Below are 48,830 nucleotides of genomic sequence, written 5' to 3'. Positions count from 1 at the left end.
CAGCGCCAGTCCGAAGCCCAGCAGCAGCGGCAGATGCAGGAATCGCGGCAACGCCAGGCGCAAGACATCCAGCGCCAGCAGATGGAGCAGCAGCGCCAGTCCGAAGCCCAGCAGCAGCGGCAGATGCAGGAATCGCGGCAACGCCAGGCGCAAGACATCCAGCGCCAGCAGATGGAGCAGCAGCGCCAGTCCGAAGCCCAGCAGCAGCGGCAGATGCAGGAATCGCGGCAACGCCAGGCGCAAGACATCCAGCGCCAGCAGATGGAGCAGCAGCGCCAGTCCGAAGCCCAGCAACGCCAGGCCGCCGACCAGCAGCGCCAGCAGGCGGAGCGCCAGCGCCAGATGGCCGAGCAGCAGCGGCAGGGCCAGGAGATGCAGCGCCAGCGTTTCGAGCAGCAGCGGCAAATGCAGGAGGCGCAGCAGCGGCAGGCCGAGGCGGCCCAGCGCCAGCAGATGACACAGCAACGCCAGATGCAGGAGCAGCAGCGGCAGATGCAGGAGCAGCAACGGCAGATGCAGGAGCAGCAACGGCAGATGCAGGAGCAGCAACGGCAGCAGGCCATGCAGCGCCAGCAGGCGGAACAGCAGCAGCGCCACATGCAGGAGCAGCAGCGTGCCGCGCAGGAGCAGCAACGTGCAATGCAGGAGCAGCAGCGGCACCAGCAGGACCAGCAACGGCAGATGCAGGAGCGCCAGCGGCAGCAGATGGAGCAGCAGCGCCAGCAGCAGCAACAGCGCGCCCAGAACTAACGCGGCCAGATGGAGGCGCGCAACGGGCGCGACGGCGATCGCCGGCAGTAGCACGGCCCGCTTGACGGAGCCCGGAAGGCAGAAACCCCGGCAGGCCTCGCGGCCTGCCGGGGTTTGTTCTTGCGCGGTGCCGCGCGGGCGCCGCCGCGGCCTGGCTTACTTCGCCAGCTCCGACAGCCGGACCTGCGAAATCTTGCCGTTCTGCACCCAGCCGACGATGGTGTCGGCCATCGAACCGCCCTTGGCGTCGATGCCGTCGACTTCGTTGGGGTTGACCTCCTTGGCCAGGCCCTTGACCGCGTCGGGCATCTTCGCCCGGATCGCTGCCGCGTCGCTGGTGGTGCCGGCCAGCTTCATCGCACCGGCCAGCGCGTACACCATGGTGTAGTTCAGCGACATCTCGGTGGTGGCATCGCGCCCGTCATGCAGCTTCTTGTACTTGGCGTTGAAGTTCTGCGCGGCGGGGCGGCTGTCGTTGACCAGCGGCAGCACGCCGATGGAACCCTCGAGCATGCCCAGGCCGTTGGTGACCTTGGCCATCTCGTCCATCTTGGCCTGGTCCATCACGATAAAGCCGCCCTTGAAGCCCAGTTCGCGCGCCTGCTTGACCACCAGTGCGGTCGGTTCCGACGGGCCGCCGACGAACATCACGTCCGGCTTCTCGCTCATCGCGCGCGACACGCCGCTGTAGAAGTCCGTGGCCTTGGTGTACGACATCGGGTTGTTGGCCACCACCTTGCCGCCGGCCGATTCCCACGCCGGCACGAAGGCCTGCACCCAGGCCTTGGCGTAGTCGTGGTCGGCCGGGGCCAGCGCCACGTTCTTGCCGTAGCGCTTCATCTGTGCCTTGACGAAGGGCTCGATATAGCCCGTGTACGCGGGCGGGATGCGGATGGTCAGCTTGTTGCCGGCGTCGGTGATGCGCGGCACGCTGGAGTAGGCCATCACCAGGAATTTCTCCTGCTCATTGAAGGCCTGCAGCGCGAAGATGCCGCCCGAATGCGGGACGAACACCGCCGGGGTCTTGTGCTGCTGCACCAGGCGGCGGCCGTTGATGGCGGCCTCGGCGGGCGAGTACTTGTCGTCCAGCGCCACCACCTCCAGCTTGACCTTCTTGCCCTTGACTTCCAGGCCGGATGCATTGATCTCGTCCACCGCCATCTGCACGCCCGACAGCACGTTCTTGCCATACAGCGCGGCGCCGCCGGACAGCGGGCCGGTATAGCCGATCTTGACCACTTCCTGCGCCAATGCGGCGCCAGAGGCCAGCATGGCGGCCACGGCGGTGGCGGCCAGCGGGAAGATACGGCGCATGATGTTGCTTTGCATTGCTATGTCTCCTGAAAGTACTGCGCTTGCTAGGTCTGGTTGTGTTTTGCTGTCGCGAGGCCGGCTCCTCTGAACCTACCCCCCGATATACGCCTTCCGAATCCCCTCATCCTTCAGCAACGTATCCCGATCCCCCTCCATCACGATGCGCCCGCTCTCGATCACATAGGCGCGATGCGCGATGCCCAGCGCCGCGTAGGCGTTCTGCTCGGCCAGCAGCACGGTGGTGCCGGCACGGTTGATGCGCTGGATGATCTCGAACATCTGCTTGACCACCAGCGGCGCCAGCCCCAGCGACGGCTCGTCCAGCAACAGCGCGCGCGGGCGGCTCATCAGGGCGCGGCCCAGCGCCACCATCTGCTGCTGCCCGCCGGACAGCGAGCCGGCCGGGTCGTCCTTCTTCTGCCGCAGGATCGGGAACAGTTCATAGACCTCTTCCAGCGTCTTGCGGATGCCCGCACCATCGCGCCGGTGCACGTAGGCGCCCAGCACCAGGTTCTTCTCCACGCTCATCGCCGGGAACAGCTTGCGGCCCTCCGGGCAGTGCACCAGCCCGGCCTGCACGATCTGCGACGGCTTCATGCCCGACAGCTCGCGCCCATCGAAGCGCATGCTGCCACCGCTGATGCGGTGGATCGCGCTCATCGCCAGGAAGATCGAGCTCTTGCCGGCGCCGTTGGCGCCCAGCAGCACCACCAGCTCGCCGGCGCCGGCGTGCAGGGTGATGTTGTCGAGGGCGCGGAAGCTGCCGTACGACAGCGAGACGCGTTCAAGCTGCAACATGGTCGGCTCCCAGGTAGGCCTCGATGACATGCGGATCCTGCTGGATCTGCGCGGGCGTGCCTTCGGCAATCTTCTCGCCGTAGTTCAGCACCATGATCTTGTCTGCCAGGCGCATGATCATGTCCATCTTGTGTTCGATCAGGCAGACCGTCTTGCCATGGCGCACCATCTTGCGGATCAGCTCGGCCAGGCCCACGGTCTCTTCCGGGTTCACGCCGCCAGCGGGTTCGTCGAGCAGCAGCAGTTCCGGGTCGGTCGCCAGCGCCAGCGCAAAGGCCACCCGTTTGCGCGCCTCTTGCGTGATATCGGCGGCGACCTCATGCGCCAGGTGCGACAGCCCGACGAAGTCCAGCGCCGCTTCGGCCTTGTCGCGGCACAAACGCTCTTCCTCGCGCAGGCGGCGCGTGCTGAACAGCACGTCGCGCAGGCCCGAGTGGGTGCGCAGGCGGTGGCCGACGATCAGGTTGTCGAGCACCGTGGCGCGGTCGAACAGCGCCGTGGCCTGGAAGGTGCGGGCCACGCCCAGGCGCGCGATCTGGTCGGCGCGCAGGCCGGCCACGTCCTGGCCCTTGAACAGGATCTGGCCGGAGCTGGGCGCATGCGTGCCCGCCACCAGGTTGAAGAAGGTGGTCTTGCCAGCGCCGTTGGGGCCGATGATGGCGTTGATATGGCCTGGCTCGAAGGTCACCGAGACATCGTGCACCGCGGTCAGGCCGCCGAATTTCTTGGTCAGGTTGCGGATCTCAAGCATGGTCGGCTCCGGCGCGGGTGGTCGGGACAGCGGTGACGGGTTGTGCAGGGAACTGCGCCGCCAGCTTGCCGCGCCGTTCGGCCGCGGCCTTGCGTGCCTGCTTCTTCAGCCAGGAACCCACGATGCCGTCCGGCACGAAGATGATCAGCAGGATCAGCACCGGGCCGAACACCAGCATGCGGTAGTCCTGCATGAACTGCAGCGACTGCGTGATCCACGGCACCAGCACCGCGCCCAGCAGCGGCCCGAAGATGGTGCCGATGCCGCCTACCAGCATCGACATCACCATCTCGAAGGTCAGGTCGGTGCGCGCGATATCCGGCCCCAGGAAGCGCACCTGCCCGGCGTACAGCGCACCGGCAAAGCCGGCGTAGCCCACCGACAGCACGAACGACAGCACCTTGGTGCGCATCAGGTTGATGCCCAGGGCCTCGGCCAGGGCGTCGCTGTTGCGAACCGCCATGAAACTGCGGCCCAGCAGCGAGGTGACGATGCGGTGCATCAGGAAGGTGCCGACCGCCAGGAAGAACAGCACCAGGTAGTACTGCGCCTGCACGCTGTCGAAGCTGAGCGGCCCGATCGCGGCCGGCACCGGGATTCCGATCAGGCCCACCGTGCCATGCGTCAGGCTTTCCCACTTCTCGATCAGCAGGTAGATGATGTAGCCCACGCACATGGTGAAGATCGAGAAGTAATGGCCCTTCAGCCGCAGCGACACCACGCCGACCACATAGCCCAGCACCATGCAGACCACGCCGGCCAGCACGAAGGCCAGCCAGAACGGCACCTGGTGGTCCACCGTCAGGATGCCCAGCGTATAGGCGCCGATGGCCATGAAGCCGCCATGGGCCAGGTTCAGTTGCCCGGTGTAGCCGGTGATCAGGTTCAGCCCGAGCGTGGCGATGGCATAGATGAAGGCCAGCGTCATCACGGTCAGGTAGTAGCTGTTGGGCGTGATCAGCGGGAAGGCGATGGCCAGCGCCAGCAGCAGCGTCCAGCCGGTTTTTCCTTGCAGTGCTTTCATTGTGTTGTGCTCCTCAGGCCGTCTTGCCGGCAAACAGGCCCTGCGGCCGGATCGACAGGATCACCACCAGCAGCACGAAGGCGATGATGTCCTTGTAGTCGGTGGAAACGTAGAAGCCGCCGAAGCTCTCGGCCATGCCGATGATCAGCCCGCCGACGATGGCCCCGGGGATGCTGCCCATGCCGCCCAGGATGATGATGACGAAGGCCTTGGTGATCACCAGGTTGCCCATGCTGGGGTAGACCAGGTTGATCGGGGCGTAGAGCGTGGCGGCGATTGCGGCAAGCGCGCCGGAGATGGCAAACACCAGCAGCGTCACGCGGGTGGCGTCGATGCCGACCAGTGCGGCGCCTTCGCGGTTCTGCGCCATGGCCATGATGGTGGCGCCGGTCATGGTGCGCGTCAGGAACAGGTGCAGCAGCACCATCAGCGCAAAGGCGGCGCCGATGATCAGCAGGCGCTGCAGCGGCGCGGTCAGCCCGAACACGTCGACGATCTGGCCATAGGGCGTGGGCATGCGGTGGAAGTCCGCGCCCCACAGCGCCTGCGCCCCGGCTTCCAGGAACAGCAGGATGCCGATCGCGGCGATCATGTCGTGCAGCTCGGGCGAGTTGCGCAGCGGGTGGAACACCAGCCGGTCGGCAGCCATCGACAATACGGCCACCACCAGCGCCGCGCCAAGCATCGCCAGCCAGTAGTTCACGCCCAGCGATGTCATCAGGAAGTACGACACATAGGCGCCAGCCATGTAGAAGGCGCCATGCGCGAAGTTGGGCACGTGCAGGATGCCGTAGACCAGCGTCAGGCCAAGCGCCACCAGGCTGTAGACGCCTCCCAGCGTCAGGCCGTTCAGGAACTGTTGAAGGAACAATGCCACAGGGGTACCTCGTGCGGTTCGGGAAACCAGGCACGCAGCGGCAAAGGCCGTGCGTGTTCCGTCGCGGCGGCGCCAGGCGCGGCCACGGTCAGGAAGTCGGGGGTGGAACTCAGGCGGGCGGCAGCGCCGGCTCGCGCGCTGTGATGCGCGGGCGGGATGGCCTGGCCCAGGGCGCGCCGTGGCGCTCACGGTGCGGGTGTGCAGATGCGTGTTGCAGGTACTGCATGGTTGTCTCCTGTGCGATGCGGCACGCTGGCCGCCCGGCAAGCCGGGGCACCTGGCCGCGTCGGCGTGGACGGCGGCGTTGCGACCCGGTGACGAGGTGTCGGGAGTATTCCCGCACGATCGTTCGTTTTCACCGACTTTTGCATAGGCGTCGCGGCATCGTCAAGGAAAGCGGCGGAGTATTCCGCACCGCGAAATAGCAGTCGGCGCGTCTCCGGGTAAGCCCGGAGGCTTGCCCCGCCATCCATCGACAAGGCCGATGACCCCTATGCGTTCCCTGCATGGACAGCAGCCCGCCATTCCTTTGTTGCTGACTTCATTGATGCGACTGCGGATTGCGTGCCCAGCACATCCTGCGTTCTTTTTGATAGCATCGCGCAGGCTTCCTTCTGCCCTGGCGGTCGCCTGGTCGGCTTCCTTTATCGCGTGGGCGCTGGTGTAAAAAACCCTAAAAATCAAGAGGAAGGAGAGTTCTATGAAGAGGCTCATAACGGCGATTTGCAGTTGCCTGCTGCTCGCTGCATGCGGAGGCATGCACGTGCGGCCTCCCGGCGACTATGTGTTGGCTGGTGAGCCAGCGCCTTCCAGCAATCTCGTGAGGGTGGCTTTCGACCAGCTTGGGGATGTTTATCCCCGAGACGCTTCCAGCATTCCCTGGCCGCAACGGGCGCCGGGCGTGAATTCTCGCTTTGCACTGAGCGACATTCTTGAACATGGCGATCACGGTCGGCGACTGTACGGTCCAGAGCAACGGCGGGAAGCGGAAGATGCCGTTGTTGCAGCGCTCAATTCGAAGCTTGCCGCTGGCGACACGCTCCTGGTGCTGGTGCATGGCTTCAATGAGGACTTCGAATCCGCGCAACGGCTGTACAGCGGTTCCCGTAATCTGCTTGGCAGTGAAAAGCCGGCGGTTATTCTTGAGGTCTACTGGGACGGACTTCGAACGCGCAACCCGGAGATCATGACGGAGCAAACGCGACTTACCTTCTGGCCGGATGCGCTTCTGAGCTCCAACTACGCTGGCCAGAGGGGTTTGCGGCCCATCTTGAATCGGCTTTCGAAGCCTGTCGATCTCCGCTTTCTTGTGCACTCGCGAGGTACGGCTGTGGCCCTCTCAGCAGTGGCCGACCCTGTTTATGAGCGCAATTTCGGAAACGATCCGGAGAATCGTGTCCGTCCGCTGGACAACCCCAATATTCGTAGCATTAAGATCGCAGCCTTTGCGCCGGCAGTGGGGAGCGGACATGTTGGCCAAGCCATCTATGACAAGTGGGGAAATCACCCCGTTGATCTGGCTTTCACAGTAAATCCTTGGGACCTGGCACTCTCAAAGCTCTTTGTCTTTCATGACACTTTTTGGGGTGACACAAGTCTAGGCACATCCGAACATTTCGTCCGAGCTCGGATGGAGGAGCATTTCGCGCGGCTCCGCCTCATCCCTGTCAGATTTCCCAATAAAATCGGTCATGCTCTGGACAAATACGTTGAGGGAGACCCCGACGCAGCTACCTGCATCATTCGATTTGCAGGCCTGACATCGTCCGAATGCCCGTCGAGCGTTGAAATCATTCATTTGCGTGATGGGCAGTGACGGCTCTCAGGCTTACGCAGGCGGCTATCCATCGTTAGCATTGTTTTCGGCTGCGGGTTAGACTCGACCCGCAACTGCGGGGAGGCAAGGAGTCCTCCCTTCCTGCTTGCCGCGTGCGGCATCACTCCGTCAGGCGCAATGTGACCGTGCGTGGTGACGCGTCGACGGATGCCAATGCGGCCAAATTGGCGGGACAATTCTGGAGCCGCGACCACATCACGCCTTCGGCGGTTTTGCGTACGCCGACGGCAACTGCTGTTTGTATGGAAGTGGCTAGCGCCTCATTGTTGATCGAGAACAGCCAGCCACCTCGAATCGCAATGCCAACGGCTGCAAACGTGCCAGCCTCGGCGCGGTCGCCGATATTGTCCACTTGCTTGAGCTTGTCAGTGTTGTCCTTGCCTGCACACATGGAAGCGGAGGCCCTGCACAGGGACGAATTTTTTGCCCCAGGGACGCGGATGCGGTCGTCACCCGTCGCCTCGAACAGGACACGCACCAAGTCAGAAACCACCGCATTGGGGTCGATCTTGTTTGTTGAAACCTTTTTGTCCCCCGCCAGATCGACCGTGGCGGCCAGACCTGGAAATCCATAGCTCTTGCCCGCACGACTCACAAACGTCTGCTCGCCCAGTACGCCCAGGATCCGGCAGGGGGTGACCTTACCTTCCTCCTGGCACAGCCGCTGTCCGAGGTCCTTGGCAAGCTGGTCGATCTGGGCATCCGCAGCCGTCAAGACCGTCTCGTCCTTGATCGACTTCTTGAGCTTGTCAAGGAGCTTGGACTTCAGGTCGGGGTAGTCAAAATCGAGTGTGACGATTTTTCCATTCCGGAAGTAATCCGACACATAGCGCGCCACGAGGAGCCGCAGTGTCACCTGAGCGGCATCTTGCGCCTGCGTAGTAGTTGTTATCTGGTTGAGTCCATAGGTCTTCGCGTAGTGGCCCAACGCTTGCGCTGCCGCACCGACCCACCCTTCGCCGCTGGTGGCGAACGATACGTCCTGAATCATCCCGGTCCATTCACGGCGGCTGATGGTAATTTCGCCGCCGCCAAATTTCGACGAGGTAACCGCAGGGTCCGCTGGCGCCAGGTCTCGAAACAGCGTCGAAGTCAGTACCTGATTGGCGCGATCCACTGCATCAGGCGCAAGAGCGTCGAGATTGACCTCGATGCCGCTCGGATCAATCCCGAGTCGTGCGAACAGCCCTTGTGAAAAGCCCGTGAGATGATCATCGTATGCTGCAGCTGACGCCGGCACAGCGCTTCCGGAAGTGGCGGACGCCAGCATACTCAGCCCGAGTTGCAGATCAGTGCGATTGCGCTGGTTGCCCGACAAGCTGGCATTCACTGCGGCCGGCGGCATAGTCGTTGGGGACAGGGCGTATTCAGCTTTCGCACGTGCACAAGCGCTGACAGGCGAGCCAATGACTACCGTCGTGCCTGTGTCTGCGATCTTCTTGTTGAAGTCGCCAGCCGTGATGCATCCGCCGAGTGATGGCAACACCGTCGCGAAAAGCACACCCCTAAAGCATTTCCTCATAGCCATTGTTCCATCGACGAACCGTCGGAGTTGAATAGGATGCCGGGATGTTTAGGGCGGCGGAGAGAACTGTCCGCCCGCCAACTACCTGGCCGACTGCACCTAAGCGACATAAGTCAGCCACGCGGGCAGTTCATTGGATGGCTTCCGTCGTGTTTTTCACATGCTCTGGGGCTGGACGGGCAGGAATATTCCTGACAAGGCAACCACGCCGCGAGTACTACGACGCAATCGGTGAAACTGTTCGTGCGTGACGCGTTGCGCGAGAGTGCGCGATGCATTTGGTCCCCGGAGGGAGTTGCTGAAGGCTACCGCAAGAGTTCAATACCGCAAATCCCCCCAAGAAGGGGGATCTGACACCTTGATCTTTTCAGGCCTGGCGACGGCACGGGCGCCGCTCAGCAGCGGATCGCGCCGGACAGGAAGCGGAAGCAGCCGGCGGCCGCCGGCATCCTGGGCGCCGGTTCCTTGCGCATCATCAACGCCACGCGGCGCTTGAAGCTGGGGCTGCCCAGGGGCACGGCACGCAGCGCCACATCGTTGATGCCCTGGGCGTATAGCCGGGACAGCAGACCGACCGCGAGCCCCGCGCGCACCAGGCTGTAGAGCGATTCGCTGTACTGCAACCTGCAGGACGCGGCGGCCGAAGGCATCCGCTACAGCGAGTTCTTCTGGAACCCCACCGACACCGTCAGACAGTCCGGCATTCCGTACCGCGCCGCCATGGAAGCCATCGTGCGCGCGATCGTCGATGCCGAGGCAGGGTTTGGCATCGTGGGGCGGCTGGTGCCGTCGATCGACCGCGAAGCCGATCCGCCGAGGCGGTCGAGATGGTCGACTGGGTCATCGCCGACCGCCGCGACGAGGTGATCGGCATCGGCATCGACTATCGAGAGAATGACCGGCCGCCCGAGCTGTTCGCCGAGGCCTATCGCAAGGCCCGCGCCGCCGGGCTGAAGACCACTGCCCACGCCGGCGAGTTCGGCACGCCCTGGACCAATGTGGCCACCGCGCTGGACCTGCTGCAAGTGGATCGCATCGACCATGCCTACACCGCCATTGACAACCCCGAGTTCGCGCAGCGTTGCGCGGACCGCGGCATCGTCTTCACGGTGGTGCCGACCAATTCCTACTACCTGCGCACGCTGCCGCGCAAGCGCTGGGCGCTCGATCACCCGATCCGCCATATGCCGGGCATGGGCTTGCGTGTGCACCCCAACACCGACGACCCCGTGCTGCACCACGTCACCGCCAGCCAGGCCCGGGGGATGATGGTGCGCGATTTCGGCTTTGGCCTGGACGACCTGCGCGAGTTCATGCTTAACGGGCTGGACGCCGCGTGGATCGACGACAGCACGCGCCGTGCGTGGCGGGCGTAACAGTGCGCCGAGTTCGATGCGCTGCGCGCCAGGCTGTTCGCGGCCCCGGCTGCCCGAGGCTGCAGCCTGGTCCGTTTCCGTTCCGCTGTTCGTGGACCAGTTCCTGTCCAGGCGTACTGACATCTTCCTGATCGGGCGCTACCAGCGTGCTATAGGCGAAGCGACTACGGCGGCGATTTTCGGCTACCCGACTTCCGCCGGGCGCGATCAGGTGGTGGTTACCACGGGGATGCGGCATCGGTTCTGACCGGCCGCGAGGAAGCTGACGCCCGGCAGTGTCATTGCGTGGGGAAATCGATCTCAGCGCGCCTTGGCGATTCCTCAACCAGCCAGCTCGCGGTGCAACGCCACATATTCCTGCGCCAGCTTGTGGCGCGGATCCAGATGGATCATGGGGGTGGCATGCTGATGCGATTCGCGGATCTTCACCGATGCAGATAGCCGCGATTCAAGTACTGGCAGGCCCTCGCTTACCAGTTCGTCGACCAGCTTCTGCGGCAAGCTGGCTCGCGGCTGGAACTGGTTGATCACGATCCCCTCGACCTGCAGCCCGTCGTTGTGGTCCTGTTGGATTTCCTTCACGTTATCGAGCAGCGTGTAGAGGGCACGGCGCGAGAAGTCATCGCAATCGAACGGGATCAGGCAGCGCTCCACGGCGATCAGTGCGGAGCGGGTATAAAAATTCAGGGCCGGTGGCGTGTCGATGTAAATGGCGTCATAGACTGCCTCCAGCTCGAGCAGGGCGTCGCGTAGCTTGTAGATCTTGTAGCGGGATTCGAGCTTGCCGTGGAGGGAATCCAGGTCAGGATGCGCCGGCATCACATCGAGGTTCTCGAACGGCGTCGGGTGGACAAAGGACGTAAATTCCACCGGCCTGAAGTTGTAGGTCAGGGAGGTCTCGAAGAAGTTCGCCGCGGTCGGACTTGCCTCCGCGGCCCGCGCGCCAAGCAGGTACTGGGTGGAGTTGCCTTGTGCATCCAGGTCAATGACCAGGGTGCGCAAGCCCTCGCTGGCGCTGATCGCCGCGAGATTGCACACAATGGTCGATTTTCCGACCCCACCCTTCTGATTGAACACGACGCGCCGCATTTGCCCCTCTGGAGAGAATCGATCCGAAAGCGGCAGCATACCTCAGCGTGAGGTTCCCGGCAGCACCCCGCCCGGCTATGACAACGATATTCCAGGCCGTGATGAGGTGGCACCCGCGGGCAGGCGATTCACTGGGTGCCAGAGTCAGCCGTCCGATTCCTGCTCGCGGTACCATTGGCGCCTTGAGGTGGTCCCGCGCTTGCATCTCATGGACCCGCCTTGTGCTGCACACTATGCGGCTCACGCCACCGAATGCATCGACATGGTTGCCGACCTTGCCCGTTCCTGGTTGACCTTCAGCGCGCCTGTGGCCGCTGCACAGGCTGCCGGCCGCCCGCTCGTGGCGCTCGAATCCACCATCATCGCCCACGGCATGCCCTACCCGGAGAACGTTCGCACGGCGCGCGAAGTGGAGGCCCTGATCCGCGACCTGGGAGCCGAGCCCGCGACGATCGCGCTGATTGGCGGGCGAATCCGCATCGGGCTTTCGAACGACGAGCTGGAGCTGCTGGGGCGCTCGGAGCGGGCACACAAGGTGAGCCGCCGCGACCTGCCAGCCGTGCTGGCCGGCGGCGGGCTCGGCGCCACGACCGTGGCCGGCACGATGATATGTGCCGCGCTGGCGGGCATTGAGGTCTTCGTCACCGGCGGGATTGGCGGCGTGCACCGCGGTGCGCAGGAAACCTTCGACATCTCGGCTGACCTGCAGGAACTGGCCAGGACCTCGGTGGCGGTGGTCTGTGCCGGGGCGAAGTCCATCCTGGACATCGGGCTCACGCTGGAATACCTGGAAACACACGGTGTGCCGGTGCTCAGTTGTGAGCAAGACAATGTTGCTGCGTTCTACACGCGCGACAGCGGCTTTCGTGCTGACTTCAGGCTGGACGGCGCGGCGGAGCAGGCACGCTTCATCCGCACCAAGTGGGACTTGGGCCTGGCGGGCGGCGTGGTGTTGAGCACACCGGTGCCGCAAGCGGCAGCGATGACGTCCGGGGAGATCGACGCGCTGACTCGGCAGGCGCTTGCCGAGGCCAGGGCGCAGGGAATCACCGGCAAGGCCGTGACGCCTTTCCTGCTGGCTCGCATCAAGGCGCTGACGAGCGGACGCAGCCTGGCGACAAACATCGCGCTTGTGAAACACAACGCCGAGGTGGGAGCAAGGCTTGCGCTGGCATTGGCACGCGCGGGGCGCGGGGCGGGCGCAGCCTAGTCATGTGAGCAGGCCGGCATCCGCAGGGTGCGGGCGCGCACCTGGCAAGCTGGGTCTATGCGCCAACGTCGCCTAATCTTGTGTCTTAGCGATCAGCGAGTGGAAAACTCGCCTGAAGTCGCAACGCGTACATTTTCGATCCGGGGCTAGCGGAAGGAGTCATCATCATGCGACTCTCACTAATAGTCAGCGGCGCCATGCTGGCGCTTTCGGCATGTACATTGGAACCGGCCGGAACAGGCGCCTTTACAGTCATGGGGCCGGCCAGCTTCGATCGCACCTTCACCGCAGCAGCCGGGGCCATGCGCGACCAGGGCCTGGCGATCAGCGTCGAGGACCCGGTCAATGGCGTGGTCGTCGGCAGTCTGGATACCACGACGGTGATGGCCGGTGTGCACCAGCAGGCAGACGGCTACGTGCGGGTGGAATTCGACGGCATGGCTGCACACGATCCAGCGTTGATGGCGCGAATTTCGCGCAGCTACAACCGCCGCATGGGCCGCTGAATCGCGTCAGAGGTCAATTCAATGGATGTCCGCTTTCCGGAAGCGGACCCTGACGAGCCAGATCACGACCGGCTGTCTGCCCTTCAGAACGCTCGGACGTCGGGGACGCGGGCATGGCTCGGGCAAAGCGCCAGCGCGAAATCCTCCGGATCCTTCTGGGTGTTGCCGTGAGGCTTCCTGACCGATCCATGGGTTCAACGCGGATTCGCCTTCCCATGTCCGCGCCGTTCAGCGAGCGCGTCGGCGAGTGCTCTCACCCGCAATAGTATGTGGCGATGGCTGGGGGCCTGAGCAACCTCTCCGTCTGGCAGCAGAGCAGCGCGCCTGGCGGCCTGCTGGCGTTGGCGCAGGGTATGGGTCCGCTCGGCCAGGTAGGGCAGGTTCGCCGATAGGCATGCCCCTTTAGTCGCCGGCTCTGACGGGCTTGGTAATTGCAGTCGCGACTCCGCGTCGTTCACTTTCTTGGCCGGCGCCGGAGCCCGGGGAAAAGGATCGCGGCGAGCAATAGTCCTCCGCCGGTGAGAATCAGAATGTCCTGCATGCCTTGCGCCTCCCACGAAGATGCCAGATCGAGCGAGCCAATCTTAGGGATAACGCTGTCGCAGTGCTATCCGCCTCTGTCCGACAAGATGTTGGACCGAGCGCAGGAGTTCGGATCGCCGACGCGCGCTCGCATGCAATACGCCGCCGGCCGGCATTGATCGCAAAAATGACCGCAAAGCCAGAGGCACAGGCAGCGAACGTGCGCCGTACGAAACAAATGTAATCGTTTGTTAATGCCGCCCCCGCAGCCCCGTGTTGCCAACAGATGCTTCCTTCCGCTTTGGTACGATGCCGCTCTTTCCGCAAAGCGTCCCGCCACCGTGAATCGCCGCTGTATATTGTTTTTTCGTGAGTATTGCGCACGGTGGCTCATCCGCATCCAATCGCTGGCCGCTGCCGGCATCACGATAGCCAGGCGCGTCTTTCCCGGCGCGCTGCGCCGCCTTGGCCACCCGACGCGACGCGGCATCATGCTGACGCTCGCCGCGGTGCCGGCGCTGTTTCTGCTGTACGTGCTGGCGCTCGTGCCGTTTACGCCGGGCATCGGCGACATCCGCAAAGCCCGCATCGACCGCCCAGCGCTGATCGTATCGGCCGACGGCAGAGTGATCGACGAATTCAAACCGGTCAATCGCGAGTGGGTATCGCTCGGGCAGATCTCGCCGTACATGGTCGCTGCATTGATCGCCACCGAAGATCGCCGCTTTTATGAGCATCACGGGATCGACTGGCTGCGTACCGCCTCGGCTGCGCTGCATACGTTCTCCGGCGACCGACAGGGTGGCTCGACGATCACGCAGCAGCTTGCGCGCAACCTATATCCCGACGAAATCGGCCGCGCGCCGACCCTCGCACGCAAGCTCAGGGAAGCGATCACGGCGCTCAAGATCGAAGCCGTGTACAGCAAGGATCAGATCCTTGAGACATACCTGAACAATGTGCCGTTCCTGTACAACGCCTACGGCGTGGAAATGGCCGCACGCACGTATTTCGGCAAATCGGCGCATCAACTCGACATCCTCGAGAGCGCGACACTCGTCGGCATGCTGAAGGCCAACAGCACCTACAACCCAGTGCTGAATCCCGAGCGCGCATTGGAGCGGCGAAACACCGTGCTAGGGCAGATGAACAAGTACGGGAAGCTCAAGCCCGACGCTTACACCTGGCTGAGGCGGCAACCGCTCAACGTCAATTTCGGGTTGCAGAGCGCGCCACGAAGCGCGGCGCCGCATTTTTCCGCGCAACTGCGCAAGTGGCTGATCACATGGGCCGAGCGCAACGGCTACAACATCTATGCCGACGGGCTTGTCGTGCGCACAACCATAGATTACCGTCTGCAGACGATGGCGGTGCAGGCGATGGACTGGCAGGCGAGCCAGTTGCAATGGATCGCGAACGGGGCATGGAACGAACGCACTGGCTGTTGGCCAGGCAACGACCTGTTCCGGACATTCATCCGGCAAACGCCTGACTATCGTGCAGCACGCGATGCTGGTCAATCGGATCAGGTCGCGCTCAGGAAGCTCGGCATGAATCGCACGTTTGTCCGCGCACTCTGCCGGAGCAAGACTCAGGTCCAGGCGGGTTTTGTCGCGATCGATCCGCGCAACGGCGATATCAAGGCATGGGTGGGTAGTCGCGATTTCGGTGATGCACCATTCGATCACGTGCAGCAGGCCCGGCGCCAGCCGGGTTCTACCTTCAAGCCATTCGTCTACGGGGCGGCGTTCGCGGACGGCGCGCGGCCAGGCGATACGATCGTAGACCGGAACGTCGCCATTCCACTGGCCGGCCAGGCGATCTGGCGGCCTACCGATGCGGCGCCGCCCACCGACCGGCCGATGACGCTGCGCGACGCGCTAGTGTATTCGCGCAACCGCGTCACCGCTCAGCTCATGCAAAAGGAAAGCCCCGAGAAGGTCGCACGGCTCGCGCGCGCGATGGGCGTGCGCGACAGTCCCCTCGAAGCGGTGCCGTCGCTCGCGCTCGGCACGAGCCCGGTCACGCTCAAGGAAATGGTATCGGCGTACAGCACGATCGCGAACCGCGGTGCCTATGTCGAACCGCGCATGGTTACCCGGATCGAGGATCACGACGGCAAGGTGCTCGCCGAATTTGCGAGCGCATCGCCGGAACAGGCACTGTCCGCCGCCGCCGCGCAAACGCTCGTCGATGTGATGCGCGACGTCATTATCCGCGGCACCGGCGCAGGCATCCGCACGCGCTTCGGGATTCGCGCCGACGTGGCCGGCAAGACGGGCACCACGCAGGACAACGCGGATGGCTGGTTCATCCTGATGCATCCGCAACTGGTCGCGGGCGCGTGGGTGGGTTTTGACGATGGACGTGTGACGCTCGGTAACGACTGGGGCCAGGGCGCGCATAGCGCGCTGCCGATGGTGGGCGCGTTCTACGACATGGCGCTGCGCGCACGAGTGATCGACCCGGATGCGCGGTTCAGTCCTGAGACCCGGGCTCCTCGCAAGCCCCATGCGCGACAGCATCGGCAATTCCTGTTCTGGAAATTCTGATGTCGTCGCTGGCGGACGCGACATTCGCTTTCGCAGGTGCCGCCGCGCGATGCGGTTAAGAGCGCGATGGGATGGATGCCCAAGTGACGGGCGCCATCGCGCGTCGCCTCACTCAGTCGTCGTGACGATGCTTCTTGTGGCCCTTGTGCTTGCCGCGATTGCCGTTCTTGTGGTCATCGGCATAGTTGTTGCGCGACACATTGCCGCCCAGCGCCGAACCCGCTGCACCACCGGCCGCGGCACCGACGATGCCGCCGGTTCGGCCGCCCAAGGCATTGCCGGCCGCCGCGCCGGCGCCACCGCCCAGCGCGCCACCCACGATGGCGCCGGTTCGTTCCTTCTTGTTGGCAGTCACCGCGCCGCCCGCACCGCCGCCCACGGCACCGCCGACCACGGCACCCGTGCTGCCGCCCAGTGCGCCACCGACGGCGGCGCCCGCGGCACCACCCAGACCGCCGCCCACGGCGTTCTTCAGGTCATCGGCCAGCACCGGTGTGGTGGCAGCGGTCAGCAGCAGGGTCAGGCACAGCGTACGAAGTGATTGTCGAGTCATGTTCTTCCTCAATAGGGGATGGTTGGCGATCCGCCGATGCAGGAGTTTACACGGGGCGGCAAGCGGCTCCGTTTGGAACTCGCAACGGTGGTCGACTACCTCCGTCGCCATGAGCCCGAGGTCTGTCGCGCTGAGCCCGGAATGCTGTTGTCAGTCGATATTGGCGCAGGAAATAGCGACCCCCCGGATGCGGCTGGCACCAGCCGCAAAACAGAAAAGCCCTTCGCAATTCGTGGAGGGCTTCGTCAATTCAGGCCGTCGGGTGGGCAGGTCGACTATAGCGGGCGAATCTTTGACGCTTGTGGGCCCTTCTGACCTTGCGTGACTTCGAATTCCACTCTCGCACCTTCCTCCAGCGATTTGAACCCGGTGCCTTGGATTTCGCTGTGGTGGGCAAACAAGTCCTTGCCGCCATCATCCGGCGTGATGAACCCATAGCCCTTTTCACTGTTAAACCACTTCACGATGCCAGTCGCCATCTCGTCCTCGACATTTGGTGCACACAGGTTGCGTGCTGAGAAGTCCCGCCCCAGAATCGCCCCGTCGCCAAAATATGGTTGGATGCGTTACGGCGCGCCGAACCCCTAGCATACCGAAGAGGAGGGCGGGCAGCATCTGCGGGTTAACCTCTGGATCAGAGCGCTGATGATGAGGCGGGCGAGTCGCGATACGGGCTGAGTGCGCAAATTTCCGATCGCCGAATCCGAGGAAAATCCCCTCGATCCAGGCTTACTCAGTCCAAACGGCATCGACGTCCCGCAGCAGGTGCCCGGCCAGGATGTAGTCGCCAGCCTTCATGGCCTTTGTCTCCAAGGCAACCAACTCGTTGGCTGCCAGCTGGTCCAATGCAAACTGGCAGTACAGGTTCCGTTGCCGGAAGGACACCTTCGGCCGGCTGAGGCCAGCAATGAGCGCCGCGAGGGACTTCACGGCAATGCTTTCGTGTCCGCGGTACTCCACCCGTATCCCTACCTTATTACCAAGGCGCCCGAGCTCAATAGCATCTTGCCAACCTGACTCATAGTCGAGCTCGACCAGCGCGACCCCCTCTGCCTCCAGGAGCCTGATGGCTTCCCCTTTGGTTCCAGCCCGAGCCGTTGTCATTTCTGCCTCCACTCACACCATCCCGCGCGGGGTTGCCGGTCTGATTCAATGTGCTACTGAATTCAACTCAGCGTTGCCCTGCTCACCTTGCCCCTTGGCTTCAGATCTGGAGAGTCAAGGTCTTGCTTAATTCTGACGTAAGAAAAATCTAAGTCAATATAGAATCGCCCTGAAGTCCTGCTACTACCACCCGCGTCACCACTCCGGCGACGCGTTTTTTTTGACGCAGAGCGGTCCTCATTCGGCCTGAAGCTCCATGCCTTTCCCCAGCAGCGACATATCGGTAGCGGACCTCGGCGAGTTGCGCTAATGCAAGCCGTCCGGTCGGTCGGCGAATGGTGCTCCCGAACCTGAATGTATGTCATGTTGCGATATTCGTTGATCTGCCCCTGCGCACGTTTTGGTAAAGGAGAAAATACCGGGGATTACGGCAAACATGCTTGCAATCACATTGAACACAAGGTGGCGAGCAACTAAGATGAACGTTCCGGGTGCGAAAACAAGCACCCGCCAGCCAGAACCTCGCGTCCGAGACGAAACAAGCGGCCTGTGCAAACCAGGCCGGCTGTCACGGACAGTAGTGAAGTCCCGTAGCAAAAGTAAACCTACAGCTTGGGAGACGACTGTGCTGAGTCATCATGAATTCGCCACGCTTGTGCTGGTAAGCGGCAGCTCCGACCCAACGGGGCTGGACCGCGCGGATATGGACGCGCTGCTCGCGTATAAACTGGTTACGCTTGAGCGCCTTGGGCCAAACCACAGCCGCCCTCAGGTGACAATCCAGGGCTACGCTTTTCTGAAAGCCCTCGGGCGAGTTCGCGCAAGCGAGGGTCAGGCTCGCCAGGCCTCCTTATGAGCGTATTGCTTTAGCTGGAAGCGACTGCCGGCGTTGGCGCGCTTTCGTCTGATCGGCGTGGCCTGCCAGGGTCACGATGCAGCAATTGTTTTCCACTCGATTCCGGTCCCGTCGGAGCTCTCTTCGGATAGCTCAGGTGGCGGGTCGCACTTAGGAGACGCAAGATGACTCAGTGGTCCCCCGAGCAATTCATTAAGGTCCAGATGGCAGGCATTGAAGCCCTGACCGGGCTGACCGGCAAGGCCTTTGAAGGCTTCGAAAAACTGCTGGAGCTGAATCTGCAAGCGATGAAGACGGCGCTGGCTGATTCACGAGAAGGCGCAAGGAAAGCGCTCTCAGCCAAGGACCCGCAAGAATTGGTCGAATTGCAAATCGCGTTATTTCAACCCGCGGCCGACAATGTACTGGCATATCGTCGTCAACTGTACGACATCCTCGCCGCCACCCGGGCGGAGTTCGAGAAGGTCGCCGAGGTCCAGTACACGGCAGGCAAGCAGGGTCTGCACGACTTCCTTGGAAGCGTGGTGAGCCAAACGCCCGGCGGCGCGGCGGCGGCGCCATTGGCTGCCTGGCAGGAGGCCGTCAGCGCGACCACTACGCTCTATGAGTCGATGCAAACGACGGCAAAACAGGCCGTGCAAGCGGCCGAGAGCAGCTTCAATACTGCTGCGCAGGTGGCCTCGAAAGGCATGCAACGTCGCGCAGCACAGGCCTCAAAGGCAGCTGCAAATTAAGTCGGCTTTGGCTCTTGGGAGGCCAGAAGAGGCGGAGCGCTGGGGGCGGCCATGTGCTTTGCACCGCCGCCGGCCTAAACTTCCTTCGTGTCGAAGATGAGCATGTCAACCCCGGCCTGGGCAAAATTGGCCAGGTCAGCTGCTGCTGCGGCGCCCTCAGGCGAAGCCATTGCCTGCTGGAGCGCCGCCAGCGAATCGAAGCTCAGCACCGCAACCAGGTGAAACGGCGAATCGCCGGCCGGGCTTGCAACCGGGCCGCTGCTGACCTCGTAGCGTCGCAGGCCGGCGATCTTCTTGGCGATCGGAACATGGGTCGAGAAGTAATATGAATCAAACGCCGCCGTGTCCGCAGGCTTCTTGTATAGCACCACTAGCTTTGCCATCGTGGTTCCTCCAAGCGTGAGTTTGATATAGCCCGAGCTTGCAAGTGTATCGTCCCTATGGCGGGTGAACCCCATTTCTGTCAGAGGGTCGGGTTGACCAGTTTCTTCATGCTACGATTTTCCTATCTAAGTCGGAGGTCGTCATGACAATCGAAAGCTACCAGGGCTACATCGTCCGCGGCTTTGCAAAGCAGCTTGGCGACGGATCCTTCGAGGCATCCGGTGCAGTTGAGAAGGACGGCCGCATCGAAGAAGGATCGGATCCCTTGGGGTACTACCCCTCGTTTGAGCGTGCCGCGGCAGCCGGCATTGCCTGGGCGAAAGCGTGGGTAGATGATCACGGCTGAACCCCTCTGAAATCGCCCACCCAGACCCACGGATTGGCACCTATGCGCCGCCGCAGTTGATGCCGGATGGTGCGTTCTTTCGTCATGCTAGGATGCCTCGAAACGCTGGGAGGTCGCCATGTCGAGCCATGTCTGGGTCGAAGAAGGGGAGTACTACTGCCACTGCACGGTCTGGAAGTCTAAGTCCGGGACCTGGGAGGCATCGGTATTGTTCGAGCGAAGAATCGATCACGCAAACGAGTTTGTCCCAGGCTTGCGGCACAAGATCAAAGCCTCGTTCAATAGCGAGGGCGAGGCAATGACCGAAGCAATCGCTTACGCAAAAGCATGCGTCGAGAACACTAAGACCGGCTTGTAGCCCCATGCGGCTACCCCAAATCGTTTCGATCCCTGCACCGACTGGCTCGCCATCTCAGGCACGTTGACGATCGGTGCTGCCGTCATCGGCGACTTCGCGCTCGGGACACGATTTCTTACAACCGGGGGAGGTGCCCGTCGGTATCCTTGCGGCAAATTCGCCAACTGCAAGCGCAGGTCACCATGAAACCCCTATTTGTGCTCACCGTGGTCACGGCAGCACTTCTCACCGGCTGCGCCGTCGCTCCCTATGATGACGGCTACTACCACGGCGGATACTCGCGTCCGATTTACGGCGGCGGTTACTCCGATTGGGACGGCGGAAGGTACTACGGCGGCAACCGAAAGTGGGGCGGTGACTGGGATCGAGGCTGGGACCGGGACGAGCAGCGAAACAGGGGCCGTGACTGGAGCGGCCGTGATAACCGCGGCTGGAACCGTGGTGGAGACCAAGGCGAAAACCGCGGCGAGAAGCGTGGATGGAACCGGGGCGATGAGCGAGCAGAGAATCGCGGCCGGGACCGGCGCGGAGAGCATGGCGGGGACCGGGGCAATGACCGTGGCGGTAACCGCGGTGATGACCGTGGGCGGAATCGTGACGCCGACGGTGGCAACGGTCGCGGCAGAGACCGTAACAAGGATTGATGCGACAGCCTCTGACTTCGCAGTGGATACAAAGCCTTACAAGACTCTCAAGCGCCGTGGTCAACTGTCACAACCTGCCGCCGTTACACGAGGTAACCAGCTTTAGGTTTTGCTCATACCAAACAGGGCGAGAACGCCATAAGGTATTGGCAACATTCGACGGAACAGCATCATGCAGAAGATCCTGGCAGTTTGTGCAATCGCAGCCGCATCCATGCTTGCGTCTGGCGCCGCCCAGGCAAGGGTAGACGTCGGAATTGGCATCGGTATTCCAGGTGTCGTGGTTGCAGCGCCTCCGCCCCCGGTGTACTACGAACCGGCCCCTGTCTACGTTGCTCCGCGCCCGGTGGTAGTGGCGCCTGATTACTACGACGATTGGCAGGCACGCGCATGGCGTGAACAACAGTGGCGCGAGCAGCGGTGGAGGGAACGCGAGTGGAGGCGGCGCCATCGCGAGTGGCACCGCTGGCACGATGACGATTGAAGCCGTCGGGGCTCTGAGCCAAGTCTGCCTTCGTGCGGGCCTGACCCGAGCCACGGGCTTCCCTGCGCAAGCCCGCTCCCGTCTCAGAAGGTGGCGGGCGAATTCACCCACAGCACCCTGGCCACCACGTCGCCCACATTGCGGTAGCCATGCGGCACCTGGCTGGAGAACGTGAAAGCATCGCCCGGGCCGATCAGGTAGACGTCGTCGCCGAGCATCAGTTCGAGCTGCCCTTCGAGCACGTAGCCAACTTCCTCGCCCTGGTGCTCGATCTGCCCGTCGCTGGCCTCGCCGGGCCAGACGATGTGGATGTTGGCCTGCAGCAGGCCGCCACGCTTGGGCAGCACCACGCGTTCGAGCGCCACGCCGCCGGCCCGGATCACCGGGCGTTCACCATGCCGCAGGATCGGTGACTGGTTTGGCTCCTCGTCGCTGGTCAGCGCGCCGATATTGGTGTCCAGCGCCACGGCCAGCCGGTGCAGCGTGGTAAACGACGGGGTTGCCAGCCCGCGCTCAATCTTTGAAATCAGGCTTTCCGAGCAACCCGCCTTTCCGGCGAGCTGCAGCAGCGTGTAGCCGGCCACCAGCCGGGCGTGGCGCAGCTTGACGCCAAGCGTCAGGGTGGCCGACTTGCTGTCGGCCGCTTCAGGTGTGGGTTGCTCGGTCTTTGCCATGCAGGCTCGGAATTGGTTGGACTTGGGTCGGCCACCAGGCGCCGTACGTCAATGCGTTCAGCGGCTGGCCAGTTCGGCGACAGTGTAAGCCAGTGCCTGGGCTCCAAGGAACAGATCGGCGCCTTCCGTATCTTCGGCGGCATTGTGGCTGATGCCCCCTTTGCTTGGCACGAAGATCATCGCCGTGGGGCAATGGTCGGCCAGGTACATGGCGTCGTGGAACGCGCCGGAGGTCAGCTGCACCGGCAGCGCGCGGCCGGCGTTGCGGCTGGCACGCGCGCAGGCGCGCTCGATGGTGCCCAGCATGGCCTCGGGGAAATGCGTCGGCTCGCGATGGAAGAAGCGCGTGACCGTGACCGCTTCGGGCGCATGTGCGTGCCTGACGCACGCCGCGCGCAGTGCCGCTTCGGCGCGGTCAAGCGCGGCGTCGTCCAGGCAGCGCATATCGACCGTGAACGTGACGTGGCCGGGAATGGTGTTGACCGAGTTCGGCGCCACGCTCCAGCGGCCCAGCGTCAGGCGCAGTTCAGGAGTGCCGGGGGTGGCCGCATGGCGCGGCGCCAGCGCGTACAGGTCTTGCGCGATGGCCATGGCCGCGGCCATCGCATCGCATCGTACCGCCATCGGCGTGGTGCCGGCATGGGCCATCGTACCCGTGCATTCCACGCGGAACCAGCGCACCGCCTGGATGCCGGTGACCACGCCCAGCGGCACATTTGCGCCTTCCAGCACCGGCCCCTGTTCGATGTGCAGTTCGACGCATGCCGCCATGGGCCGCGCCATCGGCACCCTGGTGACATCGTGGCTTTCCGCGAGCGCGGCATCGAGCGCCTCGCCGAAGCGAATGCCGGCGGCGTCAGCCACGTCGCGATAGCCTGCCAGCCGGGCGGGTTCGACGAAAGCGCTCGACCCCATCGCGCCGGGACCGAAGCGGCTGCCTTCCTCGTTGGTCCAGGACACGACCTCGATGGGGCGCAAGGTCTCGATGCCGGCCGCGTTGAGCGCGGCAATCACTTCCAGGCCGGCCAGCACGCCGTACGCGCCGTCGTACTTGCCGCCCACCGGCTGGGTATCGGCGTGGCTGCCGGTCAGCACCGGCGGCAGGTCTTCGCGGCCGGGGCGGCGGAAGAACAGGTTGCCGCAATCGTCGATGCCGACGGTGCAGCCCAGCGCGCGTGCCTGGTCGATCAGGTGGCGCCGGGCGGCCAGGTCGGTCGCGGTCAGTGTTTCGCGGGAAACGCCGCCGTCGTGGCGCAGGCCAAAGCAGGCCAGGGCTGCCAGCGATGCGGCCAGGCGCCCGGCGCCCACATGATCCTGTGCGCGTTCGGCAATGGCTTGTGCGTTGGCGAGGGGGGGCGGGTTCGATACGGTCAATTTGGTCTCCAGATATCAGGCAAGGCTGGCGCCAAGCGCCTGCTCAAGGCGATGAGCCATGCCGAGCACGCGGGCATCGGCATGGCGCGGCCCCGTCACGGTCACGCCAACCGGCATGCCGGTGGCGCCGGTGCCCGTCGGCACATGGACGCATGGGGTGCCCAGCAGCGACCACATGCGGCAGAAAATCGGATCGCCGGTGGCGCCAAGGCCAGCAGGCGCTTCGCCTTCGGCGCTCGGGGCCAGCACGACGTCGAATCCTGCCATCGCCGTGTTGAACGCCGTGCGGGCCGCTTCCGCGTATGCCAGCGCGACATGGAAGCGCTGGCCGGTGACGGCGCGGCCCGCTTCGAGCTGGCGCGCGAAAGCCGCGCTGAAGTCTTCTGCGTGCTCGCGTGCTTCCGGCGCGAATGCGGCGAGTGCCTCGAATGCCATGATGTCCAGTTGGGCTTCAGTCAGCCCGTGGCAAGCCTGCGGCAGGTTGAAGTCGCGCACCGTGCCACCGATGCGTTCGAGCGCACGGATCGCGGTGTCCAGTGCGGCTTGTGTATCGGCACCAGCACGTTCCCAATGCGGCGTGCGGCAAATGCCGATGCGCAGCGGCGCGTGGCGTAGCGTCGACGCGTCCGCTAGCGCGGCATCGCGCGCCAGGGTGCCGATGAAGAAGGCCGCGTCGTCCACGCGGCGGGCCAGCACGCCCACCGTATCCAGGCTTGGTGCCAGCGGCTTGATACCGGCCAGCGGCAGTGTGCCATGCGTGGGCTTGTAGCCCACCACGCCGCAATAGGCGGCCGGCCGCACAATCGATCCCGCGGTCTGTGTGCCAAAGGCCAGCGGCACCATGCCTGCGGCGACGGCGGCGGCCGATCCGCTCGACGAGCCGCCGGGGGTGCGGGGCCTGTCCGCCGGCGCGCGCGGGTTGCGGGTCGGCCCCGGCTGAAACGTGGCGAATTCGGTGGTGACGGTCTTGCCGACCACGACCGCGCCCGCCGACCGGGCCAGTGCCACCGCCGCCGCATCCACGCCCGGCCGATGTCCGGCGTATATCGGCGAACCATAAGTGGTCGGCATGTCGGCTGTATCCATCAGGTCCTTGGCGCCAAGCGGGACGCCCGGCAACGCGCCTGACGCGCCGCCGGCATCCAGCCGCCGCGCCTGCGCCACGGCGGTGTCGCCACCCACGTGCTGCCAGGCCAGAATGCCTGCGTCTTGCGCCGCAATGCGGGCCAGTGCCGCACGGACCACCGCTTCGGCGCTCAGTTCGCGCCGCGACACCATCGCCGCCAGGGTGCGGACCGGAAGATCGAGGAAGTCGTCCATCGCATGTTCTCCGGATCAGCCGAAATAGGCTGCGCGAACCTCATCGTTCTCGCGCAGCGCCTGCGCGGTGCCCTGGGCCACGACACGGCCCTGGGTCAGCACATAGCCCTGGTGTGAGATGGCCAGCGTCTGGCGCGCGTTCTGTTCCACCAGCAGCACCGTCATGCCCAGTTCGTTGATCTGCTGGATGACCTTGAAGTTTTCCTTCACATAGAGCGGCGACAGGCCCAGCGACGGCTCGTCGATGACCAGCAGCCGCGGCTGCGCCATCAGTCCGCGCCCGATCGACACCATCGCCTGTTCGCCGCCGGACATGGTGCCGGCGAGTTGGCCCGCGCGCTCGCGCAGCCGGGGGAAGATCGTGTACACGCGCTCGATGCGCTCGCGCACCCTGGCCGGGTCCGCCTCAAGGAATGCGCCCAGCGCAAGGTTTTCGGCCACCGTCATGCGCGGGAACACCTTGCGGCCTTCGGGAATGCAGGAGATGCCGCGTGCGATGATGTTGTGGGTCTTCTCGCCCGCGATGTCCGTGCCGTCCCACAGGATGCGTCCCTGGCGCGGCGGTGTCAGGCCCAGGATCGAACGGATCAGCGTGCTCTTGCCGGCGCCGTTGGCGCCAAGGATGCATGTGATCTTGCCCGGCGGCACCTCGATCGAGACATCGTGCAGGACGTTGACCCTGTCGTAGCCCGTGGTCAGCCCTTCCACGCGCAGTGTGCTGTCGCTCATGCGGCTTCCTCCCCCAGATAGGCGGTCTGCACGTCGGGATCGGCGGTAATCTCGGCGTAGGTTCCCTCGGCAATCTTCTTGCCGTAGTTCAGCACGATGCAGCGGTCGGTGATGCGCTCGATCACGTTCATTTCGTGCTCGATCAGCACCACCGACAGGTCCTGCAGCTTGCCGCGCACCTGCAGGATATCGTCCATCAGTTCATGGGTCTCGTCATGCGTCATGCCCGCCGAAGGCTCGTCGAGCAGCAGCAGGCGGGGGCGGCTCATCAGGGCCCGGCACACCTCGATGCGGCGGCGGTCGATCATCGTGAACGTTTCCACCGGCTCGAACAGCCGCGCCACCAGTGGCGGGCTGAAGATGCCCAGCAGCTCGCGCACCGACTCCACGTAGCGTTCGTACTCGGCGCGGAACGCCTTGCGCCGGAACAGGTTGAAGACCAGCCCGTGACGCATGTTCTGGTAATCGCCGATCACGATGTTGTCGAACACCGTCAGCGGCAGCGACAAGCGCGAACGCTGGAACGTCCGCGCCACGCCGCTGCGGTAGATCTGCTGTGGCGTCTTGCCGATGACGTTGTTGCCGTCATAGGTAATGGTTCCGGCGCTTGCCTTGTACAGCCCCGTCAGCACGTTGAAGAACGTGGTCTTGCCGGAGCCGTTGGGGCCCAGCAGGCCCAGGATCTCGCCACGGCGGATCTCGAGCTGGAGGTTGTCCAGCGCGGTCAGGCCGCCAAAGCGCATGGTCAGGTCGCGCACCTGGATCATTGCGTCGCTCATTGCGCATCCTCCCGGGGAAAGAACAGGCGGGTCTTGCGCGGCATCAGGCCGTCCGGGCGGAACAGCAGGATGGCGATCACCAGCGCCGCGTAGAACAGGAAGCGGTATTCCTGGATGAACTGCAGCTTTTCGGGCAGCACCAGCACGATAATGGCCGCCGGCACCAGGCCCACCACGTTGCCGAGGCCGCCCAGGATCACGATCGACAGCATCAGCAGCGAGTCGGCGAAGGTGAAGTTGTTGGGCGCCACGAACGCAGTGACCATGCCGTAGACACTGCCGGCGATGCCGGCAAAGAAGTTGCCGAGCATGAACGCAATCACCTTCCACCGGGCGATGTGCAGGCCGAACGCGGCGGCGGCGGTCTCGTCGGTGCGCACCACGTCCATCGCCAGGCCTACCCACGAGCGCTCCAGCGCCTTGACCACGGCAAACGTGCCCGCACAGATCAGCAGGCTCAGCAGCGCATAGCTGGCGTAGAACGACACGTCCACGCCGAACAGTGTCACGCTCTCATTGAACGCGAAGCCGAACAGCGTCATCCCGGGCACCTGCAGGCCCTGCGGCCCGCCCAGCACGTCGTTGACCTCAAGGAAGGTCTTGAACAGGATGCCGAACGCGATGGTCACCAGCGCCGCATAGTGGCCGCGCGTGCGCAGCACGGGCGCAACCAGCACCGAGCCGATCACGGCCGCTGCCAGGCCAGACAGCACGATCACCAGCACGTGAGGAATGCCCGTGTGCGTGGCCAGCACGGCCGTGGTGTAGGCGCCGATGCCAAAGAACGCCGCGCCCGCGAAATTGGACACGCCGGAAAACCCGAACTGGACTGTCAGCCCCAGGCAGGCGGTGGTGTAAAGCAGCACGGCACACAGCATCAGCAGGACGAAATGGCTCTCGTGGAACAGCGCGACCAGCGCCAGCGTGCCGGCCAGCGTCCATAGCCTGGACTGCCCTGGCCGCCGCGATGCTGCCTGCTCCACGGCCTGCGTCAGGCCCAGCCGGCCCGCCGCGAACACCGCGGCCCCGGCCAGCGCCAGCAGCACGGCTACCGCCAGTTGCGATTCCGCATGCAGGAAGAAGTAGAGATAGGCCACCAGGGCGATGGCCGAGATGGCCAGCACCATGGCCGGGCGCCGCTGCGGGCCCTCGGCCGTGGCGGCGGAGGCCGCCGGCAGCGGCTTCGAGACGTTGTCAGACACGTTCACTGGCTTTCTCCGCGATGAGTCCGGTCGGCTTCCAGGCCATCAGCACGATGACCACGGCAAAGGCGAATACGTCCTTGTAGGCGCTCGGGATGTCGGGCACCAGGGCCGGCAGCATGGCACTGCCCAGTACCTGCAGCGCCGCAAACAGGAAGCCGCCGAGGATGGCGCCGTAGATATTGCCTAGCCCGCCAAGGATGGCAGCGGCAAAGCCGATCACCCCCAACAGCAGCCCGACGTTGAAGTTGATCTCGTTGTAGTAGAGGCCGTTCATCACGCCCGCCAGTGCCGCCATGGCGGACCCCAGCGCAAACGTGACCAGTACCACCACCTCGAAGTTGATGCCCATCAGCCGGGCCGTCTCGCCATCCTGGGCCACGGCACGAATGGCCATGCCAAAGCGCGTGCGGGTGATCAGCAGATGCACGCCGAGGATGATGGCCACGCCGGCGGCCAGCAGGATCAGGTTGTCCGCGCGCATGGAGAGCGCGCCGATGGTGAACTCGCCAGCGGGCAGCAGCGCGGGAAATGGTTTCGGGTTCGAGCCGTCCGGGTAGAACAGCCGGACCGCCTCACGCAGCACCGTGCCCAGCATCAGCGTGGCCAGCAATGTGTTCAGCGGCGGCGCACGGCGCAGCGGCAGGATCAGGACGCGGGCGATGCCGGCGCCCAGCAGGCCGGTCACCGTCACCGCGCACACCACGATGGCCAGCAGCTGCAGCCACGGGGAATCCACATGCATCGCCACCACGCCGGCTGATGCCGCCAGCCCGGCAAACGCACCCACCATCAGCACATCGCCATGAGAAAACTTGATCACGTCGAGCACGCCGAAGAACAGCGTGAAGCCTACCGCTACCATTGCGTAGATCATCCCGAGCATCAGCCCGTTAAAGACGTACTGCCCTAATACACTCATCGGTATCCCCCGAATTCCGGATGCCCAGGCGGGCGCGGGGCCGGGCGGGGGCAGGATTGCCCCGAACCCGGCCGCCATGCTTACAGGCCGGTCAGCTTCTTCTTGCCCTTGCCGTAGGTGCTGTCTTCCCAGATCACCCACTTGCCGTCTTCCACCACATACTTGGTGATCAGCGGCACCACGTTCTGGCCGTGGTCGTCGAAGGTGACCTTGCCGATGATGGTGTTCACGTCCCTGGTGCCGTTCAGCACATCACGCACCTTCTTGCGGTCCGGGCCCACCTTTTCCACGGCGTCGATGATCAGGTTGGCCGCGGCAAACGCAAACGGGCCGTACGCTTCCGGCGGTTCACCGTATTTCTGCTGCGTGTAGCGTTCCATGAAGAACTGGCCGCCCGCCAGCTTCTCTACCGGCGCGCCTTCGATGAACGCCAGCGAACCCTCCGACAGCGATTTGCCCACGCCTTCGATATAGGCATCGGACTTGATGCCCGACGTGCCCTCGAACTGAGCCTTGATGCCGAGCTTGTCCATCTGCGTGCGGATGCGCACGCCCAGCGGCGTGAGGCCGCCGAAATACACCACGTCGGGCTTCAGTTCGCGGATCTTAGTCAGCTCCGTGGTGAAATCTTGCTGATCGGCTGTCACGCCGAACGTGCCGACGATGGTGCCGCCGTCCTTCTTCAGGAACTCGCTGAAATACTTGTTGTGGCCCTTGCCGTAGTCGGTGGTGTCATGGATGATCGCCCACTTCTTGTAGCCCAGCCCGGTCATGAATTTGGCCGCCACTTCGCTCTGGTTGATCATCGTGCCGTTGACGCGATGGATCTCCTTGAACTTGTTGCCATAGGTGACCTCGGGCAGCACGGCGCCCCACACCACGGCGGGCATGCCGAAGCGGCTGTAGACGCCCACTGTGCCCATGGCCACGGCAGAGCAGAAGTGCGTCACGCCGGCAACGATGGACTTGTCCGCCGCGATCTTGGTCGCCACCTGCACGCCGACGTTCGGCCGGCACTCGTCGTCCTGCACCACCAGTTCATAGGTGTACCTGGCCTTCGGGTCCGCATTGCGCAAGCGCACGGCCAGGTCCGCGGAATTGCGTCCGCCCAGGCCGATCGACGACACGCCACCGGTCAGCGGACCGACAAAGGCAATCTTGACGACATCCTTGGCCTGCGCCGGTGCTGCCGTCAGGACCATTCCGGTCGCTGCGGCTGCGATGGCGGCGGCTACTGCAGTGTGTTTCTTGCGCACTCTCTTCCCCCCTGGGTTGCATGGACAATTGGACGGACCGCTGCGCGGCGTCACCGACCCGAACCGATGCAAGGCGCGTGTGGACGCCCGGGAAAGCTCTTGGAAAGCTGCCTGCACCATATTCAAGTCACTTGAATACTATGCAACAGACATGCCAACGTTCAACGAGCGAAAACCCGTAGCTTTGAATGGGCGCTGGGGAAATGAGGGGGAGCCCGTGCTCAATCCGGGCGCATGGGTGCACGGTTGCGGTGCGCCGCAGAGCAAAACAAGGGACGAAGCATTGCTGGGACGTAGGTGTTGCTTAGCGCATTTTTCGTCCCATCTCGTTAGACATCCCACAGATACAGCTAGTGGTAGCTATCTTGATATCCATCGCATGACGGTATATCTTTTGGTATCTATCAAAGGAAATATCGTGAGCACCACTGCCAAGATCTTCACCACCGGCCGCAGCCAGGCGGTACGGCTGCCGCAGGAATTCCGCTTCGCCGAGCGCGAGGTATATATTCGCCGTGACCCGTCCACCGGTGACGTGATCCTGTCGCGCCGGCCGGAGAGTTGGGACGGCTTTTTGGCTGCCATCAAGGACAGCGCCGTGCCGGAAGACTTTATGGCCGACCGCGCGCAGGGCGAGCAAGCCAGGGATCCGCTGGCGGGTCTCGAATGACGCGCTACATGCTCGACACCAATATCGTGAGCCTTCTGTTGCGGGCACATCCGGCAGTCGTGGCACGCGTGACGGCAGCGCCGATGGTGGCGCTGTGCCTGTCAGCCATCACCGGTGCGGAACTGATGTACGGGCTGGCCAAGCGTCCCGGCGCAGCGCGCCTCGCGCGCGCGGTCGACGAGTTGCTGCGCAGGGTCGAGGTATTGCCCTGGACCCCTTCAGTGATGGCCGGCTATGGTGAAACCCGCGCTGCGCTGGAATCCCAAGGACAGCCGGTGGGGGCACTGAACCTGCTGATCGCCGCGCACGCGCTGGAGACTGGCGCGGTGCTGGTGACCAATGACCAGGCATTCCGGCGCGTCCCTGGCCTGGTGGTGGAGGACTGGACGGTTCCGACCGGAAATTGATCGCAGCAATCTGAAAGATTGGCCAACTGCGCGTCTGGCCGACACCCGGCATCGGCCAGTCCTGCGGCAACCGCCGTGCGCTACTGGTCTGCCTTGGCCCCCGAGCGCCGCACGATTTCCGCCCATTTTTTGCCTTCGGAAGCGTTGTAGCGGGCAAAGTCGCCAGGTGAGGAGCCGACCGGCTCGGCGCCCATGTCGGCATATTGCTGGCGCACATCGGGCCGCTTCAGCGCGCCGGCCGCATGCGCGGCCAGCTTTTCCACGACCGGGGCCGGCGTGCCGCGCGGCGCCCACAGCCCATACCAGGTGCTGATGTCGAAGCCGGGCAGGCCGGACTCGGCGACGGTGGGCACGTTTGGCAGCGCGCTCGCGCGCCGCGCGGTGGTCACTGCAACGGCACGCAGCTTGCCGGACTTGATGAAGGGCATCGCCGACGGCATGGAATCAAACATCAGCTGGATCTGGCCGCCCATCAGGTCCGTCAGCGCCGGCGCGCTGCCCTTGTACGGCACATGCTGCATCGGCACCTTTGCCGCCAGCTTGAACGATTCGCCGGCCAGGTGCTGGGCCGAGGCATTGCCCGCCGAGCCGAAGTTGAGCGCACCGCCCTGGCTATTTGCGTAGGCGATCAGGTCCTGCACTGTCTTCACCGGCGAGGCGTTGTTGACCACCAGCACCAGCGGCACGTCGGCCAGCTGCGTGATCGGCACGAAGTCCTTGAAGGAGTCATAGCGCATCTTCGGCTGAATGCTGGGGTTGATCACATGCAGCGAGGCATTGGCCAGGATGGTGTAGCCGTCGGCGGGAGCGCGCGCCACAGCTTCGGCGCCGATCATGCCGCTGGCGCCGGGTTTGTTGTCGACCACCACGCTCTGGCCCAGGCTCTCGCCCATCTTGACCGCGACCACGCGCGCGAGCAGGTCGGTGGGCCCGCCGGCGGGGTAGGGCAGCACCATGCGCACGGGATGCTGCGGGAAGGCCTGCGCGACGGCGGCAGCCGGCAGCGCGGCCGCGGCTGCCGCCAGCATCAGTGCCGCGCGCAGCCGCGGCCAAGCCGGAAGTCGTTTCTGGTATCGGTTGTTCACGTCTCTGTCTCCTTGATTTTTATGGCTACCTTGCCCACCACCTGGCGGGATTCCAGCGCGGCCAGGGCGTCGTCCAGGCCGGTGATCGGATAGACCGCGGATACGGTCGGCTCCAGCTTGCCCCGCGCGGCCCAATCGAACAGCGTCGCCATGACCTCCTGCAGCGCCGTTGCATGCTCGGCCCGCTCGTTGGCGGGCGTCCAGCCGATGTAGCGGCCAAAGAAGAACCCGTGCAGCGTGAGGTTCTTGACCAGCAGCAGGTTGACCGGGGCCTGCGGGATGGTGCCGCTGGCAAAGCCGATGCTGAGGATGCGCGCGTTCGCCGCCGCCGCACGCAGGGCCTGGTTGAACAGGTCGCCGCCGACCGGGTCCACCACTACGTCCGCGCCACGGCCGTGCGTCAGCGCCTTGACCGATGCCGCCAGGTCCGCCGGGGCCAGCGCGTGCGTGGCGCCGCGCCGCAGCGCGTCGGCACGCTTGGCCTCGGTGCTGGCGCAGGCGATGACGGTGGCGCCGAGCTGGCGCGCAATTTCCACGGCAGCCAGGCCGACACCGGCCCCGGCGCCAAGCACCAGCACCGTGTCATTCGGGCGCAGCGCGCAGCGCCACACCAGCCCGCAATACGCCGTGCCATAGGAAATCGGGATCGGCAGCGCGGCCTTTGACGGCAGCGCATCCGGGACGCGGTAGACGGTGTACTCGGGCACGGTGACCTGTTCGGCAAAGCAGCCCCAGTCCGCGATCGCCACCACCCGGTCGCCGGGACGCAGCCGCGTGCACGCGTCACCGCAGGCCACCACGCGGCCGACCGCTTCGGTACCGGGCACGAAGGGCAACGGGGGCCGGCGCTGGTACTGGCCGGCGATCATCAGGCCGGTGGCGTGGCTGACGCTGGCGTACTCGACGGCAATCGTGACCGCATGCGGGTCGGCCAGCACCGGTTCCGGGATGGCCTGCAGCGCCACGTCCTGCACGCCGCCGAACTGCTTGCAGACAAGCGCCTTCATTGCACACCTGCCTTGGCCGCGGGGGCCGTCGCCTGTCGCACCACACCCTGCTGCAGCCATGCGTCGATGGCCTGCTGGCCGAAGCCGGCCTCGCGCAGGACCTGCACGGTATGTTCGCCGTTGGCCGGCGCCGGGCCGGCATCCCGGCGCATGTCGCGCGCCGGGATGCCGGCGAAGGGCAGCGGTCCGAGCCCCGGCTGCGCGATCGTCTGGAAGGTCTGCCGGTGTGCCGCCTGCGGGTGCGCCAGCACGTCGTCATAGCTGCGCACCGGGGCATGCAGCACGTCGTGCCGGCTGAGGATGTCTTGCCATTGCGCGGTCGTGCGCGTGGCGATCTGCTCGGCCACCTGCTGGTTCAGCAGCGCGGCGTGGGCCATGCGCGCGGCATTGTCGGCAAAGCGCGGGTCTTCCAGCCAGCCGGTGCGGTCCAGCGCATGGCATAGCTTGGCGAACTGCGCGTTGTTCAGCGCCAGCAGCGTCACGCTGCCGTCGCTGCTGGCATAGACGCCATTGGGCGCGCTCACCGGGCCGGCGGCCGTCGGACCACCGATGGCATGCTCGAGCAGGTTGTTGGCCTGCAGCGCACAGCAGGCATCGAACAGGTTCAGCTCGACATGGCCGCCGAGCCCGCTGCGAAAACGCCGGCACAGCGCCGCGGCGCAGGCCTGGGCGGCATAGAGGCCGGTGGCGGCGTCGGCGAGCAGCATGCCGATGCGGCGCGCGCCACCGTCGGCGCCACGGTTGGCGAACATCAGCCCGGAGTCGGCCTGCATCACCGAGTCCGAAGCCGGATAGTCGGCATAGGGACCATCCGGGCCATAGCCGCTGATCGACACATAGATCAGCGCTGGCCGCTGCGCGGCCAGCGCCGCATAGCCCACGCCCAGCCGTTCCGCCACTTGAGGGCGGAAGTTCTGCACGACGATGTCCGCCTGCAGCGCAAGGCCGAGCAGCACCTCCTTGCCGGCGTCAGTGGTGGCGTCGATGCAGGCGCTGCGCTTGCCGGCGTTATAGGCGATCGCCAGCGCGCTGGTATCGCCGCGCACGACCCCGACCTTGCGGCCCCAGTCGCCCGCGGGCGGCTCGACCTTGACGATTCCAGCGCCTTGCTGCCACAGGATGTGCGCGCAATACGGGCCGGCAATGCCCTGGCTGATGTCGAGCACGCGCAGGCCGGCGAAAGGCAGGTCGGTGTCGGACAGGTCGGAAGCGGGCAGTGCGGACATGGCGTTCGAAAGGTGGGTAAGCAGGAGGTTTATGCTAGGGTTGGCTTCCTGCCAGGACAATCCCTCGATTTGTGCCTACGGTGTTGACTCATGATTGACAATAATTTCGATCTCAACCTGGTGCGGCTGTTCGTGACCATGGTCGAGTCGCGCACGCTGACCGCCGCCGCGGAGCGCAGCGGCATGACCCGCTCCAACGTATCGCGCCGCCTGAAATTACTGGAGCAGCACCTGGGCGCCCAGTTGATGCGCCGCACCACGCGCCATGTCGAACTGACCGAGGCGGGCCAGTTGCTGTACGCGCATGGCTTGCGCATGCTGGACGAACTGCAGTCGGCCAATACCTCGATCGACAGCCTTGGCCAGGTGGTGCGCGGCGACGTGCGTATTCGCCTGCCCACGGGACTGGGTCATCTCTACCTGACCCCATTGCTGCTGGAATTCGCGCGCAACTACCCGCAGATTTCGCTGCGCGTCGTCATCAACGACAACATTGGCGACCTGATCCCGGCCGAGGTCGACGTGGCGCTGAAGATCACCTCGCAGCCGCCCGATGACCACGTGGCGAGGCGCATCTGCGATGTCGGCTGGTGCCTGTGCGCGTCGGCCTCGTTCCTGGACAGCCACGGGCCGATCCGGACCGTGGCCGACCTGGAGCGCTGCGACATGATTGCCCCGGCATCGCTGGGGCGCCGCTTTACGCTGAAGGTATGGCTGGCGGGCACGCCGATGACGCTGCGCGTGTCGCCCCGGATCCAGTCAGGCGACTATCCGTTCCTGTTCGAGTCGGTGATGGGCGGGCTGGGCGTGGCGCTGCTGCCGCGCTATGCGGTCTGGCGGCAACTGCAGTCCGGACAGATGCGCGAGGTGCTGGCCGAGTGCGAAGCCGAAGGCGTGGGCGACAGTGTCTACATGCTGACCGCGCCAAACCGCTATCCCACGCTGGCAACGCGAACGCTGATGGACTTTATCCGCCTGCACCTGGAGCGGCAGGCAGAGAACTGGGGGCGCCGCAACCTGCCTGCGGCAACGGCCAATGAAAGCCGTGCCGCCCCGGCGTCCTGACCGATGGGGCGGCATGGCGGGCACAGCGATTACTTCTCCTGCATCCTGGCGGCCTTGACAATCTCGCCCAGCCGCTTGCGCTCCGCCTCGACAAACTTCACGAAGTCCGCACGCGTGCCGCCGACCGGTTCGATGCCCACGGCCTTCAGCTTGGCGGCGGCGGCCGGGTCCTTCATGGCCTTGTCCACCGCGGCGGCCACCTTGTCCAGGATGGCGTCGGGCGTCCCCTTGGGGGCATGGACGCCGGCCCAATGCGCGATCTGCAGGTCCGGGAAGCCTTGCTCCACCGCGGTGGAAAGCTGCGGGTAGGCCGAGATGCGCTGCGTCCAGGTGGTGGCGAGCGCCTTGAACTTGCCATCGTGCAGGATATGCGGAAGGGCGATGATGCTGGCCTCGGAGGTTCCTTCCACCTGGCCGCCCAGCACTGCCGTAGTGCTTTCCGACCCGCTCTTGTAGGGCACCGGCTGCAGCTTTGCGCCGTACTTCACATTCAGGATCTCCGCCACGAAGTGCGGGGTGCTGCCGGTCCCCGCGGTCGCGAAGTTGAAACCGTTCCCCTTCTTTGAGGCCTCGACGAAGTCGCGCAGATCCTTGTAGGGCGCGTTCTTCGGCACCACGATGACCGAAGGCGCAAGGCCGATCATGGCCACGGGAACCAGCGCGTCATCCTTGAACGGCATTGACTTCTTGATCATGCTGTTGGAGATGACGCCGGCTGCGCTGATCAGGAAGGTATAGCCATCCGGCGCGCTCTTGGCCACGATGTCGGCGCCCACGGTGCCGCCCGCGCCGGGCCGGTTCTCGATCAGCACGGTCTGGCCCAGCGCCTTGGTTGCGCCCTCGGCCGCGGCGCGCGCCATCAGGTCATTGGCGCCGCCGGCGGCAAAGGGCACGACAAAGCGGATCGTCTTTGCTGGCCACTGTTCTTGTGCGCAAGCCGGGGCCGCCGCGATGAGGGCTGCCGTTGCCAACAGGCCCAGGGTGAATCGGTTTTTAATGGTCAAGGCATGTCTCCGTTCTTGGGTAGGGGTATGAGCGCCGGCGGCGGGCGCCGGCTATGGCGCCGTCACTCACCTGCGCCATCGGCGGCAGATCTGCGATTCCCGCCCTGCCTGCCATGACGCGATTATCCCATTCGACCAATACTGTCGGAGCTTGCGCTTCTCATATCAAGCAAGCGGCAATGGCGCAGGGCCAGGCGTGGTTCAGGTTCTCAGCAGACTGCAGACTTCGCCATGGCCTGGCCGTGCTTGCGCCGGCCCGTCGGCGCCCTGTTGCTATTCGGCGCCCAGCCCGCGACGCGCACGCCGCGAGTAGTAGGCAAAGGTGGCTTCGAACCGCTTTTGGGTGCTGACCCAGCGCTGCGCTTCGCAGCCCAGATCGTGCGGGATCGGCTGGATCGGGCCCGCCGCCATGGCCAGCAGTTGCAGCCGGGCGGCACGCTCGAACATCACACCCAGTACGCAGGCTTCTTCCACCGTGGCACCGGCCACCAGCAGGCCGTGGTGGGACAACAGGATGGCCTTCTTGTCACCAAGGGCTCCCGAGATGATTTCTCCCTCTTCATTGCCGACAGGAATGCCAGGCCATTTCTCAAGGAACGCGCACTGGTCGTAGAGCACGCACGTGTCCATATGCGAAATGACCAGCGGCACCTCCAGCATCGCCAGCGCCGAGGCGTGCGGCGCGTGCGAATGGACAATGCAGTTCAGGTCCGGACGCGCACGGTAGAGCCAGGAATGGAAGCGGTTGGCCGGGTTCGGCATGCCGCTGCCTTCCAGGACTTCCAGGTCTTCGTTGACGAGCAGCAGGTTGTCGGACGTGATTTCGTCGAAGCCCAGACCCAGGCGCTGGGTCCAGTAGGTGCCAGGCTGTTCTGCGCGCGCGGTGATCTGGCCTGAGAGGCCGGAGTCGTGCCCGAAGGCGAACAGGATCCGGCAGGTTTCGGCTACTGCCTCGCGCAGCGGCATTTTCTGCGTGCGCAGTTCCATCTGGATTTTCTGGAGCGAGGCGGCGACGATTTCGCTCTTGCTCAGTTGCATGGTGCTGGCCATGGGATTTTCCTTTCGTTGTGCTGGAGAAGGGGAGCTTTCAGTCCGCGTTACCTGGTCTTGTTGTCAGCCTTGAGCAAGGCCGACCAGCGCTGGTCTTCTTCTTTGATCAGCTTGCGGAATTGTTCGGGCGACGATGACATCGGTTCAGTGCCCTGTGCCATCAGCGTGGCCTTGAACTTGGGGTTCGATACCACGCCGGCAATGGCTGTGTTGAGCTTCTTCACGATGGCGGCATCAAGGCCGGCAGGCGCAATCAGGCCTGCCACCGAACCGGACACGATGGTCGGCAGGCCCAGTTCCGGTGTCGCCGGCACGTCCGGCGCGGTGGCCAGCCGCCGCGGATTGGCAACGGCCAACGCCCGCAGCTTGCCGGAGGCGACGAATGGCATCACCTGCGGCGTGGCCTCGAATGTCATGTTGACCTGCCCCGAGACAACGTTGGTCACCGATTCAGCGCCGCTCTTGAACGGTACGTGCAGGAATTCGGCCCGGGCCGCGTCCTGCAGCACGCGCATGCCCTGGTACGGCGAGCTGCCGACGCCTGCGGTGCCTACGCTGACGGCGCCGGGCTGGCGTTGCGCGAGCTTGATCAGTTCGGGCAGCGTCCTGGCCGGGACGTCGGCGCCGACCACCACCAGATGGGGCGTGGAACCGACGAGCGAGATATAGGTGAAGTCCTTCGCGCTATCAAAGCTGACCTTGACGTCCGTATGCGGATTGACCGCAAGGACGCCCACGGTGGCAAACATCAGTGTGTAGCCATCGGGCCGGGCACGACGTACGAAATCTGCCGCGATGTTGCCGCCCGCGCCGGGGCGGTTTTCCACGACGATCGACTGGCCAAGCTGTTCAGACAGGGCCTTGCCGGTGGCGCGTGCCACCAGGTCAGTGATGCCGCCGGCGCCGAATGGCACCACCAGCGTAATGGGACGATCCGGATAGCCGGCCGCGTGGGCAGCAGGCAAACCACTGAGGAAGAGGGTGACAAACAGGGCTGCTGCACCTGCGAGATGGGGGCGCTTGGGACTCACTTGCATGCTCCTTCGGGGGCGGGTGGGGAAACAAGTGTGTCTATAATGACACCGAAGTGTCATTTAGGCAAACCGAGTTGCCGATGTGTCGTGCCGACCTTACAATCCGAGCCGACCCATGCGCCTGTCCGGGCGCTTCTAACCAGTGACTGCGGATGATCAGGAAGCAAGAATCGGGCGCTCCGGCCGCTCTTTCGACCATCGCCGAACGGCTGGCGGCACTGCGCAAGCTCAACGGGCTGACGCTTGAGGAACTGGCGCAACGGGCATCGCTGACCAAGAGCTACCTGTCCAAGCTGGAGCGCGGCCTGTCGTCGCCGACCATCGGTACGGTGCTCAAGCTGGCCGAGGCCCTCGACGTGACCGTCGACCAGCTGATCGCCAAGCCGCAGCGCGGCAATGAGATCCTGCTGGTCAAGGCCGCGGACCGGGTTCCGTTCAGCCCGTCCGCCGAGCGCCAGGGCTATACCTACGAAGCCATTGCCACGGAGCGCGTGGACAAGGCGATGCAGCCCTTCGTCATGGTGCCGCCGTTCACGCTGGCACAAGACCAGCCAATGGCCAGCCATGCCGGCGAAGAGCTGATCTTCGTCGTATCGGGCGAGATGGAGGTGCTGTTCGATGACCGCACGGTACGGATGCGGGCTGGCGACTCGCTGTATTTCAACGCATCGATCCCGCATCGCTCGCGCTCGATTGGCAAGACCCTGGCACAGGCGCTGGTGGTAGTCAGCGACCGGAAGAGGGTGGGGTAGCGCGTGGTTTGCCACGCCATGGAATCTTCTGATCACGAGTTCGCGCTTTCACAACCGTGCAGGCAAGCGCCCCGATCCGGTGATTGCACCGGGACCGCGGACATGGCGGCCTGTGCTGAATGCCGCCCTGCCCGCGATCCGGCCCTCAGGCCTCAGGCGCGCTCGATCATGCGCAACACCGACGCGGCCAGGGCGCCATCGGCATCGCCCAGCAGGTCGACCGCGTCGAAATGATGGCCGCGCTCCTGCACCACCACCTGCACGTCAAAGCCGCATTCGCCCAGCAGCGCCTGGTATTCGCGCTGCAGCCGGTGGTACTCCGGCGACTCATCCCCGCCAACGGTCAGGATCATGGGCAATTTCACTCGTGGAACATGATGAATCGGGCTGTAGCTGGCGACATCCGCCTCGGTCAGGCCGACCACCTTGTTGAGATAGCACAGGCGGATAGGTTCCAGGTCATACAGGCCGCTGATCGCGCATCCGCCCTTGAGCACGTCAGCGGGGAGGCCGAACGACTCCCAATCGGTTCCTGCCAGCGTGGCGGTGAGATGTCCGCCGGCTGAGTGGCCGGATACATAGATGCGGTTCGCATCGAACCCCAGTTCGGCCGCATTGCCGTGGAGCCATGCCACGGCGTCGCGATTATCGCGGACGATCTCGGCCATCCCGACCTCCGGGGCGAGCCGGTAGTTCACCACGGCGACGTTGATGTCGTGCTTCAGGTACGGGGCGGCAACGTGGCTGAAGTCCGACTTGTCCAGCGATTGCCAGTAGCCGCCATGAATGAAGACGAGCAACGGACGGCTCCTGGTGGCTGCGGGAAAGAAGTCCAGCGCCTGCTTGGCGTCCAGGCCATACGCAAGGTTCTCCTTTACGGGATGGGCGCGACGGAATGCGGCGCTGGTGTTCTCCCATCCCTTGAAGATGTCCTGGAACCCGGGAATTCCCGCCCTGACGTTGTACTGCTTGTCCAGTTCTTCCTGATTGAAGTTTCGATACACTGACATTACTTTTGGCTCCAGACTGTGGGACCGATGCCTCGATTCCATTTGATCGTTGCGACGCATTTGGCGTCCGGCCAAAGATACGTATCGGCGTGTGGCTGCGCGCGCCCCTGGATGACAACGACTATCGCAAAGACGCCATGTTTGGAAAGAGCGAAAACCGGGATGACTACCAGGCGATAGACCGGCGAGTGGGCGGGATGGCGCGCAAGCTGAAGGACGGCTTCTATATCTCCGCGCATTCCCACCCGCGTGGCCAGCTGATCTACGCCTATGTGGGCGCTATCCTGGTGACCACCGATTTCGGCTCCTGGGTGGTGCCGCCTCAACGCGCGGTCTGGGTTCCGTGCAACGTCGAGCACGCCATGCAGGCCTGCGGCGATGTGGAAATGCGCACGGTCTATATTCGCGCTGATGCCATTCCTGATGAGTTGCGCAACTGTTGTGTCGTCGCTGTGCCGCCGCTGCTGCGCGAACTGATATCGGCCGCCGTGCGCATGCCGCTGGACTATGACGAAAGCGGCCGCGACGGCCTGGTGGTGCAGCTTCTGCTGCAGGAACTGCGCCCGCTTTCCGTGGTGCCGCTGCATCTGCCGATGCCCAAGGACCCTCGGCTGAGCAAGATCTGCGCAAAGATCCTCGAGGACCCTGCCGATGAGACTTCCGTGGCGGCGTGGAGCCGTTCGGTCGGCGCCAGCGAGCGCACCATCATCCGCCTGTTTCCCGAAGAAACGGGCATGACCTACAGCCGCTGGAAGCAGCAGGCCCGGCTGATGGCCGCGGTACGCCTGCTTGCCGAGGGCTGCCATGTCACGGACATCGCGCTGCAACTTGGCTATGAGAGTCCAAGTGCCTTCAGTGCCATGTTCAGGCGTGCGCTGGGCATGACGCCGACCGAATACTTCAGGGACATGGCTGGCGACTAGGCGCCAGCCGGCAGGTTGGCGTCTGCGCGACATCAACTGGCGTCGCCACGCGAATCTAAGGCTTAACCGTGCGGCACAGTCGTGGTGTCGGCGGAGGCCCGCACCGTGCTCACTTCGCCGACACTTTTTCAAGTCGAGGAGTCAGTATGTCAGTGATGGATCGTATCCAGGCTGCCGGCATTGTCTTGCCTGCCACGGAATTTCCCAAAGCGCACTATGTCCCTTACACCCTGCACCATGGTTTGCTGACGGTGTCGGGGCAGTTGCCGCTTCAGGACGGCAAGCCGGTCTTCGTCGGCAAGGTCCCGGGCGCAGTCACCGTCGAAGCGGCACAGCAGGCCGCGCGGTTGTGCCTGGCCAACCTGCTGGGTTGGGTGGCGGCAGCGACCGATGGGGATTTCGAACGAATCCGGGGCATCGTCCGCGTTGGAGGCTATGTTGCGGCGGAGCCGGGTTTCCATGATGCGCCGCTGGTGATCAATGCAGCGTCGGAATTGCTGAACCGGATCTTTGAAGAGAGAGGGCGCCATGCCCGCCTGGCGCTCGGCGTGGCGTGCCTTCCCTTCGGTGCCCCGGTGGAGATCGAGGCGACATTTGCGCTGGACGCGTAGGCGATGGGCACCGCGAAAAAGGCGGGGTACGCCGACGTCCTGGTCGGACTGCAATATGGCGATGAGGGGAAGGCGCGGGTCGTCGATCACCTCGCCGGCGAGTACGAGGTGATTGCGCGCTTCAACGGCGGCGCGAACGCCGGGCATACCATCGCCACGCCTGACGGAACCTTGCGGCTACGGCAGGTCCCCTCCGGGGTGCTGCATCCCGGCGTTGCGCTCTACATCGGCTCAGGCTGCGTGATCGGGTTGCAGCAACTGGCAGCCGAAATCGAGATGCTCGCGGCGCAGGGGATCGATCTGGGCGGGCGGTTGACGATCAGTGACAGGTGTCCGGTCGTCCAGCCTCTCCATGTCCTGGCCGATCGCCACGATGGCGCCCAGATTGGCACCACCGGCAACGGCATCGGCCCGTGTTATGCGGATCTCGCGACCCGCGTGCGGGGAGGGGAGCGATCTTCGTTTCAGCTCCGCGACCTGGTGGTTGACGGGAGCCGGGTGTTCGAGCAGATGATGCGGCTGGCCGTGCAGCGCGACGGCGACGGCGAGGGTCTTGTGGCCGTGGTGAACGCGATGCGCCAGGCGTGGAAGGTGGTTGAGCCGTTCGTGACGGACGATCCGGTCGCGCTCTTGCGGCGGGTCGAAGCGGGTGCCAATGTGCTCTTCGAGGGCGCGCAGTCCGTCATGCTCGATGTGGTGCAGGGCGTTCAGCCTTGGGTCACGTCCAGCCATACGATGCCTTCTTACGCGTATGTGGGTGGCGACCTCCCATGCAAGTATCACCGCAAGACCATCGGCGTCGCCAAGGCGATCGTATCCCGGGTCGGCAGCGGGCCGTTGCCAACCGAACTTGGCGCAGGGCGATCCGAGGCCTATTGCGCCGATGCGGCGCGGGAGGGCCGCGGCGGGGCCGACGAGGCGGCCAGGCTGGATCCGCTGGCTTTGCTCGCCGAAGCGGACGAATTCTCCATCGGCGTGGCGATCCGGATGCTGTCGAATGAGTACGGCACCGGAACCGGCCGGCCACGGCGGGTAGGGCTGCTTGACGTGGCGCAGCTCCGGCTTGCTGTACGGCAATGCGGGGTTGACGAGGTGTATCTGAACAAGTGCGACAGCCTGGCGGCCTTTGACCGCACGCGCGAGCGCTGCATCCCGGTCGTTGCCGGCGCCACTGACACCGGTGGCCAGCGCGTGGTGCGGTTTCCTGCCTTTGCCGAAGACACCATCCCGAGGGATGCCACTTCCCCCCTGCCTCCGCAACTGGAAGCCCTGCTTGAATGGCTGGCGGATGCCATTGGCCGGCCCTTGCGCGGAATTGGTTTGGGGCCCGGACGCGCGCAGATGCGGCATTTTCAGAACCATCAGCAGACGAGACCATGACGACCACGACACCCGCCTACCTTCACAACGAAATGCGCCGGACCGACCTGGCCTGGACCGACTGGCCGGCCATCGAGGCCTTCCTCCGGAACGAGCTGATCTGCCGGGTCGCGGTGCATGACACACCCTATCCCTACATTACCGCGCAGAGCTTTACCTTCACCGGCGACGCCTTCCTGATCCACAGTTCCAGATTCGGAAAGCTGGCCTCGGCGATTCGGGCGAATCCCCTGGTCACGATCGAGGTCGACCGGCCCGTGGCCTTGCTGAAGGCACCGAAGGGACAGAATACAAGCCTCGAGTACTACAGCGCCATCGCGCGATGCGAAGTCAGGCTGCGTGACAGTGCCGACGAGGTGCGTGCCCACCAGTACCAGGCGCTGGACAAGTTCCGGCCCGAGAAAGACTACTCGCCGATCGAGGACGGCGCAGCCAGCCAGATCGTTGCCTATCGCTGCGAGATTCGTGAGATGAGCGCGAAGAAACGCATTCTTGCCGATGGACAGTACTCGCCACCGGGTCAGCCGAAAGCGCCGTACCTGCGCTATCCCTTCCAGTCCGGTGCCACGCTGTCCGGCTTGCCGCCGGAGGCATTCGATCCCCACAGGTTTGCTTCCAGGTGAGTCAGGCCATCGCGCGACATGAAGAGGTGCTCCGGCACCTCTTTTTTTGGTTCAACGAGGAATTCCGGGGAACGCCGCCTTGATCTTTAGGAAGAAGTAGTCCTCGACACGGTAGCCGTAGGCTCGGCGCTTGATGACTTTGATGGTGTTGTTGATGCCCTCAACGACGCTTGTGTTCAGCGGGTACCGGCATCACGCGCTATACGATGCCCGAGCGAACTGTTACGCCTTCCTGTGAGCGGAGAGGTGAACATTCGGATATCCGCATATTCTGATTTGACGCCTTCATTGCATGCTGCACTGCAAGTGTCGAACAAATCGGAGACACGATTTCACAGCGCGGTCGGCCGTCTCAGTTCGACCCATCGCGGTCGATCGGACTTCAGGAAACAGACATTCGATCATTTGATCCTCGAACGCGCCGAACAGGTCAAAATGCTCTATTCGTCATTACGCACGGCGCGCTGCTGATACGAAAACGTATTGGCGAACACCGAGTCGACATCTATGAGTTGTCCAATCGTGCTTCCCGCACGTAGCCGGTCCTGGAGAATGTGCTCTGTTTCCAGTAGCTCCTCGGCCTTGCCAATGATCTCTTCGCAGCGGGCGAACGGCACCACCACTACACCGTTTTCATCCGCCACAACGATATCGCCTGGTGAGACCGGTACGCCGCCGCACTGAACGGGAACGTTCACTTCACCGTAACCGGCGATGGCCGCAACATTGGGCACGATACCGCGGCACACGACCGGAAACCGAAGTCGGCGAATTTCCGGCACATCGCGGCAGGCTCCGTCGATAACTGCAGCGATAACGCCACGATTTAGCGCGGACAACGTCATGTTCTCCCCCCAGAACGCGGTGCTAGCCGACGTATGTGCGTCAATCACGATGACGTCGCCCGGTTCGCTAACGTCAATAGCCTTGAACGGCGCCGCGAGGTCCGACGCAAGCGCCCTGGCCGTGACTGCGGTGCCCACAAAGGAAAGAGGTTCGAAGATGGGCCGAAGGGAAGCCGACATCGCGCCGAATCGGCCCATACAGTCGGACAACGCACACGTCACGGAGTCGTACGATGCGATTAGCTCTCGATATCGACCTATCAGCTCGCTTGAAGGACGCACCACAGCAGGAATGATCATTTCAATCTCCCTTGGTGAATGGATCGTCAGCCGATAATAGACCAATGGAGTTTCGCTGGTAGCGACAGCGACCGAAGACCGAACCCCTTGACCAACGGGTGGCGCGCTTGAATGACGGTTTTCGGGAAACTCCTCTGATGACCGTTATTGGCCGAACTCGGCCGTCGGACCAGTGGCCTTCCCCGGAAATCGGCGATGAACCTTTTTTTTTTGGCCCACGCGACCCGCGGCAATTGGCTTGGCACCTGCGAGACAGACCTTGGCGTTCCCGCGCGCGTCGCGGCTGCGTCTCCACGCGACAGTAGCAGGCGATATCGCATCGATGCGTTATCGCCTGCCGCCAGTGCCCAAGAGCGCTGGCACTGGAACTACTGGAGACAAGATGAAGCTTACCTCTCTCGAGCTGATGCGCGTGCGCACCGGCGACCGGCTGGAACGGCTACCCGTATGCGGGTATCACCGCCTTCTGTTTGCCATCATTGCGCTGGCATTCTTTTTCGATAACCTCGACCTGGCCATGATGACGTATCTGCTGGGATCGATTCGGACGGAATTCGGGTTGACCGCAGCGCAGGCCGGCATGCTCGGCAGCGCCAGCTTCGTCGGCATGGCCACTGGCGCGATCAGCTCCGGGGTGCTGGCGGACAAGTTCGGCCGCAAGCCGGTCTTCCAGGTCAGCATGATCATCTGGGGCGTGGGCAGCTATCTTTGCTCCACCGCGAACGGTCCCATGGAGCTGGGTGCGTATCGGCTGTTGCTCGGGCTCGGCATGGGCATGGAGCTGCCATTGGCGCAGACGCTGATGTCGGAATTCATTCCCGCGCGCCAGCGCGGCAAGTACCTGGCGCTGATGGACGGAAACTGGCCGATCGCCTTCATTTGCGCTGGGCTGATGTCGTACTACGTGCTGAGCGCCTACACCTGGCGCACGATGTTCCTGCTCGGCGCGGTCCCGGCGCTATTCCTGATCGTAGTCCGCCGCTTTGTGCCCGAGTCCCCGCGCTGGCTGGAGTCGCAGGGACGCCATGCCGAAGCGGCCGACATTGTCGACCGTATCGAGCAATCGGTCATGCGGCGGATGAAGCTCGATGCGTTGCCGGAAGTCACGCCGGCGGCAGCGGCGGCGGAGCCGGCCACATCGGGCCTGCGCGTGCTCTGGTCCCGCGAGTACCGTAGTCGGACCTTGACCGTATGGGGCCTGTGGTTCTTCGCCCTGCTGGGGTTCTACGGCCTCAATACCTGGATTGGCGCGTTGCTGCAGCAATCGGGCCTCGGGGTAACCAAATCCGTGCTGTACACGGTGTATATCTCAATCGGCGGCATTCCCGGCTTTCTCTGGGCCGCATGGGCGGTGGAGCGCTGGGGGCGCAAGCCAGCATGCGTGGCGACTCTGGTGGGCGGGGCGTGCATGGTGTTTATCTACGGCAGGGTCGCCGGGTCCAGTCCCGACCCCATGGCGCTCTTCCTTTCCGGCGGCATGATGCAGTTCTTCATGTTCGGCATGTGGGCAGTGCTCTATACCTATACGCCGGAACTGTATCCCACGCGGGCGCGCGCTTCAGGTTGCGGGATGGCGTCGACGGTCGGGCGGATCGGATCGCTGCTGGGTCCGGCGTTGGTGGGGCTGGTTCTGCCCGTTGCCGGCCAGGCTGGAGTGTTCTGCCTTGGCGCGCTGTGTTTCCTTGCTGCGGCCGGCATCGTGTTCCGGTTCGGCATCGAGACCCGTGGCAGAGCGCTGGAGACCATTGCTGACTAATACCGCCCCTAGCGATGCATGCGCCCGGGCCCGGCAGCCTTCATGATGCACGCAGGCGCTTCGCATTTGCCATCGCGCGGCCGTGGATCGGCGCGAGGATCTGCTGCATCAGGTTTGTCGCCAGGTCTGCCAGCTGCAGCGGGTTGCCGGGGAACCCGGCGGCCAATTGCAGAAGGTCGGCCTGGCGTTCGAACCATTGCGCGGCGGATCGACTGGACGCCAGCGTCGCCGCGGCCGCGGAGGTCGCCCAAAGATGATCGCTGGTGTCCTTTGCGAGGGTCATGGTCAGGTTGATCCATCCCGAACCCATGGCAAGCAACGATTCAGACGCGGCCTCTCCTTTCTCAACGCTCATCAGGCTGAATTCGCGCTGGTCCTGTTCGCCAGGCGCCGGACCGGCGATGGCCATGCGCGTGGTGCGAATGCTGACGACATGTATTGCTGCCTGGAGCAGTTCGCACATGTCACGAAAGAGGCGGGAGGAGTTTGCAGAAGCGTCGAGGATCGGCTGCGGAAGAGGGGAGGAGGGCACGCGGGTTTTCCTTCGGCATCCGATGAATAACGGACACCTGGCAAGTTCTTGGGAGGCGAGCGGCGTCCGGGTCGCTTTTCGAAGGCGTAGCCGGCTGGCATGCCTCCAAGCATAGGGGTATTTATGTTGCATTGCACCATTTCTTTTGGTTTTCTGCGCTGGATCGGCACGACACGACAGGATCCGGCTTCCCCCGAGCCGCGCTACGCCAAAGCCCTGATTGGTGTCGAAGCCTCAACAGTGTGGGTACCTTGGCGCGCCTACCGCCGTGCGCCGCCGCGGCCTACGATTTGCTCCATGCCGCGGCACGCAGTGGTGAGTGCCACGGCATCCCTTCACATTTTCCATCCCTCAGGAGCCGACATGACCCAACGCGTGAATGCCATGAAGCAGTCCCCCGAACTCTTCAAGAAGTACCTGGAATTCGGCACCCTGCTGCAGGACAATGCGATCGAGCCATCCATCCGTGACCTGGTCGAGATTCGCGCTTCGCAACTCAATGGCTGTGCCTTCTGCCTGGACATGCACGTCAAGCAGTCGCGCATCCATGGCGAGCGAGAGCTCCGCCTTCACCATGTCGCGATCTGGCGCGAATCGACGCTGTTCCAGCCGCGCGAGCGGGCCGCGCTGGCGTGGACCGAGGTGCTGACCAACATCCCGCCGCACGGTGTGCCGGATGACCTGTACGAGCGCGTGCGCGCGCATCTGTCGGAAAAGGAACTCTCGGACCTGACCTTTCTGGTCATGGCCATCAATGGCTGGAACCGGCTGAACGTGGCCTTCCGGACCGTGCCGGGCTCGGCCGACAAGGCCTATGGCCTCGATAAGGCAAAGCTGGAGTGACATCGTGAAAATCATCAGAACGCCGGGCCTGGCCCCGCTGCTGCTTTCCGTCCTGCTGGTGGCGCAACCGGCCATGGCTGCGCCGCCGGAGCCCAAGGTGACGCTGCTGTCGACAGAGGCGCTTCCGGAATATCCCGGCAAGGAGGTGCAGATGATCGTGGTGGAATACCCGCCCGGCGGCGCCGACCCGGTGCATCGCCATGACGCGCACGGATTCGTCTATGTCCTTGAGGGCAGTATCGTGATGGGAGTCCGGGGCGGCAAGGAAGTCACGCTGACTGCCGGGCAGACCTTCCACGAAGGCCCTGACGATATTCATACTGTCGGGCGCAACGCCAGCAACACCAGGCCCGCGAAGTTCATGGTGCTGTTGCTGAAGAACAAGGGCGCTCCGATACTGACGCCAACGAAGTAGCACATTGGCCGGCCGCGGATGCGATCCCGAAGGTTCAGGGATCGCATCCGCGGGCCCGTCGTTGCGCGCAGCTCAGTCAACCACTGCCACGACGCTGACAATGCCCTGCCTGGCCATCTTCACATAGGGGCAGAAGCGCTCGGTATTGCGCACCAGTTCTTCCGCCACCTGTCGTTGCACGCCAGGCATCCTGACCCGGATGTCCGCGGCCAGCGCGAAGCCGCCGTCAACGGGATCGCGGCCGAACGCTATCTCCACTTCCACTGCGAGGTTGTCGACGCTGACATTGGATCGCCGGGCCAGCAGGTTCAGCGCCCCATGAAAGCAGGCGGCATATCCCGCGGCGAACAACTGCTCGGGATTGGTGCCGTGGCCGGGGCCGCCCAGCGCCGCCGGCAGCCGCAGGTCGATGACAAGATTGCCGTCGTCGGAACGCGCCACG

50 protein-coding genes and 2 pseudogenes (1 of these 52 running past the window's edge) are annotated in these 48,830 nt (G+C 64.3%); 20 read left to right on the top strand and 32 right to left on the bottom strand.

The features are described from left to right. From C265_RS33140 to C265_RS02645, 6 genes are all read right to left on the bottom strand, one after another. A partial coding sequence (locus C265_RS33140) for a hypothetical protein (protein WP_010812717.1) occupies positions 1-804 on the bottom strand: 804 nt, incomplete at its 3' end. 102 nt (positions 805-906) lie between these two features. Further along, a complete protein-coding gene (locus C265_RS02665) occupies positions 907-2,079 on the bottom strand; it encodes an ABC transporter substrate-binding protein (RefSeq protein ID WP_010812718.1) in 1,173 nt (390 codons plus the stop codon). A gap of 75 nt (positions 2,080-2,154) precedes the next feature. Next, on the bottom strand, positions 2,155-2,862 hold the full coding sequence (locus C265_RS02660) for an ABC transporter ATP-binding protein (RefSeq protein ID WP_010812719.1): 708 nt from the start codon (positions 2,860-2,862) through the stop codon (positions 2,155-2,157). Continuing rightward, entirely contained in the window at positions 2,849-3,613 is a 765-nt protein-coding gene (locus C265_RS02655) for an ABC transporter ATP-binding protein (RefSeq protein WP_010812720.1), read from the bottom strand. Before C265_RS02655 ends, C265_RS02660 begins: the two co-directional genes overlap by 14 nt. Further along, complete coding sequence (locus tag C265_RS02650) at positions 3,606-4,637, bottom strand: branched-chain amino acid ABC transporter permease (RefSeq protein ID WP_010812721.1); 1,032 nt, start codon at positions 4,635-4,637, stop codon at positions 3,606-3,608. Before C265_RS02650 ends, C265_RS02655 begins: the two co-directional genes overlap by 8 nt. Before the next feature lie 13 nt (positions 4,638-4,650). Then, positions 4,651-5,514, bottom strand: a complete 864-nt coding sequence (locus C265_RS02645; RefSeq protein WP_010812722.1) for a branched-chain amino acid ABC transporter permease — start codon at positions 5,512-5,514, stop codon at positions 4,651-4,653. A gap of 700 nt (positions 5,515-6,214) precedes the next feature. Here C265_RS02645 and C265_RS32105 point away from each other — a divergent pair. Then, positions 6,215-7,330, top strand: a complete 1,116-nt coding sequence (locus tag C265_RS32105) for a hypothetical protein (RefSeq protein WP_136227878.1) — start codon at positions 6,215-6,217, stop codon at positions 7,328-7,330. Between the two features lie 121 nt (positions 7,331-7,451). On the opposite strand, the gene C265_RS32100 is transcribed toward C265_RS32105, so the two are convergent. Both C265_RS32100 and C265_RS02635 read right to left on the bottom strand, forming a co-directional pair. Then, entirely contained in the window at positions 7,452-8,852 is a 1,401-nt protein-coding gene (locus C265_RS32100) for a hypothetical protein (RefSeq protein ID WP_144062238.1), read from the bottom strand. Positions 8,853-9,271: 419 nt separating this feature from the next. After that, on the bottom strand, positions 9,272-9,526 hold the full coding sequence (locus C265_RS02635) for a LysR substrate-binding domain-containing protein (protein ID WP_010812725.1): 255 nt from the start codon (positions 9,524-9,526) through the stop codon (positions 9,272-9,274). Between C265_RS02635 and C265_RS02630 the strand changes: the two are divergent. Further along, positions 9,492-10,252 (top strand): annotated as a pseudogene (locus C265_RS02630) (adenosine deaminase); the annotation flags it as partial. The gene C265_RS02635 and the pseudogene C265_RS02630 overlap by 35 nt on opposite strands. A 321-nt stretch (positions 10,253-10,573) precedes the next feature. Here the strand turns inward: C265_RS02630 and C265_RS02620 are convergent. Next, a complete protein-coding gene (locus C265_RS02620) occupies positions 10,574-11,341 on the bottom strand; it encodes a ParA family protein (RefSeq protein ID WP_010812729.1) in 768 nt (255 codons plus the stop codon). Between the two features lie 262 nt (positions 11,342-11,603). Between C265_RS02620 and C265_RS02615 the strand changes: the two genes are divergently transcribed. The 3 genes from C265_RS02615 to C265_RS02605 all read left to right on the top strand — a co-directional run bounded on the left by C265_RS02615 (position 11,604) and on the right by C265_RS02605 (position 16,131). Further along, positions 11,604-12,551, top strand: coding sequence for a pseudouridine-5'-phosphate glycosidase (locus C265_RS02615; protein WP_010812730.1), 948 nt, complete (start codon positions 11,604-11,606; stop codon positions 12,549-12,551). Between the two features lie 167 nt (positions 12,552-12,718). Continuing rightward, positions 12,719-13,057, top strand: a complete 339-nt coding sequence (locus C265_RS02610; protein WP_011617600.1) for a hypothetical protein — start codon at positions 12,719-12,721, stop codon at positions 13,055-13,057. Positions 13,058-13,920: 863 nt separating this feature from the next. Further along, entirely contained in the window at positions 13,921-16,131 is a 2,211-nt protein-coding gene (locus C265_RS02605; protein WP_037023378.1) for a penicillin-binding protein 1A, read from the top strand. A gap of 112 nt (positions 16,132-16,243) precedes the next feature. On the opposite strand, the gene C265_RS02600 is transcribed toward C265_RS02605, so the two are convergent. The 3 genes from C265_RS02600 to C265_RS02590 all read right to left on the bottom strand — a co-directional run bounded on the left by C265_RS02600 (position 16,244) and on the right by C265_RS02590 (position 17,788). Beyond that, positions 16,244-16,684 (bottom strand): hypothetical protein, encoded by a 441-nt coding sequence (locus C265_RS02600; protein WP_010812733.1) that lies wholly within the window; start codon positions 16,682-16,684, stop codon positions 16,244-16,246. Positions 16,685-16,959: 275 nt separating this feature from the next. Next, a complete protein-coding gene (locus C265_RS02595) occupies positions 16,960-17,163 on the bottom strand; it encodes a cold-shock protein (protein WP_010812734.1) in 204 nt (67 codons plus the stop codon). A 250-nt stretch (positions 17,164-17,413) separates the two neighbouring features. Then, on the bottom strand, positions 17,414-17,788 hold the full coding sequence (locus tag C265_RS02590; RefSeq protein ID WP_010812735.1) for a hypothetical protein: 375 nt from the start codon (positions 17,786-17,788) through the stop codon (positions 17,414-17,416). Between the two features lie 1,020 nt (positions 17,789-18,808). Here C265_RS02590 and phaP4 point away from each other — a divergent pair. Next, on the top strand, positions 18,809-19,378 hold the full coding sequence (phaP4, locus tag C265_RS02580; protein WP_010812737.1) for a TIGR01841 family phasin PhaP4: 570 nt from the start codon (positions 18,809-18,811) through the stop codon (positions 19,376-19,378). Positions 19,379-19,452: 74 nt separating this feature from the next. On the opposite strand, the gene C265_RS02575 is transcribed toward phaP4, so the two are convergent. Beyond that, entirely contained in the window at positions 19,453-19,761 is a 309-nt protein-coding gene (locus C265_RS02575) for an EthD family reductase (protein ID WP_010812738.1), read from the bottom strand. A gap of 143 nt (positions 19,762-19,904) precedes the next feature. On the opposite strand from C265_RS02575, the gene C265_RS02570 reads away from it, so the two are divergent. The 3 genes from C265_RS02570 (at position 19,905) to C265_RS31175 (ending at position 21,594) form a co-directional block, all read left to right on the top strand. Beyond that, complete coding sequence (locus tag C265_RS02570) at positions 19,905-20,108, top strand: hypothetical protein (RefSeq protein WP_010812739.1); 204 nt, start codon at positions 19,905-19,907, stop codon at positions 20,106-20,108. A gap of 540 nt (positions 20,109-20,648) precedes the next feature. Continuing rightward, positions 20,649-21,110 (top strand): transposase, encoded by a 462-nt coding sequence (locus C265_RS32730; protein WP_010812741.1) that lies wholly within the window; start codon positions 20,649-20,651, stop codon positions 21,108-21,110. A 172-nt stretch (positions 21,111-21,282) separates the two neighbouring features. After that, positions 21,283-21,594, top strand: coding sequence for a hypothetical protein (locus C265_RS31175; protein WP_010812742.1), 312 nt, complete (start codon positions 21,283-21,285; stop codon positions 21,592-21,594). 83 nt (positions 21,595-21,677) lie between these two features. On the opposite strand, the gene C265_RS02555 is transcribed toward C265_RS31175, so the two are convergent. The 8 genes from C265_RS02555 to C265_RS02520 form a co-directional block, all read right to left on the bottom strand. Beyond that, positions 21,678-22,268 (bottom strand): helix-turn-helix domain-containing protein, encoded by a 591-nt coding sequence (locus C265_RS02555; RefSeq protein ID WP_010812743.1) that lies wholly within the window; start codon positions 22,266-22,268, stop codon positions 21,678-21,680. 57 nt (positions 22,269-22,325) lie between these two features. Next, the gene (locus C265_RS02550; RefSeq protein WP_010812744.1) at positions 22,326-23,642 is read right to left on the bottom strand and encodes a M20 family metallo-hydrolase; all 1,317 of its coding nucleotides are present in this window, start codon (positions 23,640-23,642) and stop codon (positions 22,326-22,328) included. Positions 23,643-23,657: 15 nt separating this feature from the next. Then, on the bottom strand, positions 23,658-24,962 hold the full coding sequence (locus C265_RS02545) for an amidase (protein WP_010812745.1): 1,305 nt from the start codon (positions 24,960-24,962) through the stop codon (positions 23,658-23,660). Positions 24,963-24,977: 15 nt separating this feature from the next. Then, entirely contained in the window at positions 24,978-25,691 is a 714-nt protein-coding gene (locus C265_RS02540) for an ABC transporter ATP-binding protein (protein ID WP_010812746.1), read from the bottom strand. Continuing rightward, a complete protein-coding gene (locus C265_RS02535) occupies positions 25,688-26,470 on the bottom strand; it encodes an ABC transporter ATP-binding protein (RefSeq protein ID WP_011617591.1) in 783 nt (260 codons plus the stop codon). The genes C265_RS02540 and C265_RS02535 overlap by 4 nt, the downstream gene beginning before the upstream one ends. After that, positions 26,467-27,678: a branched-chain amino acid ABC transporter permease gene (locus C265_RS02530; protein WP_010812748.1), complete on the bottom strand. Its 1,212-nt coding sequence runs from the start codon at positions 27,676-27,678 to the stop codon at positions 26,467-26,469. Before C265_RS02530 ends, C265_RS02535 begins: the two co-directional genes overlap by 4 nt. Next, complete coding sequence (locus tag C265_RS02525; RefSeq protein ID WP_037023376.1) at positions 27,665-28,594, bottom strand: branched-chain amino acid ABC transporter permease; 930 nt, start codon at positions 28,592-28,594, stop codon at positions 27,665-27,667. The genes C265_RS02530 and C265_RS02525 overlap by 14 nt, the downstream gene beginning before the upstream one ends. Positions 28,595-28,674: 80 nt before the next feature. Then, positions 28,675-29,850: a branched-chain amino acid ABC transporter substrate-binding protein gene (locus C265_RS02520; protein WP_011617589.1), complete on the bottom strand. Its 1,176-nt coding sequence runs from the start codon at positions 29,848-29,850 to the stop codon at positions 28,675-28,677. A gap of 418 nt (positions 29,851-30,268) precedes the next feature. Between C265_RS02520 and C265_RS02515 the strand changes: the two genes are divergently transcribed. Continuing rightward, a complete protein-coding gene (locus C265_RS02515; protein WP_010812751.1) occupies positions 30,269-30,520 on the top strand; it encodes an antitoxin in 252 nt (83 codons plus the stop codon). After that, positions 30,517-30,927, top strand: a complete 411-nt coding sequence (locus C265_RS02510) for a type II toxin-antitoxin system VapC family toxin (RefSeq protein WP_010812752.1) — start codon at positions 30,517-30,519, stop codon at positions 30,925-30,927. The genes C265_RS02515 and C265_RS02510 overlap by 4 nt, the downstream gene beginning before the upstream one ends. Before the next feature lie 80 nt (positions 30,928-31,007). Here the strand turns inward: C265_RS02510 and C265_RS02505 are convergent, their stop codons facing one another. The 3 genes from C265_RS02505 to C265_RS02495 are packed head-to-tail and all read right to left on the bottom strand — an operon-like array spanning position 31,008 to position 34,245. Next, complete coding sequence (locus tag C265_RS02505; RefSeq protein ID WP_052181589.1) at positions 31,008-31,955, bottom strand: tripartite tricarboxylate transporter substrate binding protein; 948 nt, start codon at positions 31,953-31,955, stop codon at positions 31,008-31,010. A 53-nt stretch (positions 31,956-32,008) separates the two neighbouring features. Continuing rightward, positions 32,009-33,019 carry an NADPH:quinone oxidoreductase family protein gene (locus C265_RS02500; protein WP_010812754.1) on the bottom strand — a complete coding sequence of 337 codons (1,011 nt, stop codon included), beginning with the start codon at positions 33,017-33,019 and terminating at the stop codon, positions 32,009-32,011. Continuing rightward, positions 33,016-34,245 carry a CaiB/BaiF CoA-transferase family protein gene (locus tag C265_RS02495; protein ID WP_010812755.1) on the bottom strand — a complete coding sequence of 410 codons (1,230 nt, stop codon included), beginning with the start codon at positions 34,243-34,245 and terminating at the stop codon, positions 33,016-33,018. Before C265_RS02495 ends, C265_RS02500 begins: the two co-directional genes overlap by 4 nt. Positions 34,246-34,335: 90 nt before the next feature. Here C265_RS02495 and C265_RS02490 point away from each other — a divergent pair, with 90 nt between their 5' ends. Further along, complete coding sequence (locus C265_RS02490; RefSeq protein WP_010812756.1) at positions 34,336-35,310, top strand: LysR family transcriptional regulator; 975 nt, start codon at positions 34,336-34,338, stop codon at positions 35,308-35,310. A 29-nt stretch (positions 35,311-35,339) separates the two neighbouring features. Here the strand turns inward: C265_RS02490 and C265_RS02485 are convergent, their stop codons facing one another. From C265_RS02485 to C265_RS02475, 3 genes are all read right to left on the bottom strand, one after another. After that, positions 35,340-36,314 (bottom strand): tripartite tricarboxylate transporter substrate binding protein, encoded by a 975-nt coding sequence (locus tag C265_RS02485; protein WP_011617586.1) that lies wholly within the window; start codon positions 36,312-36,314, stop codon positions 35,340-35,342. A 273-nt stretch (positions 36,315-36,587) separates the two neighbouring features. Continuing rightward, positions 36,588-37,364 (bottom strand): aldolase, encoded by a 777-nt coding sequence (locus C265_RS02480; RefSeq protein WP_010812758.1) that lies wholly within the window; start codon positions 37,362-37,364, stop codon positions 36,588-36,590. A gap of 47 nt (positions 37,365-37,411) precedes the next feature. Continuing rightward, complete coding sequence (locus C265_RS02475) at positions 37,412-38,401, bottom strand: tripartite tricarboxylate transporter substrate binding protein (RefSeq protein ID WP_011617585.1); 990 nt, start codon at positions 38,399-38,401, stop codon at positions 37,412-37,414. A 149-nt stretch (positions 38,402-38,550) separates the two neighbouring features. Here C265_RS02475 and C265_RS02470 point away from each other — a divergent pair, with 149 nt between their 5' ends. After that, positions 38,551-39,150 carry a helix-turn-helix domain-containing protein gene (locus tag C265_RS02470; RefSeq protein ID WP_010812760.1) on the top strand — a complete coding sequence of 200 codons (600 nt, stop codon included), beginning with the start codon at positions 38,551-38,553 and terminating at the stop codon, positions 39,148-39,150. A 152-nt stretch (positions 39,151-39,302) separates the two neighbouring features. Here C265_RS02470 and C265_RS02465 read toward each other — a convergent pair whose 3' ends face one another. Then, entirely contained in the window at positions 39,303-40,160 is an 858-nt protein-coding gene (locus tag C265_RS02465) for an alpha/beta hydrolase (RefSeq protein ID WP_010812761.1), read from the bottom strand. Positions 40,161-40,297: 137 nt separating this feature from the next. Here C265_RS02465 and C265_RS02460 point away from each other — a divergent pair, with 137 nt between their 5' ends. The 4 genes from C265_RS02460 (at position 40,298) to C265_RS02445 (ending at position 43,697) form a co-directional block, all read left to right on the top strand. Next, entirely contained in the window at positions 40,298-41,083 is a 786-nt protein-coding gene (locus C265_RS02460; RefSeq protein ID WP_011617583.1) for a helix-turn-helix domain-containing protein, read from the top strand. A 146-nt stretch (positions 41,084-41,229) separates the two neighbouring features. Beyond that, positions 41,230-41,694, top strand: coding sequence for a RidA family protein (locus C265_RS02455; RefSeq protein ID WP_052181584.1), 465 nt, complete (start codon positions 41,230-41,232; stop codon positions 41,692-41,694). 3 nt (positions 41,695-41,697) lie between these two features. After that, positions 41,698-43,074, top strand: coding sequence for an adenylosuccinate synthetase (locus C265_RS02450; protein WP_010812764.1), 1,377 nt, complete (start codon positions 41,698-41,700; stop codon positions 43,072-43,074). Beyond that, entirely contained in the window at positions 43,071-43,697 is a 627-nt protein-coding gene (locus C265_RS02445; RefSeq protein WP_010812765.1) for a pyridoxamine 5'-phosphate oxidase family protein, read from the top strand. The genes C265_RS02450 and C265_RS02445 overlap by 4 nt, the downstream gene beginning before the upstream one ends. Before the next feature lie 51 nt (positions 43,698-43,748). On the opposite strand, the pseudogene C265_RS31170 reads toward C265_RS02445, so the two are convergent. After that, positions 43,749-43,889, bottom strand: a pseudogene (locus tag C265_RS31170) (transposase); the annotation flags it as partial. Between the two features lie 248 nt (positions 43,890-44,137). Next, complete coding sequence (locus C265_RS02440) at positions 44,138-44,842, bottom strand: RraA family protein (protein WP_010812766.1); 705 nt, start codon at positions 44,840-44,842, stop codon at positions 44,138-44,140. Positions 44,843-45,224: 382 nt separating this feature from the next. Here C265_RS02440 and C265_RS02435 point away from each other — a divergent pair, with 382 nt between their 5' ends. After that, a complete protein-coding gene (locus C265_RS02435) occupies positions 45,225-46,598 on the top strand; it encodes an MFS transporter (protein WP_010812767.1) in 1,374 nt (457 codons plus the stop codon). 40 nt (positions 46,599-46,638) lie between these two features. Here the strand turns inward: C265_RS02435 and C265_RS02430 are convergent, their stop codons facing one another. Further along, a complete protein-coding gene (locus C265_RS02430; RefSeq protein ID WP_231881453.1) occupies positions 46,639-47,130 on the bottom strand; it encodes a polyhydroxyalkanoate granule-associated phasin in 492 nt (163 codons plus the stop codon). A 363-nt stretch (positions 47,131-47,493) separates the two neighbouring features. Here C265_RS02430 and C265_RS02425 point away from each other — a divergent pair, with 363 nt between their 5' ends. Then, entirely contained in the window at positions 47,494-47,973 is a 480-nt protein-coding gene (locus C265_RS02425) for a carboxymuconolactone decarboxylase family protein (protein WP_010812769.1), read from the top strand. Between the two features lie 73 nt (positions 47,974-48,046). Next, positions 48,047-48,388: a cupin domain-containing protein gene (locus C265_RS02420; protein ID WP_371258340.1), complete on the top strand. Its 342-nt coding sequence runs from the start codon at positions 48,047-48,049 to the stop codon at positions 48,386-48,388. Between the two features lie 72 nt (positions 48,389-48,460). Here the strand turns inward: C265_RS02420 and C265_RS02415 are convergent, their stop codons facing one another. Further along, positions 48,461-48,830, bottom strand: partial view of an Ohr family peroxiredoxin gene (locus C265_RS02415; protein WP_010812771.1) — the 3' portion only. Its footprint extends 131 nt past the window's final position; 370 of the gene's 501 nt are visible here — the last part of the coding sequence; its start codon lies off the right edge, out of view; it ends in the stop codon at positions 48,461-48,463.

This window comes from Cupriavidus sp. GA3-3 (assembly GCF_000389805.1).
Taxonomy (GTDB): Bacteria; Pseudomonadota; Gammaproteobacteria; order Burkholderiales; family Burkholderiaceae; genus Cupriavidus; species Cupriavidus necator_D.
Note: the sequence above shows the minus strand (reverse complement) of the source record. Positions and strands in the feature narration are given on the sequence as shown.

Bases quoted from the DNA above. Each gene is read 5' to 3' on its own strand.
- C265_RS02510 (WP_010812752.1), top strand. From the start codon at position 30,517: ATGACGCGCTACATGCTCGACACCAATATCGTGAGCCTTCTGTTGCGG.
- C265_RS02470 (WP_010812760.1), top strand. From the start codon at position 38,551: ATGATCAGGAAGCAAGAATCGGGCGCTCCGGCCGCTCTTTCGACCATC.
- C265_RS02540 (WP_010812746.1), bottom strand. From the start codon at position 25,691: ATGAGCGACAGCACACTGCGCGTGGAAGGGCTGACCACGGGCTACGAC.
- C265_RS02525 (WP_037023376.1), bottom strand. From the start codon at position 28,594: ATGAGTGTATTAGGGCAGTACGTCTTTAACGGGCTGATGCTCGGGATG.
- C265_RS02635 (WP_010812725.1), bottom strand. From the start codon at position 9,526: ATGCCTTCGGCCGCCGCGTCCTGCAGGTTGCAGTACAGCGAATCGCTC.
- C265_RS02480 (WP_010812758.1), bottom strand. From the start codon at position 37,364: ATGGCCAGCACCATGCAACTGAGCAAGAGCGAAATCGTCGCCGCCTCG.
- C265_RS02665 (WP_010812718.1), bottom strand. From the start codon at position 2,079: ATGCAAAGCAACATCATGCGCCGTATCTTCCCGCTGGCCGCCACCGCC.
- C265_RS32730 (WP_010812741.1), top strand. From the start codon at position 20,649: ATGAAACCCCTATTTGTGCTCACCGTGGTCACGGCAGCACTTCTCACC.
- C265_RS02570 (WP_010812739.1), top strand. From the start codon at position 19,905: ATGACAATCGAAAGCTACCAGGGCTACATCGTCCGCGGCTTTGCAAAG.
- C265_RS02610 (WP_011617600.1), top strand. From the start codon at position 12,719: ATGCGACTCTCACTAATAGTCAGCGGCGCCATGCTGGCGCTTTCGGCA.
- C265_RS02450 (WP_010812764.1), top strand. From the start codon at position 41,698: ATGGGCACCGCGAAAAAGGCGGGGTACGCCGACGTCCTGGTCGGACTG.
- C265_RS02500 (WP_010812754.1), bottom strand. From the start codon at position 33,019: ATGAAGGCGCTTGTCTGCAAGCAGTTCGGCGGCGTGCAGGACGTGGCG.
- C265_RS02555 (WP_010812743.1), bottom strand. From the start codon at position 22,268: ATGGCAAAGACCGAGCAACCCACACCTGAAGCGGCCGACAGCAAGTCG.
- C265_RS02445 (WP_010812765.1), top strand. From the start codon at position 43,071: ATGACGACCACGACACCCGCCTACCTTCACAACGAAATGCGCCGGACC.
- C265_RS02660 (WP_010812719.1), bottom strand. From the start codon at position 2,862: ATGTTGCAGCTTGAACGCGTCTCGCTGTCGTACGGCAGCTTCCGCGCC.
- phaP4 (WP_010812737.1), top strand. From the start codon at position 18,809: ATGACTCAGTGGTCCCCCGAGCAATTCATTAAGGTCCAGATGGCAGGC.
- C265_RS02575 (WP_010812738.1), bottom strand. From the start codon at position 19,761: ATGGCAAAGCTAGTGGTGCTATACAAGAAGCCTGCGGACACGGCGGCG.
- C265_RS02420 (WP_371258340.1), top strand. From the start codon at position 48,047: ATGGCTGCGCCGCCGGAGCCCAAGGTGACGCTGCTGTCGACAGAGGCG.
- C265_RS02475 (WP_011617585.1), bottom strand. From the start codon at position 38,401: ATGCAAGTGAGTCCCAAGCGCCCCCATCTCGCAGGTGCAGCAGCCCTG.
- C265_RS02455 (WP_052181584.1), top strand. From the start codon at position 41,230: ATGTCAGTGATGGATCGTATCCAGGCTGCCGGCATTGTCTTGCCTGCC.
- C265_RS02505 (WP_052181589.1), bottom strand. From the start codon at position 31,955: ATGCTGGCGGCAGCCGCGGCCGCGCTGCCGGCTGCCGCCGTCGCGCAG.
- C265_RS31175 (WP_010812742.1), top strand. From the start codon at position 21,283: ATGCAGAAGATCCTGGCAGTTTGTGCAATCGCAGCCGCATCCATGCTT.
- C265_RS02545 (WP_010812745.1), bottom strand. From the start codon at position 24,962: ATGGACGACTTCCTCGATCTTCCGGTCCGCACCCTGGCGGCGATGGTG.
- C265_RS32105 (WP_136227878.1), top strand. From the start codon at position 6,215: ATGAAGAGGCTCATAACGGCGATTTGCAGTTGCCTGCTGCTCGCTGCA.
- C265_RS02425 (WP_010812769.1), top strand. From the start codon at position 47,494: ATGACCCAACGCGTGAATGCCATGAAGCAGTCCCCCGAACTCTTCAAG.
- C265_RS02620 (WP_010812729.1), bottom strand. From the start codon at position 11,341: ATGCGGCGCGTCGTGTTCAATCAGAAGGGTGGGGTCGGAAAATCGACC.
- C265_RS02655 (WP_010812720.1), bottom strand. From the start codon at position 3,613: ATGCTTGAGATCCGCAACCTGACCAAGAAATTCGGCGGCCTGACCGCG.
- C265_RS02490 (WP_010812756.1), top strand. From the start codon at position 34,336: ATGATTGACAATAATTTCGATCTCAACCTGGTGCGGCTGTTCGTGACC.
- C265_RS02590 (WP_010812735.1), bottom strand. From the start codon at position 17,788: ATGACAACGGCTCGGGCTGGAACCAAAGGGGAAGCCATCAGGCTCCTG.
- C265_RS02535 (WP_011617591.1), bottom strand. From the start codon at position 26,470: ATGAGCGACGCAATGATCCAGGTGCGCGACCTGACCATGCGCTTTGGC.
- C265_RS02600 (WP_010812733.1), bottom strand. From the start codon at position 16,684: ATGACTCGACAATCACTTCGTACGCTGTGCCTGACCCTGCTGCTGACC.
- C265_RS02465 (WP_010812761.1), bottom strand. From the start codon at position 40,160: ATGTCAGTGTATCGAAACTTCAATCAGGAAGAACTGGACAAGCAGTAC.
- C265_RS02615 (WP_010812730.1), top strand. From the start codon at position 11,604: ATGGTTGCCGACCTTGCCCGTTCCTGGTTGACCTTCAGCGCGCCTGTG.
- C265_RS02460 (WP_011617583.1), top strand. From the start codon at position 40,298: ATGTTTGGAAAGAGCGAAAACCGGGATGACTACCAGGCGATAGACCGG.
- C265_RS02650 (WP_010812721.1), bottom strand. From the start codon at position 4,637: ATGAAAGCACTGCAAGGAAAAACCGGCTGGACGCTGCTGCTGGCGCTG.
- C265_RS02595 (WP_010812734.1), bottom strand. From the start codon at position 17,163: ATGGCGACTGGCATCGTGAAGTGGTTTAACAGTGAAAAGGGCTATGGG.
- C265_RS02435 (WP_010812767.1), top strand. From the start codon at position 45,225: ATGAAGCTTACCTCTCTCGAGCTGATGCGCGTGCGCACCGGCGACCGG.
- C265_RS02440 (WP_010812766.1), bottom strand. From the start codon at position 44,842: ATGATCATTCCTGCTGTGGTGCGTCCTTCAAGCGAGCTGATAGGTCGA.
- C265_RS02495 (WP_010812755.1), bottom strand. From the start codon at position 34,245: ATGTCCGCACTGCCCGCTTCCGACCTGTCCGACACCGACCTGCCTTTC.